The organism is Terrabacter sp. LjRoot27 (assembly GCF_964254175.1).
Lineage (GTDB): Bacteria > Actinomycetota > Actinomycetes > Actinomycetales > Dermatophilaceae > Terrabacter.
Map to the genome: position 1 here is coordinate 1,698,750 of NZ_CAXUSS020000001.1, position 56,643 is coordinate 1,755,392.

Below are 56,643 nucleotides of genomic sequence, written 5' to 3' on the forward strand. Positions count from 1 at the left end.
CTCAACGAGCGCTACCCGCGCGAGGACCGTCCGTGGTCGGCGGGGGACACCCTCAAGAACGTCGTCGTGACGCTCGTCCAGCCCGACGGCACCCGCGAGCCGCTCGCCGTCGGCGTGCCCGGTGACCGGGAGGTCGACGAGAAGCGCCTCGGCGCGCAGGTCGAGCCGGCGGAGGTGGAGGCCTTCACCGAGGCCGACTTCGCGGCCAACCCGGCGCTCGTCAAGGGCTACATCGGCCCGGGCGCGCTCGGGCTCGAGGGAACGACCGGCATCCGCTACCTCCTCGACCCCCGGATCGCCGAGGGCACCCGCTGGGTCACCGGTGCCAACGTCGCGGGCCAGCACGTCATCGACCTCGTCGCCGGCCGCGACTTCACCGCCGACGGCATCATCGAGGCCGCCGAGGTGCGCGCCGGTGACGCCTGCCCGAACTGCGACCACACGCTGTCGACGGCCCGCGGCATCGAGATGGGTCACGTCTTCCAGCTCGGCACGAAGTACGCCGAGGCGCTCGACCTCAAGGTGCTCGACCAGAACGGCAAGCTCGTCACCGTCGTCATGGGCTCCTACGGCGTCGGCGTCTCGCGGGCCGTGGCCTGCGTCGTCGAGGGCAACCACGACGAGTCGGGCATCATCTGGCCGCGCGAGCTCGCTCCGGCCGACGTCCACATCGTCGCGGCCGGCAAGGACGAGGCTCTCTTCGTCAAGGCGGAGGAGATCGCCCGCGAGCTCGAGGTCCAGGGCCTGACCGTCCTCGTGGACGACCGCAAGGGCGTCAGCCCCGGCGTGAAGTTCAAGGACTCCGAGCTCATCGGCGTCCCGACCATCCTCGTCATCGGCCGGGGCCTCGCCGACGGCACGGTCGAGATCAAGGACCGTCGCACCGGCGAGCGCCGTGAGGTCGCCGTCGACGACGCCGTCGCGGCCCTCACCGCCGAGGTCACCGCGGAGGTCGAGCGCTCGTGACGCCGGCCGTCCCGCCCGTGCGGGCCGTCCTCTTCGACTGGGGCGGCACCATCACGCCGTGGCACGAGGTGGACTTCCACGCCACGTGGGGGGCGTATGCCGCCGGGCTCGGTCACACGGGCGACGCGCACGCCGCGTTCGTCGCGGCCATCTGCGCCGCCGAGGACGCGGCGTGGAAGCGAGGCCGGACCGGCGGCGGCAGCGCGCGCCTGCACGAGCTGCTCGAGTCGGTGGGCGTCACGGACGGCCACCCGGGCGTCGAGGAGGCGCTCACGGCATACCGCACGATGTGGGAGCCCCACACGATCACGGCACCGGGCATCCGCCCCCTGTGGGAAGGCTTGCGCGAGAGGGGGATCCGCGTCGGCGTGCTGTCCAACACCCTCTGGGACCGCGACTACCACCGCTCGATCCTCGAGCGGGACGGCGTGCTCGACCTCGTCGACGTCGACGTCTACTCCAGCGAGACCCCGTGGGTGAAGCCGCAGCCCGAGATCTTCGCCCACGCAGCCCGTGAGGCCGGCGTCGAGCCTGCCGAGTGCGCCTACGTCGGGGACCGGTCCTACGAGGACGTGCACGGTCCGCAGCGGGTCGGCATGCGCGCCATCTGGGTGCCGCACTCGAGCATCCCGGTCGACCAGCAGGTCTCGCACGACGCGACCCCCGACGCCGTGGCGCACGAGATCACCGACGTGCTGACGATCGTCGAGTCCTGGAACGCCCGCGCCGACGGTGCGGACGCGTGAGCGACCCGACCGTCACGACCCTCGCGTTCCTCGGGGCCGCGGCGTTCGTCGCGGGCTGGATCGACGCCGTCGTCGGTGGCGGCGGCCTCGTGCAGCTGCCGGCGCTGCTCATCGGCCTCCCCGGTGCGTCGCCGGCCCAGCTGCTCGCGACGAACAAGTTCGGCTCGATCTTCGGCACGGCGACGAGCTCGGTCACCTTCTACAAGCGCGTGCGCCCCGACCTGCGCACGGCGCTGCCGATGGCGGCCGTCGCCTACGTCGGGTCGATCGGCGGGGCGCTCATCGGGCTGCACATCCCCAAGTCGGCCTTCAACCCGATCATCCTCGTGCTGCTCGTCCTCGTCGGCGCGTACACCCTCTTCAAGCCGGACCTCGGCAAGGAGTCGATCCGGCGCTTCCACGGCGCCAGGCACACCGTGCTCGCGATGCTGACGGGCTTCACCATCGGGGTCTACGACGGCGCGCTCGGGCCGGGCACGGGCAGCTTCCTCGTCTTCGCGCTCGTGGGCCTGCTCGGCTACAACTTCCTCGAGGCGAGCGCCAAGGCCAAGATCGCGAACTTCGCGACGAACCTCGGGGCCTTGACGGTCTTCCTGCCGATGGGCCTCGTGCTCTTCAAGGTCGGCGTCGTCATCGCGGGGGCCAACCTGCTCGGCGGCTACGTCGGGGCGCGCACGGCCGTGGCGAAGGGGAGTGGCTTCGTCCGCGCCATCTTCGTCGTCGTCGTCACCTCCTTCATCGTCAAGATCGGCGGCAGCCTGCTCGGCTGGTGGCCCTGACGGGTCGCCCCGGTCACGTCCGGGGGCGTCAAGTCTCGGGCCGGTCTCAGGCTCGGGCGACGACGAGGCGGCGGTAGGTGGGGATGAGGACGCCGCGGGCCGGCTCGCGGTCGACCACGGTCCAGGGCCCGGCGTCGGCGAGGGCTGTCAGCACGGCCCGCAGCTCGGCCCGCGCGACCGGCGCGCCGAGGCAGAGGTGGCGCCCCGCCCCGAACCACAGGTGCCGGTTGTCCGGCAGGTAGGGCCGGTCGAGGTCGAACGCCCCCGGCGCGGTGTTGGCCACGTAGGTCAGGGCCAGCACCCGGTCGCCCGCCCGGAGCCGGCGACCGCCCAGGGTGACGTCCTTCGTGACGTGTCGCCCGATGACCGGGGCCGGTGTCGTCACGCGCAGGCCCTCCCGGACGGCGACGTCGAGCAGCTCGTCCCGCTCGGCACCGGTGGCTGCACTGACCCGTGCCGCCTGCCCGGTGTCCGCGAGCAGGGCTGTGGTCCGGGCGATCGCGCTCGCCGCCGTCTCCGTGCCCGCGACGAGCAGCAGCGAGGCCAGTCCCGTCGCCTCCTGCTCGGTGACGCCGAGCTCGCGGCAGCGTCCGAGCACCGTCGTGCCGGGGGAGGAGCGGTAGGCCGCCGGGACCCCACCGGTCAGATCGCCGAGGATGTCCTGGGCGCGGAGCACCGTGTCGGCGGACAGCGTCGTGTCGGACTGCGTGCCGAGCGCCAGGGCAGCGAGCTCCTCGCCGCGGGCGAAGACGAGGCGGTAGACGCCCCAGCCGTCGTCGTCGAGCCCCGCCGCTGTGGCCTCGTCGGCGAACGTCGCCGCGTCGATGCCGAGCATCGCGACGACGAGCCGACCGACGAGGACCCGGGCCAGGTCGGCGACGTCGACGGCTCCTGCCTCGCGCAGGCGTCGCCCGATCAGCTCCGTCACGGGGCCGGCGGCGTCCGCGACGAGGTCGTGGGCCGCGGCGTCGGTGAAGAGGTCACGCGCGCGCGTCCGCAGGGAGTGGTGCCCGCGGCCGTCGAAGAGGTCCTCGACCCAGTCGCCCAGCACCTGAGACCAGAGGTGGCCGACACCGCCCTCCCCGAGCAGCGACGTCGAGCGGTGGTCGACGAGCAGCTCCCGGATGAGGACGGGGTCACGCACGAGCCAGCCGAGGTGCGGCAGCCGGACGACCCGCGGTCCCAGGCGCGCTGCGGTGACGAGCAGCCCCAGCCGTGGGTCGGCCGACCACACGACGCGCCGCTCGTGGCCTGCCGCCGTCCGGTGGGCCGCGTGGTCGGTGCCGACGTCACGGGCCTGAGTACGTCGGCTCAGCGCGGGTGCCATGGGCTCACCGTAAACTGCCCGCACGGCTCCGGAGGGGCCACGTCGCCGAGCCAGGGAGTGCCGCGTTCGCATGTCCAGTCGCCTGTCCAGCCGGATCTCCGGCGTCAGCGCGCACGTCGCCGAGCACGTCCTCACCGTCGAGGAGGTCGAGGCCCGCGTCGTGGGGTCGAGCGACGGCTTCGTGCCTCCGACCGGGGTGCTCGGACGCCTCACCGGGGTGCGGCGCATCCACCACGCCGGAGCCGACACGCAGGCGTCCGACCTGGCGGCGCACGCGGCCCGCACGTCGCTCGCCTCGCTCGGCCTCGACGTCGCCGACGTCGACCTGCTCGTCTTCGCGTCCGCGTCACAGGACCTCGTCGAGCCCGCCACCTCGCACATCGTGGCCGACCTGCTCGACGCCCGCTGCCCCGTCATGGACGTCAAGAACGCGTGCAACTCCTGGCTCAACGGTGTCCAGGTGGCCGAGGCCCTCATCGCCATGGGGCAGTACGAGCGGGTGCTCGTCGTCACCGGGGAGATGCCGTCGCGCGCCGCGCGGTGGGCGGTGCGCGACGCTCGGCAGTTCGTCGAGTCGGTGCCCGGCTACACGATGAGCGACGCCGGGGCCGCGGCGCTCGTCGAGCGAGCCGCCCCCGGTGCGCGCGGAGAGATCCTGCACCGCTGGTTCACGGCGGAGTCACGGCACTGGTCCGTCGGCCAGCTCCCCGCCGGCGGCACCCGCCACCCCCGCGACGTCGACAAGGGCTACTTCGTCATGGACGGCGCGCGCCTGCGCCAGGCCTTCGACAGCGTCGACGTCGAGGAGATCCACCGAGCCCTCAAGTCCGACGGTCTCGGGGTCGAGGACTTCGCCGCCGTCGCCGTCCACCAGGTCGCGATGCCCTACCTCGACGTCTTCGCCGCACGCCTCGGGCTGCGCCGCGGCCTCGTCGTCGAGACCCTGCCCGACCACGGAAACTGCGCCTCGGCCACCCTGCCGCTCCAGTGGCAGCAGATCGAGCGGCTCGGTCTCGCCCGGCCGGGCGAGCCGGTGCTCCTCGTGGGGCTCGCCGGAGGCATCAGCGTGGGCACGATGGCGGTGCGCTGGTGACCCGTCCCGCACCGCTCGGCGCCGGAGGCGTCCGCCTCTGGGTCGTCGTCCCGGCCTTCAACGAGCAGGCCGGCATCGGGCGCACCATCGCTGCCATCGCGGCGCAGCGCGACCGCGACTTCCGCCTCGTCGTCGTCGACAACTCCAGCACCGACGAGACTGCGGCTGAGGTCGAAAGGGCCTGTGCGGCATACGATCTCGGCGTCACGATCGTCACCGAGACGCGCAAGGGCACCGGCGCGGCCTCCGACACCGGCGTGCGTCACGCGATCGCGCACGGCGCGACGCACGTGCTGCGCACCGACGCCGACACGCTGCCGGTCCGCGAGTGGACCGCCGTGGGTCGGCGCGCCTTCGCAGCCGGGGCCGATCTCGTGACGGGACCGATGCGCGCGCGCACCGACGAGGTGCGCCTCCAGCCGTGGGAGCGGGTCGTGCTGCCCGGGGTCATCGGGCTCTGCCAGACGTTCGGCCGCTTCCGTCCGAGCAACCGGTCTCCCGAGCTGCACGGGCCGTACCGGATGAGTCCCGGCTGCAACATCGGCGTCAGCGCCACGGCCTACGAGGCCAGCGGTGGCTTCCCGCGCACCGCCATCGAGGAGGTCCACGAGGACCGCGAGCTCGTCAACCGGGTGCGTCGCGTCAGCTCCCGCGTCGAGTACCACCGTGACCTCGTCGTGCACGCGTCGGTGCGTCGACTGCGGGCCTACGGCCTGCGCAACACCCTGCGGTGGTATCTCGACCACGGCCACCGCCCCGACGTCGTCGACGTCCGGGGCATCGCGTGAGGGCGCTCGCCGGCACCGACCCCGGGAGCCGCTGGGAGGCCCGGCTGGTCCGCTCGGCACATCCCGTCGTCGCCCGCGTCGTCGACGCGGCCGTGGCGCGGCGCGGGGTCGTACGCGTCCCCGGCGTCGGCGTGCTCGTGGCCGACCCGCGGTCGGCGCGGCAGGTGCTCACCGACACGGACGCCTTCGCCAAGAACGGCCCCGGCTCGTCGGGAGCGCTGTGGACGCCCGTGCTCGGCGATCGCGTGCTGCTCAACATGGAGGGCGAGGACCACCGCAGCCTGCGACGCTCGCTCGCCGACCTCTTCTCGCCCCGCGTCGTGCGCGAGGTCTGCGACGCGGCCGCCGGTCCGGTCGTGTCGGACGCCGCGGCGCGGCTACGGCGAGGGGAGGAGGTAGACGTCGTCCGGCTCGCCCGTGAGGTGTCCGCCGCCGCGATCGGCGTGGTCGTCGGGCTCGACCCCGCGACGCCGCCCGCGGCGCTCCTCGAGGCGAGCGACGCCATCGAGTCGATGGTGACGTGGCGCACCCGCACCTTCGACGACGCAGCCGCGCACCGGGCGCGCGCGGCCCTGGCCGTGGTGCAGGACGCCGCCGGGTCCGCCCACGCCGCAGCGTCGTCCGACACCGTCATGGGCCGGCTGGCCCGACAGGGCGCCTCGCTCGACGACGCGCGCTCCCTGGCCGCCGCCCTCTTCCTCACGGGCACGGGCACCGTCAGCAGCGCGCTGCCGCGGATCGCCGGGCAGCTGGCCGACGCCGGACTGCTCGAGGCACCCGCGGCGACGGGGTGCGACGTCGACGACGTGGTCGCCGAGGGCCTGCGCATGACGACGCCGAGCCTCGCGACCCTGCGCCGCTGCGTCCGTCCGACCGACGTGGGCGGGGTCCGTCTGCGCAGCGACGAGCGCGTCGTCGTGCTGCTGTGGTGGGCGACGCGACGCGACGGGGGCTTCGAGCCGGGGCGACCCGCGACGGGCGACCTGCGCCACCTGTGGTTCGGAGCCGGGTCGCACTTCTGCCTCGGTGCGCCGCTCGCGCTCGCGGAGCTGCGGGCCATGACGGGCATGCTGCTCGACGTCGCGGGGGAGCAGGGGCTCGTCGTCACGTCGCGCCGGGCCGCCCGTCGCGTCCTCGTGCCGAGGTACGCCGAGCTCACCGTGAGCGGCGCGGGCGTGCCCCACGTCCGGCGCGAGGGCCGAGCGGCATGACCGGGGAGCTCGACCTCGTCACGGAGGTCCTCGCCCGGGCATCCGCCGAACCGCATCGCGTGGCCATCCGGGACCACCGTGCCCGTTCGGTGACCTACGGCGAGCTCGGCAGCGGCGTCTGCGCCGTGGCCGCGCACCTCACCGAGCACGGCGTCGGCGCGGGAGACGGGGTCCTGCTCGCTGTCCGCCCCTCCCCGCGGGCCGTGGCCGCCGCCCTCGGCGTCGTCCTCGCAGGCGGTGTCGTCGTCGTCGCCGACCCCGGAGCAGGAGAGGCGCTGCTCGACGTCCGCCGTCGCATCGTGCCCGTGCGCGCGGCGGTCGCGGACACCCTCGTGCACGCGGCCGGCCGCCCGCCCCTCTCGTCCCTGCTCGCGCGGCTGCCGGCCACGAAGGGACTCCGGCTCCCCGACCTGTCGACGCCGGGCCTCGTCCACGTCGTCACCGGACCGCGCCTTCCCGGTGTGCCGCGCTCGGCGACCCGCTGGGAGCACCTGCCGCCCGCCGCCACGGACGCGCCCTTCGTGGGCGACCCGGCGCGCGACGCGCTCGTCGTCTTCACGTCGGGCTCGACGGCCGCGCCCCGCGCCGTCGTCCACACTCTGGCATCGCTCTCGGCCGGGGTCCGCGCCGCCGTGTCGGCCCTCGGGCTCGACGCCGGGGACGTCATGCACACGGACCAGCTGATGATCGGGCTGCCGACGCTCATGGCCGGGGCCGTCTGGTCGCTCCCGCCGGTGACCGCCTCGCCCGACGCGTGGCTGCGGCAGGCGGAGCGCGAGTCGGCGACCCACGCGTACGCCGTCCCGGCCAAGGTGCTCGCAGCAGCCACCGGGGGACTGCCACCGACGGTGAGGCACCTCGCCATGGGTGGAGCGCCCGTGCTGCCGGCCACGGTGCGACGGCTCGAGGCCCTGGCGCCCGGCGTGGACGTGCGCGCCGTCTACGGGCTGACCGAGGCGCTGCCCGTCGCCGTCGCCACGGGGGACGAGGTGCTGGGGTCACCCGCCGGACGCACGAGCCTCGGCCGGCCGCTGCGCGGCGTCTGCGTGCGCATCGACGCGTCGGGGTCGGGCCGGGTCGGCGAGATCGTCGTCCGGGCGGCGCAGGCACGGGACCGCCTGGCGGGCGAGGCCCCGACCGAGGAGGTCCGCACGGGTGACCTCGGTGAGCTGGCGGCCGACGGCACCCTCCTGCTCGCCGGCCGGGCCAAGAACATGATCATCCGCGGCCAAGCCAACATCTACCCGGAGCTCGTCGAGCCGCTCCTGCTCGAGCAGCTCTCGACGACCATCCGGGACTGCGCGCTCGTCGGGCTCCCCGACCCGGTCACGGGCGACGAGCGGGTGGTGCTCGCCGTGGTCCCCGCCGCCGCGGCCGGCCGGGTCGGGCCGGCGGAGGCGGCCCGGGTGAGCCGTCTCGTCCACACCACGTGGGCGGCCCTCGCCGACGAGGCCTGGCGACCCGACGACGTCGTCCTCGTCGAGACGGTGCCACGCCGAGGTCGATCCGCGGCGGTCGACCTCGACGGGCTGCGAGCCCTCGTCTCCCACGACCGGGTGCGAGCGGCCCGATGAGGGTCGCGGTGACCGGGGCCAGCGGCTTCGTCGGCGGAGCCGTCGTCAGCCGGCTGCTGGACCGCGGCCACGAGGTGCTCGCGCTGAGCCGACGGCCGGTGCCGGCGCGCCCGGGGCTCGAGCACCGCCGGTGGGACCTCACCGGCGGCGTGCTGCCCGACCCGCCGCCGGTCGACGTCGTCGTCCACGCGGCCGCGCACGTCGACGAGTGGGACCCGTGGGCCGTCCACGAGGCCGTCACCCTGGGCGGGACGCGTGCCGTCCTCGAGACCTGGCGTGGGGCCAGGGTCGTGCTCGTCTCGTCGTGCAGCGTCTACCCCCTCCGGGCCCCGGTCCGGCCCCGACACGTCTTCACCGAGGACGTCCCGGTGACGACCCGTCACCTGTCGGCCTACTCGCGCGCCAAGGCGGAGCAGGAGCGGCTCGTCCTCGGGCGTCAGGGCAGCATCGTGCTCCGGCCGCACGCCGTCCACGGTCCCGGCGACCCGACGCTGCTCCCGCGCCTCGAACGTGCCCGTCGCCGCGGGCGGCTGCTCTGCCCCGGGAGCGCCGACACGCTCGTCCACCTCACCGATGTCCGCCTTCTCGCCGAGGCCGCCGTTGCTGCCAGCGAATCCGTATGCGGCACAACGGTCCTCAACGTCGCCGACGCTCGCGCCCTGCCGCTGTCCGAGGTCGCGGCGGGTGTCGCGGCGGCCAACTGCTGGCCCGAGCGCCCCCTCCTCATCGGAGCGGGTCTCGCGTGGACCACGGCACTCGCCCTGGAGGCGACCGCCCGGCTGACCCGGGCGTCGACGCCCCCGCTGCTCACGGCATACGCCGTCTCGCACCTCGCGGTGACCCGGGTCTTCGACACCACGCGGCTACGGCAGCGGCTCGGGGTCGAGCCCGGCCTCACGGACCTGTCGCGGTGGCGTCACGAGCCCCGGAGACCGGCGTCCGGCGACTCATACGACTGACACCCCGTCGACACAGCGCACCCACAGGGTCCGTCACAAGTGTGGGTGACATGACCTCACTCGCCCTCCCCGAGAGCCGCGACCTCTCGGTGCCGGCCGCGTCACGGCCCCAGGCTCTCGCCCCGACGCCCCGGTGGTGGCGCGACGCGTCCGCCGTGTTCGCCTGGGGGGTCACGCTCTTCGTCGTGGCGCTCTGGGTCGCCGGTGGCGGACTGACTGCCTTCGGCTCGCTCGGCGAGAGTGTCACCAACGTCGGGCGCCTCAGCGGCCTCGTGGCCTCGGTGCTCCTGCTCCTGCAGGTCCTGCTCATGGCGCGCATCCCGCTCGTCGAGCAGGCCTGGGGGCAGGACGAGCTCGCCCGCGTGCACCGGCTCGTCGGCTTCACGTCGTTCACCCTCATGCTCGCCCACATCGTCCTCGTCACCGTCGGCTACAGCGCCGGCACCGACCTCGGCGTCATCGCCACCTTCGTCGACCAGGTCCTGCACTCCCCGGGCATGCTGCTCGCCCTCGCCGGCACGATCGCGCTCGTCATGGTCGTCGTCACCTCGGTGAAGAAGGCCCGGGCCAGGCTGCGCTACGAGTCGTGGCACCTGCTGCACCTCTACGCCTACCTGGGGGCCGGCCTCGCGCTGCCGCACCAGCTCTGGACCGGGGCGGACTTCACCGCGAACGTCGTCGCGACGGTGTTCTGGTGGGGTCTGTACGCCTTCGCGCTCGTCGCCGTCCTCGTCTACCGGGTCGGGCTGCCGGTGCTCCGCTCCCGCCGCCACCGCCTCGTCGTCTCCGAGGTCGTCACGGAGTCGCCGACCGTGACCTCCGTCGTCATGACGGGGCGCCGCCTCGACCGCCTGCCCGTCCGGGCCGGCCAGTTCTTCCAGTGGCGCTTCCTCGACGGCCCGGGGTGGACCCGCGGCAACCCGTACTCCCTCTCCGCCGCGCCCGACGGCCGCTCGCTCCGGATCACGGCCGAGGCCGTCGGTGCATCGAGTGCGCGACTCGCGTCACTCCGCCCCGGCACACCGGTGGTCGTCGAGGGTCCGTACGGCCGACTGCACACCGGTGTCCGCACCAGGGAGAAGGCCGTGCTCATCGGCGCCGGCATCGGCATCACGCCGCTGCGCGCCGTCCTCGAGGAGCTGCCCGCCTCGCCCGACGGCGTCGTCGTGATCTATCGCGTCGGCAGCCAGTCCGACATCGTCCTCGGCGACGAGCTGCTCGACCTCGCTCGCGCCAAGGGCGGCCGCGTCGTCGCCGTCGTCGGGCACCGCAACCGCGACCGCGCCAGCTGGCTCCCCGTCGACTCACGACACCTCACCGACGTCGAGGCCCTGACCCGGATCGTGCCCGACATCGCCGAGCGCGACGTCTACGTGTGCGGCAACCCCGCCTGGATGGACACCGTCATCGCCGCCGCCCACGAGGCCGGCGTGCCCCACGACGCCGTGCACCACGAGCGCTTCACCTACTGAGACGCGCGGCCCGGCACGCCCGGCTCCGCGACCTGCACCCACCCGCACCGACCTGCACCGACCTGACCGACCCGAATCGAGCCCCCATGCGCCGCATCGTCCTCTGGGCCATGAGCACCCTGACCGTGCTCGTCCTCCTCTTCAGCTACAGCACGTCCCGCAGCTCGTCCGCCGTCGTGGCCGCCGAGACCCGGCAGGTGACGACGAGCAGCAAGACGTCCGACAGCACCGGGTCGACGTCCGGCTCGTCGTCCGCGTCCTCGACCGACTCGTCCGGCCAGGAGCCCGCCGACGACACGGCCGACTCGGGCACCTCGTCGTCCGGGACGAGCGGTTCGAGCTCGTCCTCGGGCTCGTCGGGTGCGTCCGGCTCGACGGGCACCTCGTCGGCGGCCACGACGTACGCCGGTGACGCGGTCATGACCCGATACGGCAACGTCCAGGTCCAGATCACCGTCAAGGACGGCAAGATCACGGCGGCCGAGGTGCTGCAGGTGCCGTGGAACGACCGGCACGACCAGATGATCAACTCGGCCGCCGTCCCCGTCTACAACGAGGAGACCGTCACCGCGCAGTCGGCACAGATCGACGTCGTGTCCGGGGCCACGTACACGTGGGACGGCTACACGCAGTCCCTGCAGTCCGCCATCGACCAGGCCAACCTCTGAGGCACTCTTGAGACACGCGACCAAGGAGCGACCCATGAGCCGACGCGACACGCGACCGAGCCAGACCGGCGTCCCCGACTCCGCACCTGCACCGGCACCAGCCCCCGCTCGACGGGCGTGGGTCGAGCAGATCATGGGCATGCCGATCTCCATCCACCTGCGCGGCGACGACGTCGACGGCAGCGCCGCGAGCGAGGCGGTGGCCTCGGCCTTCCGGATCCTGCGCGAGATGGACTCGATCTTCTCGACCTACCGCGACGACTCGGACCTCATGCGGCTGCGCCGCGAGGAGCTCCAGGTCTCGCAGTGCAGTCCCCTCGTGGAGGAGGCGCTCCGCATCGGGCAGGAGGCGGAGGTCCTGACCCGGGGTGCGTTCACGACCCTGCTCCCCACCGGTGACGGCGACCTCGCGTTCGACCCGACCGGCCTCGTCAAGGGGTGGGCCGTCGACCGTGCGTCCGTGCCCCTGCTCGCGCTCGAGCGGATCTCCTTCTGCATCAATGCCGGCGGCGACATCCTCATCGGAGCCCACCCCGACATGCCCACCGACGGGCCGGGAGCCATCACGTGGCGCGTCGGCGTCGAGGACCCCGTCGACCGGCAGCGGATCGCGAGCACCCTGACCCTGACGCGTGGTGCCGTGGCGACGTCGGGGACCGCAGCCCGCGGGGCGCACCTCTACGACCCGGAGTCGGGTGAGCTCGTCGGACGTCCGGGGTCGGTGACGGTGACCGGCCCGACCCTGCTGTGGGCCGACATCTGGGCGACGGCACTCTTCGTCGGCTCGGAGCGCACGAGTGCGGCGTTCGCGGCGAGCGCGACGGACTACCTGTCGACAGCGCTCTGACCCGACCTCGTGGTGCGGTGCGACCGCCGTCGGTGGGCCCCGGCGGGCACCCGCGAGGACAAAAGCCGCAGGGGGACGCGAACCGGGAGGGCCTTGAGGCTTTCTTGCGGAAACCATGCGTGGCACGGGGTTCGGGCCTTGCAGTTGGCGCGGCAGAGTCGTCCTCATCAGCAGGAACGGTCGGGGGACCGGCTCGCTGACTCAGAGACCTTCGGGCGAGTGCCCGCCGATCCGGGGAGGAGAGCGCCATGACCCCCAGCACCAGCACTGACCCTGCAGTGACGGTGCGCGGTCGCGGCGCCCTCCCCGGTCGGCGGGCCCACTCGAGGATCTCGGTGGGGGGAGGGGACCGGAGCGGGGCGGGCCACCTGGTGGAAGGCAGGCCCGTCCCGACCCGGCACGTCGTCCGACGTCCACGGAGCCGCTGGGTGACCGGTGCCTTCGAGGCGTTCGACGCCTCCGGCGCCGGCCGTGGCCGCTGAGCAGGTCGTGGGCCCGGTCTGTCCCGGACTCACGGTCGACGAGCTCGACCCGGCGGCCCTGACCCGGCTCGCGGCGGAGCTCGAGAGCGACGACCTCGCCCGCTCGATCGCCCGGACCTACCTGCGGATGCTCGATGCCCGTCTGACCCGCGCCGCGTCCGCGCTGGATCGCCGCGACGAGGTCGCGGCGATGGACGTGCTGCTGAGCCTGCGCGTCTCCTCGGCCACCGTCGGCCTCGTCCGGCTGGAGTCGGCCGTGCTCTGCGTCATCGACGCGGTCCGCCGCGGTGAGGCCGACCTGGCCCGCGAACGCGGGGCGTCCATGCTCGGTCTCGCGCCCGCTGCGCGCGTCGCGCTTCGGTCGCACCTCGACCGCGCCGCACCGCCCGTCGTCGCCTGACGCTCGACGCCCCCGACGCGTCAGGCACGTTGAGGACTGCAGCAGACCGGGCCGCGTGTGCCGTCGGCGTCAGAACGCGTCGGGCTCCTCCATGCGGTAGCCCACGCCCCGCACGGTCCGGATCGGGGCGCGCATGCCGTCGGGGCCGAGGCGGCTCAGCTTGCGGCGGAGGTTGCCGACGTGCACCTCGACGAGGTGCTCCTCGGACCAGCCGGGCCCCCAGAGGCTGTCGAGGAGGACGGCACGCGACCACACGCGGCGCGGTGCGCTGACGAGGGTCGAGAGCAGGTCGAACTCGGTGCGCGTCAGGTCGACCTCCTGGTCGTCGACCGTGGCGACACGGCCCTCCGGGTCGACGGCGATGCGGCCGTGGCGGACGAGCTCGGGTGCTGGCCCGCCAGGTGTCGCGGTGTCGGCGGGCACCCCGCTCGTCGAGGGCGCAGAGCCGTTGGCACCGGTCCCCGACGTCTCGTCGGAGCCAGCGGGCGCGGCCGTGCGGGGTCGCCGGAACATCGCGTTGACGCGGGCCTGGAGCTCGCGGGGGCTGAACGGCTTCGTGAGGTAGTCGTCCGCGCCGATCTCGAGGCCCATGAGGCGGTCGATCTCGTCGGTCCGCGCGCTGATCATGACGACGTAGGCCTGGCTCACGTCGCGCACCCGACGGCAGACCTCGATCCCGTCGAGATCGGGCAGGCCGAGGTCGAGGGTGACGAGGTCCGGGTCGGTCGCGACGACGAGCTCGAGGCCGGCCTGTCCCGACGCCGCCGCCGAGACCTCGAAGCCCTGCATGGTCAGGCTGTGAGTGATGAGCTCACGGATGTCGTCGTCGTCCTCGACGACGACCGCGGTGCGTGCTGAGCCCATCATGCGGTGATTCTTGCAGAATGAGCGGGTTTGGCCCGCCAGATGCGAATGTCGGGCGGTTCGTCGCCTCAGCCGACGGCTCCGCCTGACCCGTCGGCGACGCCGTCACCCAGCTGCACCGCCAGCTCGCCGGGGTCGGTCGTGGGCAGCTCGCAGACCATCCCACGGCACACGTAGGCCGCGGCGCGGCCGGCGACGAGGGTGCGGCCGGCCAGCAGCGGGAGGCCGGGCGCGTCCGGTTCGCCACGCACGACGACGAGTCCCGGACTCGGTGACCGTCGCGCCACCGCCTCGAGGGCGTCGGCGTCGGGACCGGACCCGACGACGGCGACCTGCAGCGGACCGGAGACGAGAGCCTCGGCGACCGCGAGCGACCACCCGCCGAAGCGCGGCTCGCGGACGGCGAGCCCGAGCCCTGCGGCGGTCGACCGGGCTCCCGCCTCGAGGGCGGCGGTGTCACCGGAGACCGCCCCGAGCGTCACGAGCGCTCCCGCCAGGGCGGACTGCCCCGACGGCTCGGCGTTGTCGGCGGCGCTCCGTGGGCGCAGGTAGAGCCGCTCGGCGTCCTTGGCGGTGTCGTGGAACCCACCGTCGTCGGCGGCGAAGTCGCGCGTGGCGTCCAGAGCCTGGCGCGCGGCGTCCAGCCAACGCACGTCGCCCGAGACCTGGTGCAGCACGAGGAGCCCCTCCGCGAGGTTGCCGTGGTCGTCGGCGACAGCCCGGGCGGTGCCGACGCGGCCGTCGCGCGACGCGCGTCGCAGCTCGCCGTCGACGACGTGGACCCCGAGGACGTGTGCGGCGCACCGGGCCGCTGCCTCCACCCAGTCCGGCCGGTCGACGGCGGCGCCGGCGCCGGCGAGCGCGGCGATCGCGAGGCCGTTCCACGACGTCACGACCTTGTCGTCGCGACCGGGCTGAGGTCGCTCGGCGCGGGCCGCCAGCAGTCGTGCCCGCACGTCGTCGAACCAGGCGCGGTCGCCCGGCTCGGTCGGCAGCTGCAGCGTCGAGGCGCCGTGCTCGAACGTGCCCTCCGTCGTCACGCCGAGCAGCTCGGCCGCGACGGGGCCGTCGTCGTCGCCGAGGACCTCCCGCAGCTGCGCCGGTGTCCACGCGTACGTCAGACCCTCGACACCGTCGGCGTCGGCGTCGAGCGACGACGCGAACCCCCCGGTCTCCGTGCCGAGGTCGCGCACGACGAAGTCGGCCGTCTCGCGGACGACGCGCTCGGCCAGGGGGTCGCGGGTCACCTTCCACCACGTGGTGCAGGCCCGGAGCAGCAGGGCGTTGTCGTAGAGCATCTTCTCGAAGTGGGGCACGACCCACCCGGCGTCGACGGCGTAGCGCGCGAAACCACCGGCGAGCTGGTCGTAGAGGCCGCTGCGAGCCATCGCCTCCAGCGTCCGGCAGGCCATGTCGAGCGACGACGGGTCCCCGGTCCGAGCGTGGTGACGGAACAGGAACTCGAGCACCATCGACGGCGGGAACTTCGGCGCGCCGCCGAATCCGCCTGCCACGTGGTCGAACTGACGGGCCAGCAGCCCGACCGCGGACGACAGCGCCCCCGGCTCGACGGCATACGGCGTCGGTGGTTGGAGGGCCTCGGCGAGGCTGGTGGCGATGTGCGTGCCCGACGCGCGCACCTCGTCCTCGCGGGTGCGCCAGGCCTCGTCGAGGGCGGCCAGGACGCGCAGGAAGTGGTCGCGCGGGAAGTACGTGCCGCAGAAGAACGGCTCACCCTCGGGGGTGAGGAAGACCGTCATCGGCCAGCCGCCGTGGCCGGTCGTCGCGGTCACCGCCGACATGTAGACGGCGTCGATGTCGGGGCGCTCCTCGCGGTCGACCTTGACCGAGACGAATCGCTCGTTGAGCGCGGCGGCGACGGCCTCGTCCTCGAACGACTCGTGGGCCATGACGTGGCACCAGTGGCAGGCGGCGTAGCCGACCGACAGGAGCACGGGGACGTTGCGCTCGCGCGCCTCGGCGAACGCGGCGTCGCCCCACTCCTGCCAGTGCACGGGGTTGTCACGGTGCTGGAGCAGGTAGGGGCTCGTCGCTCGGTCGAGGCGGTTCGGCATGGCTCCACTCTCGCGCACGCCGGCGGCCGCCCGGCGACTGGTGCGTCACACCCGTCGTCCACGCATACCCCCCGGGGTTAGCCTCGAGGTGTGACCAGAGGTCGTCCCACCCATCGCTCGCCGGGTGGCTGGGTCGCGCTCGCCGCTGCCGGCCTCGTGCTGGCCGGGTGCGGGTCCGCGCCCGTCGCGACCTCCCCGATGGGTGGGGCCATGGGCGGCATGCGCTCCGGGTCGACCACGGGCGTCGGCATGGCGGCGCCGTTGTCGTGCCAGGCCCCGGCGGACCTTCCCGGGTCCCGCGTGACCGTCACCCTGGTCGACATGGGGATGTCGCGGATGATGGGTGGCATCGCCCCGATGGGGGCCCCGATGCGGCTCGTCGCCAGGCCCGGGACCGTGCGCTCCGGACCGGTGAGCTTCGTCGTGGAGAACTCCGGGTGGCGCACCCACGAGCTCGTCGTGCTCCCTCTCGCCGCCGGCGCCGTCGCCGGACAGCGCGTGCCGGGGCAGGACGGCACGGTCGACGAGTCGGGGAGCCTGGGCGAGGCCTCCGCCTCGTGCGTCGCCGGCGAGGGGGACGGCATCGGCTCCGGCGCCGTCGGCTGGGTGACCGTGACCCTGGCGCCGGGGCACTACGAGCTCGTCTGCAACCTCGAGAACCACTACGCGAACGGCATGCGCCAGGAGCTCGTCGTCACCGGCTGAGGCCCCCTGACGACGACCGACCAAGGCCGTCAGGCGGCGACGGCCTCGCGCGGCGTGACCAGCCGCTCCCAGCGGATCCGGCGCGCGCGCCACGTGAAGATGGCGAGCTTGGCCAGCTCCTCGAGGATGCGGGCGACGAAGATGCCGACGTAGCCGAGCGGGGTGTGCAGGCCGAGCAGGACGGCGAGCGGCAGCCCGATCGCGAAGGCGCCCACGACGTCGCCCATGATGACGCCCCGCACGTCGTTGGCGCTGGGCAGCACGCCCGCGCCGACGATCATGTTGCGCACCTTGACCACCTGGAAGGCCGCGTTGATGAGGATGCCGACGCCGGCCATGGTGCGCACGTCGCGCCCGGCCTCCCCGAAGAGGACGTCGAGCAGCAGCACCGAGGCGGCGAAGAGCACCCCGAAGACCGCCGCGGTCCCGATGCCCGCGCGCGTCAGCCGCCGCACCCACGCCATCGCGTCGTCGACGTCTCCTCGGCCGACCGAGCGGCCGACGAGGGTCGTCGTGGCGCTCATCAGCCCGATGCTGCCGACGACGAAGACGCCCTCCAGGGTCGTGACGATCTGTGCCGCGGCCAGCGCCTCGTCGCCGAGCTGCTGGAACACGACGTTGTAGAGGAAGGTCCCGACGGTCCAGAAGAGCTCCGTGACGCCGAGGGGGAGCGCCAGGACGAAGAGGGGGACGATGACGGCTCGCCACTGCCGGACCCCGTCGGGCAGGCTCCAGCCGACGACGGCGCGCCGGCCGTAGGCCATCCACAGGAGGATGAGCGCCTTGACGACGGCGGTCAGGAGCGTGGCCCACCCCGCGCCCGCCACGCCGAGCGAGGGCAGCGGGCCGAGCCCGACGACGAGGGAGTACGCGATCGCCGAGTTCGCGACGACGGTGACCATCGTCGCGATCATCGGGCTCGTCGGCCGGCCGGCCGAGCGGAGCACGCCGGACAGGATCGCGCTGAGCATGACCGGCAGCGTCGCGAGGACGGTGAGGCGGAAGTAGTCGGTGCCCGCCGCCGCCACCGACGGGGACGCCCCGACGAGCGACATCAGGTGGTCGGCGAAGAGCCACGGCACGAGCGAGACGACGATGCCGAGCCCGACGGCGACGACCAGTGCCGCGGTGACCGTGTGGTCGAGGGCGTCCCGGCGACCGGCGCCGTGCGCCCGCGCGACGAGGATGCTCACCGACGTGCCGAGGCAGCCGAGCGTCACGGCGAGGATGAAGGTGAGGCTGTTGGAGAAGCCCACGGCCGCGATCGCGGTCGCGCCGAGGCTCCCCACGACGATCTGGTTGACGAAGTTGAGCACCAGCATGAGGACGAACTCCATGCTCACCGGCACGGCGATGCGCGCGATCTCGCGAGCAGGGGTCGGCGGGGCCGAGCGCTGGTCGCGGGAGGTGGGCATGGCAAGGCGAGGCATGCGAGTGCCTTTCGACAACGAGGTGGGGGATCGCGTCAAGGTTAAGGCTTCAAGCACCTCGAGTCGAAACGATTTGATCGATGGCGTCGCGCGCGTGTCGTCGCAGTGTGCCGAGGGTGTGCGAAGGGTGCCGCGAGGGTGTCCTGACGGTGTCGTGTCGGCGCTCGCGAGCCCGACGGCTCAGTCGTTCATCGCCTTGATGATCGTCACCGCGAGGCTGATCCGGTCGTGGGCCCAGGCGTCGTCGGCCGGGCCCTTCGCCAGCGACTCGGCGGCGTCGAGGGCGTTGTCGGCCTCGCGGACGATCGTCCACGCGCGGGCTCGTCCCTCGTCGAGACCGGCGCGCTCGCAGATGATCTCGAGCCGCCGACGCAGGGACCAGCGGACCTCCGAGCCGGTCCCGAGCTCGTCGGCCCGGTTCCACAGCGCCGGGGCCACCTCGAACGCAGGGTCGCCGGCCATCGGCTTGGGGTCGATGGCGAGCCACGGGGAGCGGTAGGCGGCGAGCACGTTCGTGTAGTGCAGGTCCGTGTGCAGCAGCCGGTCCTCGGCCGGTGCGCGGTCGACGAGCTCGCGAGCGAGGGTGGAGGCCTGGTCGAGGTAGCGCCGCGGCAGCACCGCGGGCGCCGCCCGCAGCTCCTCCGACTGACGCAGGGCGTATGCCGTGAGGCTGGGTACCCGCGGGTGCGGGGGTCGGCGCAGCACCCTCAGCAGGTCACCGATGACCCCGCAGGCATCGTCGATCTCGACGCGGGTGAGGTCGCGCGTGTGCAGCCGCTCGAGCAGCAGGGCGAAGCGCGCGGGGTCGGCGCGCACGAGGCGCACCGCACCGTGCCCGTTCCACGTCTGCAGCGCGAGGTGCTCGGTCGCGGCCTCGGGGTGCGGCCAGGTGATCTTGAGGATGCCCTCGCCGCTCACGCCGACGACGTCGCGACCCGAGCCCAGCAGCCGCACCGGGATGGCCACGGCGCACACGCCGTTGGTCGCCCGCCCGATGGGCTCGAGCTCCCACTCGGCGAGCAGGTCGGTGATGAGCCCCGGCAGCGCGTCGATCCAGTCCTCTCCGGAGACGTAGCCGTCGGGCTCGTAGCCGCTCACCTCGTGGGCGAAGAGCGCGGGGATGAGGTCGTACATCGGGTCGTAGCTCACGCGGTGGCTCCCGGGAAGGCGGTCAGGGGCACGTCCCAGTCGACGGCGAGTGCCTGGATGTTGGCGCTCCAGCGTGCGACGTCCTCGAGCGAGGCGGCGCTCGGGCTCGGTCCGGCGACCTCGGTCCCCGAGTCCACGGCGGACGACAGCGTCTGCGTCGCGAGCCGGCCGGCCGCGTCGGGAGTGGTCACCGGGAAGGGGAGCGCCCATCCGGCGGGGGTCGTCGAGCTCACGCCGGACACGGCGATGTCGAGACGCAGCAGCGCGGCGAGCGTGTCCTCCGCCCTCGCCCGCTGGTCGCCGGAGCTCTGGGCCGCGACGACCTCGAAGGCGTAGACGAGGGGGGAGGTCCGCGACACGACCGCGGGCCGCACCGGGCTGGGCGGGGACACGGCGACGTCCCTCCCGAGGAGCACCGCGCCGGCGAGGCGTTGGCCGTAGGCCGCCGCGAGCAGCTCGCGGGTGTCTGCGGTCGCCGTCGTCAACGCGGACCAGTCGTCGGGACCGAGGGAGTCGAGCAGGGCGGCGAGCGCCCTGCGGGTGCGCACGGGCGGCGGGCTCGTCGCAGCGGCGCCCGAGGGGGAGGGGGTGCCCGTGGAGCCGGCCTGCGACGACGGCACCGGTCCGGCGGCCACGGCTGCGTCGATGACGGTCGTCGGGACACCGGCGTTCGTCAGGCGGCCGCGCAGCACGCGCAGCTGCTCCCGGTTGACCGTGCGCAGCCGACGGACGAGGGCCCCGCCCTCGTCGCCCTCGAGGACGGAGGTCTCGGCCGCCACGACGCGCTCGAGGTCGGCCACGGCCGAGAGCAGGAGCGCCTCGTCGGGAGCCGGACGGCGCGTGGGCACCGGCGGCGGGGGTGGCGGGACGTCGAGCCGCAGGCCCCGGTCGACGAGCAGCGCGAGGGCGGCGGCACCCCCGCCGAGCACGAGGAGGCGGCGTGGGGGACGGCCGAGACCGTCCATCACCCGTGACCCGAGCCCACGGGTGTCGCCGTCCATGCCGAGATCTTCGCACGCGGGCGGCGGTCTGCGACGACCCCCCGGCGCCGATAGAGTGGTGGGCACGCGGTGCCCCTCGCGCCCTTCGGGGCGTCGGCGCCGGACATTCGAGAAGAGCAGGAGGCGTCGACTGATGAGCACGGCCCAGGAGATCAGAGCGACGCTCGAGCCGGTGCTCGCGCCCCTCGGGCTCGTCGTCGAGGACGTCTCCGTGTCTCCCGCCGGCAAGCGGCGACTCGTGCGCGTGCTCGTCGACTCCGACATCGCCGGTCTCGACGCCGCCGACACGACGAGCACCGTGCCCCCGCTCTCGCTCGACGCCGTCGCCGAGGCGACGCGTGCCGTGAGCGACGAGCTGGACGCGAGCGACGTCATGGGCTCGGCCCCCTACGTCCTCGAGGTGTCCTCGCCGGGGGTGGGCCGTCCGCTCGCCTCCCGCGACCAGCTCCGGCGACAGGTGGGGCGGCTCGTCGAGGTCGTCCACCAGGACGGCACCGACACGGGACGGCTCACCGAGGTGGGCACCGACTCGCTCACCCTCGAGGTCCCGGCGACGAAGAGGACCCCGGCGCGCCACGTGACCCTCGACCTCGACTCCGTCCAGCGCGGCACCGTGCAGGTCGAGTTCACGCGCACCGGGCCCGCACACGACGCCTCGGACGACGCCGCAGACGACGTCCCGGACGACGCTCCGGACGGCTCCGTCGACGACGCACCCGACGACACCCACGACCCGGACGAGACGTCCGCCCTGGAAGGGGACCACTGATGGACATCGACCTCGCAGCCCTGCGCGCCCTGGAACGGGAGCGCGACATCAGCCTCGACGTGCTCATCCCGGCCATCGAGCAGGCGCTCCTCGTCGCCTACCACCGCACCGACGGCAGCCAGCGCATCGCGCGGGTCGAGCTGGACCGCAAGACCGGCCACGTCATCGTGTGGGCGCGCGAGGAGGGCGACCTGCTCCCGGTCACCGAGGAGGGCGAGCGCCCGCAGCGCGGCGAGCCCGGTCCCGAGTTCGACGACACCCCGGTCGGCTTCGGCCGCATCGCCGCCTCGACGGCTCGTCAGGTCATCGTCCAGCGCCTGCGCGACCTCGAGGACGAGGCGATCCTCGGCGACTTCAAGGGCCGCGAGGGCGACGTCATCTCGGGCATCATCCAGCAGAGCCAGGACCCCCGGAACGTCCTCGTCGACTTCGGCACGGTCGAGGGCATCCTGCCCCTGGCCGAGCAGGTGCCGGGTGAGCGCTACGTCCACGGCGAGCGCCTGCGCTGCTTCGTCGTCAGCGTCAAGCGCGGGCCCAAGGGCCCGCAGGTCGGCCTGAGCCGCACCCACCCCAACCTCGTGCGCACGCTCTTCAAGTTCGAGGTGCCAGAGATCGCCGACGGCACCGTCGAGATCGCCGCCCTGGCCCGCGAGGCCGGCCACCGCACGAAGATCGCGGTCCACAGCCGGGTTGCCGGCGTCAACGCCAAGGGCGCGTGCATCGGCCCGATGGGCGCCCGCGTGCGTGCCGTCATGACCGAGCTGCGCGGCGAGAAGATCGACATCGTCGACTACGCCGACGACCCCGCCACCTTCGTCGCGGCCGCCCTGTCGCCGGCCCGCGTTCAGTCGGTCGAGATCGTCGACGCCGCGGCCCGCGCCGCCCGTGTCGTCGTCCCCGACTACCAGCTGAGCCTCGCGATCGGCAAGGAGGGCCAGAACGCCCGCCTCGCCGCCAAGCTCACGGGCTGGCGCATCGACATCCGTCCCGACACCGAGGCGGCCGACGCTGCCGCGGCCGCGACGCCCGACGCCTGAACCGCTCGGACGCCTCGGTCGCGGCGTCGGCTCACGAGCCGTCGACGACGCGCACCGGTTCGCCGGAGCGGCACGTCACGAGGATGTGGTCCTCGCGTGAGCCGTTCGTGAACGTCGCCTGCAGGCGGCCCTCCTCGGTCTCCACCTCGTACCGGTAGCCGTTGCTGGGGGTGACCGAGCGCAGCTGGACCTGTCCGTCCCCGCAGCGCGCGGTGATGGAGCCACCGGTGACCGAGAAGCTGGTCGTGCGGGTCGTGGACACCCTCGCGCCCGAGACCGACGTGGCGGACGGCGGCTGCGACGTGGACGAGGTCCTGGTGGGTGCCCGCGCGCCCGACCCGGTCTCTCCGCCGGGACCTGTGGTCGTCCCGTCGGCTCGGGGCGACGGTGCACTCGCGGTCGCCCCGTCCCCGGTCTCGTCGGAGCCGGGAGCGGACGCCTCCGGCGCCGTGGCACCGGACGCCGGGGACGTCTCGTCCGTGTCCGGCTCCGTGGTCGAGGCCGACGGCACGACGGTGCCACCCGCGGTGGGCGAGGTGCCACCCGGCACCGCCCCCGTCGCGACGGGGAGGGCCTGGTCGAGCTCGCCCGCGACGTCCTGACCCACCCGTGTCACGACGGCCGTGGTCACGGCCGCGGTGACGAGCACGACGGCCAGCCAGCCGAGGAGCAGGCGTGCCAGTCCCGCCGGGCCGGACGTCATCTCGGCCCCCCGGACGGCGTACAGCGTGGATGCGTCAGGACCGCGTCTGCCGGGCCCGGGCCGGGCGTACGGTGAGCCGTGTGACCCACGTGCTCGTCATCGAGGACGACCCCGCCATCCGGGGATCGCTCGTGCGGTCGCTCAGCGGACGCGGGCACGCGGTCTCCAGCGCCGCCAGTGGGCTCGGTGGGCTCGAGCAGGTGCTCAACGAGCACCCGGACGTCGTCCTGCTCGACCTGGGCCTGCCTGACGTCGACGGCCACACGGTGCTGACCATGCTGCGCTCCGTGAGCCCGGTCCCGGTCATCGTCGTGACCGCGCGCGACGACGACGGCTCGGTGGTCCGCGCCCTCGACTCGGGGGCCGACGACTACGTGCCGAAGCCCTTCACCGTCGACCAGCTCGAGGCGCGGATGCGCGCGGTGCTGCGCCGCAGCGAACCGACCCACGCCGACGAGCGGGTCACGGTCGGGGGCCTCGTCATCGACCCGTCCCGTCGGGTCGTCACGCTCGACGCCGCGCCCGTCGACCTGTCCCGGCGTGAGTTCGACCTGCTGCTCATGCTCGCGAGCCGGGTGGGGGAGGTCGTGACCAAACGCGAGATCCTCGCCGAGGTGTGGCAGCAGGTCTACGGCGGTGGTGAGCGCACCGTGGACGTGCACCTGTCGTGGCTGCGTCGCAAGCTCGGGAGTCGGCAGCTCATCCGCGGTACCTCCACAGCGTCCGGGGGGTGGGGGTTCGGCTCGCGGCCCCGGAGGACGTGCCCTGATGCGTCGCCAGATCACGTGGCTCGTGGCCGCGACGACGTCTGCGGTCGTCGTCGCCTTCATCATCCCCCTGTGCCTGCTCGTGTCGAACGTCGCCGAGGACCGCGCCGTCAACCGGGCGCGTCAGCAGGCGCAGAGCGTCGCGACGGTGGTCGCGAGCGTGGACAGCGAGCAGGTGCTCGCGGACGCCGTCGGGCTGTTCACGGCGCAGGGCATGGTCGTCGCCGTGCACACGCCGTCGGGCCAGATCATCGGACGTGACACCTCGGTGGGCGACGAGGAGGCCGAGGTCGCTCAGGCCCGGTCGACCCGGACGGCGTTCACCCATCGCACCGACACCGGCCTCGACGTCATCATCCCGGTGCAGACGGAGAGCGGGATCACCGTCGTCGAGTCCACGGTGAGCAACGACGAGCTGCGCCAGGGCGTCGCGGCCGCCTGGGCCACGATCATCGGTCTCGGGCTGCTCCTCGTGGGCGTGGCCGCCGTCATCGCCCTGCGTCTCGGTCGCCGGGTGAGTGTGCCGGTGACCAGGCTGGCGGCCGTCGCCCACCGCATCCGCGAGGGCGAGCTCGGGACGCGCGCGGTTCCCGAGGGGCCGCCCGAGACCGTCGAGCTCGCGGGGGCTCTCAACCAGCTCGCGGACCGCATCGACGTGCTCGTCGCGGCCGAGCGCGAGGCCGTCGCGGACCTCGGACACCGGCTGCGGACGCCGGTCACGGCCCTGCGTCTCGACACGGACCTCGTCGCCGACCCCGAGGTCGCCGGCCGGCTGCGCCATCACGTGGACGAGCTCCAGCGCAGCGTCGACGCCATCGTCCGCGAGGCGCGACGACCGTTGCGCAGCGCGATGCCGAGCGGGTGCGACCTCGGGGTCGTCGTCCGTCGACGGGCCGCCTTCTGGGAGCCCCTCGCGCAGGACCAGGACCGGGACTTCACGGTGACCGGTCCCGACGGGAGCTGCGCCGTGGGCGTGCCCGAGGAGGACGTGAGCGACGTCGTGGACGTGCTGCTCGACAACGTCTTCGCGCACACTCCGGAGGGAGTGGGCATCAGGGTCGGTGTCCGGGTCGACGGCGACCGGGCCCGCCTCACGGTGGCGGACGGCGGCCCGGGCACCGGGGAGTCCGCCCTCGACCGCGGCCGAAGCGGAAGTGGCTCGACGGGACTCGGGCTCGACATCGCGCGCCGGGTCGCCGAGGCCGCGGGCGGGTCGGTGTCGCTGGGTCGTTCCGACCTCGGCGGACTGACGGTCGAGATCTCGCTCCCGCTGCGCACGGGCGACCACAAGAACCAGCGCTGAGTCCGGTCGGTCGCCGGCTCGGGCGACGGGGCAGCCCACCCCGCGGCCAGGCCACGGACGGCTCCGGTCCGCGAGGTCGGGACCGGTGAGGAGCTCACCGGTCCCGACCGCCGGCCGCCGTGACCGTCGGGGGAGGAGGAGGGTCGGGCGGCACGGGCGGTGGCGTCAGGGGTCGCGACCACCGTCCGTCGGTCCTGGTCGGCCGGGCCCGGGTCAGCCGACCGGGGACACCGCACCGTCATCTCGCTGCTCGTGCTCCTCGTCGCCGTGGTCGTCGTCGCCGTCGTCGTCGCCGTCCCGGTGGTCCTCGGCGTCCTCGTCCGCAGCCGGGTCGTCCCCCGTGGCGAGGGCGCGCGAGGGCGTGGCGGACGGGCTCGTGGCGGTGGGGCCGTCGACCCGGGTCCCGGAGGGCACGGGGACGACCGTCGACGTGGGGAGAGTCCTCGGCGGGCCGGCGACGTGCGTGACGCAGACGTCGTGCTCGAGGACCGCACCCTTCGGGCAGGGGGCCGGCACGAGGGTGGTGAACGTCGGCACCGGCCGGGCCTGGTCCTGCCGCACGTCAGCCCCCTCCGGCCCGGCGGCCAAGGGTGCGGCGGCCGGGCGCGGGGGCGTCGACGGGGACGCGACCGCGACGTAGATGCCCGTGGCGGCGGCGGCGCCGACGAGGGTGCCCAGGACGACCGCCCTGCTGAATGCCATGGAGACCTCCGGAGTCGGTGAGGCCACCCGCGGCAGCCCCACGACGAGCGTGCTCCGCGGGAGGTCAACATCGCCTCGTCGACACCTCAACGTTGCGTTAAGGGCCCCGCTCGACCCGCCGGAAGGCCCTCGCTGCGGACGTCACGCGACGTGCGGGACGGCACACACCCGACGCGCCACACGGCATACGCCCGACGCGCCGCACGGCACACGCCGTCGCGCGGCACACCAGGGATGACAGGGACTTAACGGTCTCCTGAGGCGCGCTTGGGGCGGTCCGGGCCACGGTGTCGACAACCGCCCGGCCCGGCCGGGTCCCGACGTCGAGGAGCCACGATGGCGCGACTGCTCACCCCCACCCAGCGCGACCGGTCCAGGGGCATCGCCACGGCCCTGGCGGGATCGGTCGCGGCGGGGGCGGTGGCCGGCGTCGGGCTCGTCACCGCGGTCGTGGCCAACGAGTCGACGGCTGCCCAGGCGCTCAGGGCCACGGCACGCGCCGAGGCCGAGGCCCAGGAGCGGCGCACCGCCGAGGCCGCTCGGGCGGCGGCCCTGGACGCGTCCTACGGGGCGCAGGTGGCCTGGGCCGCGGCGCACCCGGTCGAGGTCGAGCGTCCACGGCCCCTGCGCACGGTCGTCGACCCCGGTGCCATCGTGCGTGCCTCGGCTCCGGGCGTGGCTCGCATCGGCGGGTCCGGCTCGAGGGCCTCCTCGAACGGCTCCTCGGGCGGCAGCTCGTCGGGCTCGTCGACCCGGCTCCGTGCTCCGGCTGCCCCGCCCCCAGCGCCGGTCGCGGTGGTGCCGCCGGTGCCGAGCACCGCCTCGTGATGCGCCCGGAGGTCGCGTCCGACGCGCTCTCCCCGGAGGGCCGGCGCGGCGGGTCTGCGTCGTGGCGCGCCCTCGGCACCCACGTCCACCTCCGCACGGCCGATCCCGAGCTCATCGACGTCGCCCGGCACGTCGCCGCCGACGTCCTCGACGAGGTCGACCGGGCGTGCAGCCGCTTCCGGGACGACAGCGACCTGTCGCGGGCCAACCTCACGAGCGGCCCCACTCCGGTCTCGCCGGTCCTCGTCGGGGCCGTGCGGGTCGCGCTCGAGGCGGCAGAGGTCACCGGCGGCCTCGTCGACCCGACCCTCGGGCGGCTCCTCGTCGGTGCCGGTTACGCGCGCACCTTCGCGCTCGTGCCGGCGGACGACCCGACGCCGGTGTCCCTGCCGGGCCGGCGGGCCGGGTGGAGGGAGCTCGTCGTCACCGACGAGACGGTGACCGTCCCGGCCACGGCCTCACTCGACCTCGGGGCGACCGGGAAGGCGTATGCCGCCGACCTCGTCGCGCTCACCCTGTGCCGTCACCTGTCGACCCCCGTCGTGGTCAGCGTCGGCGGCGACGTGCGCGCCGCGGCACCCGACGAGTGCGGGGACGCGGGCGCCGGGTCCCGTCCGGACGCGTGGTCCTCCCCAGCAGTCGCCTGGCCGGTCGTCGTGGCGAACAGCGCGGCCGACCTCGACCGGCACGGGCCGACCACCTCCCTGCGCCTCGTCTCCGGTGGGATCGCGACGTCGTCCGTGACGGCCCGGCGGTGGGTGCGCGGAGGGCGCGAGTGGCACCACGTCTTCGACCCGCGCACCGGGGAGCCGGTCAGCGGCCCGTGGGTGGCCGCGACCGCACTCGGCCCGACCTGCGTGGCCGCCAACACCGCCTCGACGGCCGCGCTGGTGCTCGGCGCCGACGCGCCCGGATGGCTCGAGGAGCACGGCGTGGCGGCTCTGCTCGTCGGAGCCGACGGCAGCACCCTGCGTAGCTCCGGGTGGGTGGCCGCCGGCGTCGAGGACGCGATGGTGACGTGGTGACCGCGCCCCTGCTCTGGTACCTCAACCGAGGTACCGGTGTCGTCCTGCTCGTCGTCATGACGCTGACGACGCTGCTCGGGGTGCTCGCGACCGGCCGTGGCTTCCGGCCGTGGTGGCCACGCTTCGTGACGCAGGGCGTGCACCGCGCGCTCGCGAGCACGTCGGTGCTGCTCCTCCTCGGGCACGTCGTGTCGGCGGTCGTCGACGAGTTCGTCGACATCCGGTGGTGGCAGGCCGTCGTCCCGTGGGGTGCGACCTACCGACCGCTCTACCTGTCGCTCGGCACGCTGGCTCTCGACCTCGTCGCCCTCGTCGTCGTCACCTCGCTGCTGCGTGCGCGTCTCCCCGACCGTGTCTGGCGATCGGTGCACGTCAGCAGCTACGTGGCCTTCGGCCTCGCCGTCGTCCACGGGCTCGGCACCGGGACCGAGGCCGGGCGTGGCTGGTTCTCGGTCCTCACCTGGTGCTGCGTGTCGGCCGTGGCGCTCTCGGGGGCGGCGCGGCTGGTCGGCGTGCGGCGAGGTCTCGTCGGGAGCCGGCCGTGACGGCGGTCCGCCTGCTCGGTCCCTTCGGCGAGCTGCGAGTCCACGCCGGCCCGCTGCTGCTCGACGCAGTCGGCTCCGACCCGGGCCTCGACGCCCACCTCGCGCGCCGTGGTCCGCTGCCGCAGCCCACGCTCGCCGCCCTCATCGCCCTGACGGAGGCCGGTGCCGTCCGCGGGCGGGGGGGAGCCGGCTTCCCGCTCGCGCGCAAGCTGAGGGCCGCAGGAGGTGGCCGGCGCCCCGTCGTCGTCGTCGACGCGGCCGAGGGTGAGCCGGCCAGCGCGAAGGATCAGGCCCTGCTCGAGCTCGCACCCCACCTCGTCCTCGACGGGGCCGTGGTCGTCGCCCGGGCACTCGGGGCGCGCGAGATCCACCTCGTGACGCCCGCCGACCGCGGCGAGGTGCGGACGGCGGTCGGGGGAGCCCTGGGGGAGCGCCGCGAGCGGGGCCTGCGGTGGCACCGCCACGAGGCTGCGCCACGGTTCGTCGCGGGTCAGGCCCGGGCCGTCCTCGAGCTGCTCGCCGGACGTGAGGCGCTCCCGGTGACGGCCTGGGAGCCCGAGGCGGTCCGCGGCCACCGCGGTCGCCCGACGCTGCTCTCCAACGCCGAGACCTTCGCCCACGTCGCGGCGCTCTGCCGGGTCGGACCGGAGGCGTATGCCGCCCACGGCACCCCCCTCGAGCCGGGCACGACGCTGCTCACCGTCGGGGCCTGCTGGCGCGACCCGGACCGCGCGGGCGCCCGCGTCGTCGAGGTGGGGCACGGACGGTGGTTCGGGGAGGTCCTCGATGCAGCAGAGGTCGCGGGGCCGGTGCTCGTCGGCGGCTTCCACGGCACGTGGGTCCCGGGCGCCGACCTCGCGTCGCTCCCCGTCTCGTCCGTGGCCCTGCGGTCGCGGGGACTGACGATCGGCGCCGGTGTCGTGCTCCCGCTCGGGGTGACCGGGTGCCCGGTCCGACGCACGGCAGAGGTCGTCGACGTCCTGGCGCGCGAGTCCTCCGGCCGGTGCGGCCCGTGCCGCAACGGGCTGCCCGCCCTGTCGGTGGCCGTGTGCACCCTCGACGAGGGGGGCGACACGCGGGACCGGATCGAGCAGCTCGTCACCGTGGTCACCGGTCGTGGCGCCTGCGCCCACCCCGACGGCACGGCCCGGCTGGTCCGCTCGCTCCTCTCGCACCTCGGAGGGCTCGTCGACGACCACCTCGCGGGGCGGTGCGCGTGCCACGTGGTCGTCCGTCCGAGCGTCGCGGGTGGCGTGGGGGCCGGGCATGTCTGACATGCCGGGCAGGACTGACGTGACGGGCAGGACTGACGTGCCGGGCGCGGTGGGGGCAGCGGCGCACGCGGCGCGGCTGCGGGTCGACTGGCCCGCCTGCCGGGCGCGAGGCCTGTGCGCCGAGCTGCTGCCGGAGGTCGTGTCGGTGGACGAGTGGGGCTACCCCGTCGTCGAGCGGCCCGTGCCGCGGCGCCTGCTGGCCCTGGCGGCCGAGGCGGTCGACGCCTGCCCCCACCGGGCGCTGCGTCTGCTGGACCCGCCTCGTCCCCACTGAGGCGCCGACGTGCGGTGGGTCGCGGACGTGACGCGGGCCGCCCCTGACGGAGGCGTGGCATCCCCGATGCGCGGTCTCGCGCTGCGGCGCGGTAGACTTACCTGTGGCCGACCGGACTGGACTCCGTGCTGAGCCGTCCCGCACCTGTGTGGGATGTCGAGGAATGGATAGCTGGTCGGCCCTGCTGCGAGTGGTCGCGGCGACGGACAGAGACGCTGGGGACACCTCCCCGGTCACGCTCCGTCCCGACCCGAGGCACCGGATGCCGGGACGTGGTGCATGGCTGCACCCGACGCCCGACTGTTTCGAGCTGGCAGTGCGCCGCAAGGCGTTCGGTCGTGCCCTGCGCCTGCAGGTCGCGCTCGACGTCAGCGCGGTGGCACGACACCTCGGAGTCCAGCACGCGTAGCAACGTTCCGGTGCCCCACACGGGTCGCACCGATCAGTCAGAGATCAGTCAACGAACCAAGGCGGGTTGAAAACGCTATGAGCACCCGATGAGTACTCAGCGATGAGCAAGCCCCAGCAATAACCCACGGTTCGGCCACTTCCTGTTCAGGCCGGACCAGGAACAGGAGAGATGTGGCTAAGGTCCGGGTCTACGAGCTCGCAAAGGAGCTCGGAGTCGAGAGCAAGACACTGCTCGCACACTTGAAGAGCCAGGGAGAGTTCGTCCGGTCGGCATCGTCGACCATCGAGCCCCCCGTCGTCCGCAAGATCATCGAGACCTTCCCCCGGGAAGGCTCGTCCAGCGGAGACAAGAAGCCGGCGGCCCCCAAGGCCGCCCCCACGAGCGCGGCCCCCGCCGCGCCCCAGAAGGCTGCCCCGGCGCCGTCGGCCCCCGCGCCGGCCGCTCCCGCAGCCGCAGCGCCGGCGGCTCCCGCCCCGGCCGCTCCCGCAGCACCTGCCGCCCGCGAGGCCGCTCCGGCGCCCGCCGCCAAGGCAGCTCCCGCACCCGCCGCCCCGGCACCGAAGGCTCCGGCCCCGGCTGCTCCGGCTCCCGCCGCTCCCGCCGCTCCCGCGGCGTCGGCTCCGGCGCGGGTGCAGTCCAGCCGTGACGGTGGTCAGCAGTCCTCCGGCGTCCCGGCCTCCCCGCGTCCGGCTCCCCGTCCGGGTCAGCCGCGTCCGGGCAACAACCCGTTCGCCCCGAGCCAGGGCATGGGCCAGTCCCGCGCCCCGCGTCCCGGTGGCGACGCCGGCCCGCGTCCGGGCAACAACCCGTTCAGCCCCAGCCAGGGCATGCCGCGTCCGCAGCAGCGCCAGGGCGGTCAGGGTGGTCAGGGCGGTCAGCGTCCCGGTGCTCCCGGTGGCGCCCCGCGTCCCGGTGCGCCCGCCGCAGGCGGTCGTCCCGGCGCTCCCGGTGGCGCCCCGCGTCCCGGTGGTCCCCGTCCCAGCCCGGGCATGATGCCCGAGCGCAGCACCGTCGGTCGTCCGGGCCAGCGCCCGGCCGGCGGCCCCGGCCGTGGCGGCCCGGGTGGCGGCGGTGGCCGTGGCGGCTTCGGTGGTGGCCCCGGTGGCGCCCCCGGTGGCGGTCGTCCCGGTGGCTTCGGCGGTCCCCGCGGTGGTGGCGGCGGTCGCGGCTCGACGGCTGGTGCCTTCGGTCGTGGCGGCGGTCGCCCGGTCCGAGGCCGCAAGTCCAAGCGCGCGAAGCGCCAGGAGTTCGAGCAGATGCAGGCCCCGAGCCTGGGTGGCGTCAGCGTCCCCCGTGGTGACGGCAAGACGACCATCCGCGTCCGTCGTGGTGCCTCGCTGACCGACTTCGCCGACAAGATCAACGCCAACCCGGCGTCGCTCGTCACCGTGCTCTTCCACCTCGGCGAGATGGCCACGGCCACGCAGTCCCTCGACGAGGAGACCTTCAAGGTGCTCGGCGCCGAGCTCGGCTACGAGATCGAGGTCGTGTCGCCCGAGGACGAGGAGCGCGAGCTGCTCGGCTCGTTCAACATCGACCTCGACGCCGAGCTCGAGGCCGAGGAGGACGAGGACCTCGAGCCCCGTCCGCCGGTCGTGACCGTCATGGGTCACGTCGACCACGGCAAGACGAAGCTCCTCGACGCGATCCGCTCCGAGGAGGTCGCCGAGGGCGAGGCCGGTGGCATCACCCAGCACATCGGTGCCTACCAGGTCGCCACGACGCACGAGGGCGAGAAGCGCGCCATCACGTTCATCGACACCCCCGGTCACGAGGCCTTCACGGCCATGCGTGCCCGTGGTGCGTCGGTGACGGACATCGCGATCCTCGTCGTCGCCGCCGACGACGGCGTCATGCCGCAGACCATCGAGGCGCTCAACCACGCCCAGGCGGCCAACGTGCCGATCGTCGTGGCCGTCAACAAGGTCGACAAGCCGGACGCCAACCCGGCGAAGATCCGCCAGCAGCTGACCGAGTACAACCTCATCGCGGAGGAGTACGGCGGCGACACGATGTTCGTCGACGTCTCGGCCAAGAACGGCACGAACATCGACGGGCTCCTCGAGGCCGTCCTGCTCACCGCCGACGCGGCCCTCGACCTGCGCGCCAACCCGGACAAGGACGCCCGTGGTGTCGCCATCGAGGCGCACCTCGACAAGGGCCGCGGCCCGGTCGCGACCGTCCTCGTCCAGTCGGGAACCCTCAGCGTCGGCGACTCGATCGTGGCCGGCAGCGGTCACGGCCGCGTGCGTGCCATGCTCGACGAGCACGGCAACAACGTCGAGCAGGCCGGTCCCTCGCGTCCGGTCATGGTGCTCGGTCTGACCTCGGTCCCCGGCGCCGGTGACACGTTCCTCGTGGCACCCGACGACCGCACGGCCCGTCAGATCGCCGAGCGTCGTGAGGCCGCGTCGCGTGCGGCGAGCCTCGCCAAGCGCCGTAAGCGCATCTCGCTCGAGGACCTCAACGAGGCCCTCGCCGCGGGCAAGGTCGACACCCTCAACCTCATCCTCAAGGGTGACGTGTCGGGTTCGGTCGAGGCGCTCGAGGACGCGCTGCTCAAGATCGACGTGGGCGACGAGGTCGACCTGCGGATCATCCACCGCGGTGTCGGTGCGATCACGCAGAACGACGTCAACCTCGCGACGGTCGACAACGCGATCATCATCGGCTTCAACGTCCGCCCTGCGGAGCGTGTCGCCGAGCTGGCCGACCGGGAGGGCGTCGACATGCGCTTCTACTCGGTCATCTACCAGGCGATCGACGACGTCGAGGCAGCGCTCAAGGGCATGCTCAAGCCGGAGTACGAAGAGGTCCAGCTGGGCACGGCCGAGGTCCGCGAGGTCTTCAAGTCGAGCAAGTTCGGCAACGTCGCGGGTTCGCTCGTGCGCTCCGGCGAGATCAAGCGCGGGACCCGTGCGCGGATCATCCGCGACGGCACGGTCATCGGCGAGGGGATCGAGATCACCGGACTGCGTCGCTTCAAGGACGACGTCACCGAGGTCCGCGAGGGCTTCGAGTGCGGTATCAACCTCGGCAACTTCAACAACATCGAGATCGACGACGTCATCGAGACGTTCGAGATGCGCGAGAAGCCGCGCGCCTGAGCTCGACACGCTCGACGGCGCCGGCCCCCACGGGGGTCGGCGCCGTCGCCGTCCGCGGGGTCGCACCTCACCCGCGGACGCCCGGGTGGGAATGCGCGGGGCCCCCGGCCCGCTACTAGGGTGAACACGACGTCGGCCCGGCTGTCACGGCCCGACCGCACAGCACACGAAAGAGGTAGTCATGGCTGACCCCGCCCGCGCCCGCAAGATCGCCGACCGGATCAAGGTCATCGTCGCCGAGTACCTCGAGTTCCGGCTCAAGGACGAACGCCTCGGCTTCGTCACGATCACCGACGCCCGTGTCACCGGGGACCTCCAGCAGGCCTCGGTCTTCTACACCGTCTTCGGCAGCAACGAGGACCGCCAGGCCACGGCCGAGGTGCTCGAGGCCAACAAGGGCCGCATCCGCTCGGCCGTCGGCAAGGGCATCGGCATCCGCCTGACGCCGTCGATCGAGTTCATCGCCGACGCGCTGCCCGAGGGCGCCGCCCACCTCGAGGACCTCGTGGCCCAGACGCGGGCCCGCGACGAGGAGCTGGCGCGCGCCGCGGCCAACGCCAAGCCCGCCGGCGACCCCGACCCCTACCGCAAGCCGGTCGACCGCTCCGCGGACGACGCCGGTGACGAGACCGTCGACACCGTGGACGCCGAGGACGCCGTGGACGCCGAGGTGGACGCGGACGTCGACGCCCGATGACCGACCGTTCGGGTGGCCTGCTCGTCGTCGACAAGCCGGCCGGATGGACGAGCCATGACGTCGTGGCGCGCGCCCGCCGCCTCTGCGGCACGCGGCGAGTCGGCCATGCCGGCACGCTCGACCCGATGGCGACCGGCGTGCTCGTGCTCGGCGTCGAGCGCGGCACGAAGCTGCTGACCTTCCTCGTCGGCTGCGACAAGTCGTATGCCGCGACGATCCGTCTCGGGATGGCGACGCTCACCGACGACGCCGAGGGCGAGACCACCCAGGCGCTGGGGGTCGACGACGTCCCGGCGCTCGAGGCGGCCCTGCCGGCCGCCGTCGCCGGTCTGACGGGCGAGATCCAGCAGGTGCCGAGCTCCGTCAGCGCCATCAAGGTCAAGGGCGTGCGCAGCTACACCCGCGTCCGCCAGGGCGACACGGTCGAGCTGCCGGCCCGACCGGTCACCGTGAGCCGTTTCGACGTGCTCTCGGTGCGTCCCGGCACCGAGACGGTCGAGGTCGGGCCCCCGATCGACGTCGTCGACGTCGAGGTCGAGGTCGACGTGTCCTCCGGCACCTACGTCCGTGCGCTCGCCCGTGACCTCGGCGAGGCGCTCGGCGTCGGTGGGCACCTCACGGCGCTCCGGCGTACGCGGGTGGGCCGCTTCGGGATCGACGCCGCGGTCTCGCTCGACGACCTCACGGCCACGTCGGAGGCCGACGGGCCGGACGGCATACCCCTGCTCCCGATCGCCGAGGCGGCGCGCGCCCAGCTGCCGGTCCACGAGGTGACGGCCGAGGAGGCCGTCGCGCTCGGCTACGGCCAGCGCATCCCGAGCGTCGTGACCGGCTCCGACGCCGTGGCCGCGATCGACCCGGACGGGCGGCTCGTGGCGGTCCTCGACGAGACGCGTCCGACCGCGCGGGCCAAGGTGGTCTTCGCCGCGTCCGGGGCGGGGGCCTGAGCCTCGTGCCCGAGCCCTCGGACGTCCGCTCCGACGCGGCCACTACAGTGGTCGCCGTGCAGCGCTGGTACGGACTCGACGACATCCCGGCCGACCTCGGGCCCACCGTCGTCACCCTCGGCAACTTCGACGGGGTGCACCGCGGGCACCGCGAGGTCCTGACGCGCGTCGTGCGCGAGGCTGCCGACCGCGACGCGCTCCCGGTCGCCGTCACCTTCGAGCCGCACCCGATCGCCGTGCTCTACCCCGACCGCGCACCGGCGGCCGTCATGTCGCTCGAGCAGCGCCTCGACGCCCTGGCGTCGGTGGGCGTGGGCGCGGTGCTCGTCATCGAGTTCACGCGCGAGTTCGCCCAGCAGACCCCCGAGGAGTTCGTCCGCGGCACCTTCGTCGAGGCCCTCGGCGCGTGCGCCGTCGTCGTCGGCAAGGACACCCGGTTCGGCGTGCGCAACTCCGGCGACGTCGGCACCCTGCGCGACCTCGGCGCCGTGCACGGCTTCGAGGTCATCACCCTCGACGACATCGGCGAGGGTGCCGACGAGGGCGCCCGCTGGAGCTCGACGCAGCTGCGCGCCGAGCTGCTCGCCGGCAACGTCGACCACGCCGCCCAGATCCTCGGCCGTCCGCACCGGGTCACCGGCACCGTCGTGCACGGCGACCACCGCGGCCGCGAGCTCGGCTACCCGACGGCGAACCTCTCGCAGGACCACGAGGGCCTCGTGCCGGCCGACGGGGTGTATGCCGGGTGGCTCGTCCGTCTCGGCCTCGACGAGGGTGCCCCGGACCGCACCCTGCCGGCGGCCGTCTCCGTCGGCACCAACCCGACGTTCGACGGGCACCAGCGCCGGGTCGAGGCCTACGTCCTCGACCGCACCGACCTCGACCTCTACGGCGAGCGCGTCGCGGTGGAGTTCGTCTCGCACCTGCGTCCCACCCTGAAGTTCGAGTCGATCGACACCCTCGTCGAGCAGATGGCCCAGGACGTGGTCCGGTGTCGCGAGATCCTCTCGGCGATCGTCCCGTCGTAGCCTCACCGCTCCTGCGGTCGACGCGCCCTGACGGCGGCGTGCGGCGCCCGTCACGGCGCGCCGCCGGCCCCTCGTGGCTCCGGGTCGACCTCGGCCTGCTCATCGGCGCCTTCGGCCTGTCGGTCGTCGGCGTCGTCCTCGTCTGGTCGGCGACCCGCGCGTCGGCCGGCGGCACCGCGGCGCTCAAGCAGCTCGTCGCGCTCGGCGTCGGCATCGCGTGTGCCGCCGTCGTGACACGGCTCGACGTGCGCGTGGTCCGCGCGGTCGCTCCGGTCGTCTACGTCCTCGCCGTCCTCGGGCTCGCCGCGGTCGTCTCGCCGCTCGGGTCGACCGTCAACGGGTCACGCTCCTGGATCCGACTGCCGGGGGGGATGAGCCTGCAGCCCTCGGAGCTCATGAAGGTGGCCCTGGCGATCGGTCTCGCGATGCTCCTGGCGGAGCGGGCCGAGCGCGGGCTGCGCCAGCGCCACCGGGACGTGGCCCTCGCGTGGGTCGTGGCCGGCATACCCGTCGTGCTCGTGCTCGCCCAGCCCGACCTCGGCTCGGCCCTCGTGCTCGTCGCCATGGCCGTCGTCATCATCGCGGCCGCGGGTGCGCCGGCCGTGTGGACGCTCGGCGTCCTCGTCGTCGGCGCGGCCGCCGTCGCCGCCGCCTTCCTGACGCCCGCCCTGTCGGCCTACCAGCGCAACCGGCTGCGTGCCTTCCTCGACCCCTCGCTCGACCCGCAGGGCATCGGCTACCAGACCCGCCAGGTGCGCATCGCCATCGGCTCGGGCGGGCTCGACGGTCAGGGCCTGTTCGAGGGCCGCCAGACCCAGGGTGGCTTCATCCCATTCCAGGAGACCGACTTCGTCTTCTCCGTGGCGGGGGAGGAGCTCGGCTTCCTCGGGGCTGCCGGGCTCGTCGTGCTCATCGGCTTCATCGTGGTGCGGTGCGTCGTCGTCGCACGCCGGGCCGACGCGTTCGGGCGCCTCGTCGCGATCGGCGTCGCGGTCTGGCTCGGCGTGCAGGCGTTCGAGAACATCGGGATGAACCTCGGGCTCATGCCGGTCACGGGGCTGCCCCTGCCCTTCGTCTCGAGCGGGGGCTCCTCCCTCATCGCGTCGTGGATCGCGATCGGGCTCGTCGGCAACGTCGCCTCGGCGTCGCAGCGGCGCGGCGGTCGTCCTCCGGTGGAGCGCACCCGACGGGGGTGACCCTCGCCCGTCCTGGTTACCGAGGGGTCACATTTCGACGAGGACGCCGACGGATGCGTGACTGGCGGGTGGATTGTTGACATCATCCCCGCATGGCGGTCGCCCGCAGACGCCGATGACGGGCAACCGCAGTGACAAAGGAGTCCACATGCCCCTCCAGGCACTTGCCGACCGGGACGTCGACCAGAACGTCCTCGACGGACGCGCTCCCAGCGTGGGCGCGCTCTTCCGCAGCAGGGTCCGGGCCACGCCCGACGCCCCGGCCTACCTCTACTTTGCCGAGGGCTCGAGTGAGCTGACCACCCTGACGTGGCGCCAGACGCACGAGGTCGTGGAGCAGTGGGCCGCCGGGCTCGTCAGCCTCGGGGTGCAGCTGGAGGACCGCGTCGCCATCGCCTCGACGACCCGCGTCGAGTGGATCCTCGCCGACCTCGCCGTCATCTGCGCGGGCGGTGCGACGACGACCGTCTACCCGACGACGATCGCCGAGGACGTCGCCTACATCCTCACCGACTCCGGCAGCGGCATCGTCTTCGCCGAGGACGCCGAGCAGGTCGCCAAGCTCCAGCACGTGCGCTCGGAGGTGCCCGGCGTCCGCCAGGTCATAGCCCTCACCGGGCCCGGCAGCGACGACGGCTGGGTCATCACCACCGACGAGCTCGCCGAGCGCGGTCGCGAGTGGCTCGCCGCGACCCCCGACCTCGTCGACTCGCGCATCGACCAGCTCACCCCCGAGTCCCTCGCGGTCGTCATCTACACCTCGGGCACGACCGGCCGGCCCAAGGGCGTGCGCCTCGTCCAGGACAGCGTCGTCTACGAAGGCGCCGTCATCGACGCCATCGGCACCTTCACCAAGGACGACCTCCAGTTCCTCTGGCTGCCGCTGTCCCACGTCTTCGGCAAGATGCTCGTCGCGACCGGGCTGCAGATCGGCTTCCCGACCGCCGTCGACGGCCGCGTCGACAAGATCGTCGAGAACATGGCCGTCATCAAGCCGACCTTCATGGCCGGGCCGCCGCGCATCTTCGAGAAGGCGCGCGGACGCATCGCCCTGATGTTCGCCGGGGAGAAGGGCGTCAAGAAGAAGCTCATCGACTGGGCCCTCAAGGTCGGCGGCGAGATGCGCGACGTGCAGGCCCGCGGCGAGCAGCCATCGGCGGGCCTGCAGCGGCGCCATGCGCTCGCGACGAAGCTCGTGCTGCACAAGGTGCAGGAGCGCTTCGGCGGCCGGGTCCGCTTCATGATCAGCGGCTCCGCGCCGCTCAACGCCGAGGTCGCGCGCTGGTTCGGGTCGGTGGGCCTGCTCGTCCAGGAGGGCTACGGCCTGACCGAGACCTCGTCGGGCACCACGGTCAACGCCCCCGAGCACGGCTCGTACCAGTACGGCTCCGTCGGCTGGCCGCTGCCGGGCACCGAGGTGCGCATCGCCGAGGAGGACGGCGAGATCCTCGTCAAGGGTCCCGGGGTCATGCGCGGCTACCACAACAACCCCGAGGCGACCGCCGAGGTGCTGACCGAGGACGGCTGGTTCCACACCGGCGACATCGGGCGCATCGACGAGCGCGGCTTCCTCTACGTCACCGACCGCAAGAAGGACGTCTTCAAGACCTCGGGCGGCAAGTACATCGCCCCGGCCGAGATCGAGGCGCGCTTCAAGGGCCTGTGCCCCTTCGTCAGCCAGTTCCTCGTGCACGGCGCGGGCCACAACTACGCGACGGCACTCGTGACGCTCGACCCCGACGCCGTGGCCGGCTGGGCCCCGACCGTCGGGCTCGACGGCAAGCCGTATGCCGAGGTGGTCGCATCGCCGCAGGCGCACGCCCTCGTGCAGCGCTACGTCGACCAGCTCAACGACGGCCTCAACCGGTGGGAGACCATCAAGAAGTTCACCATCCTCGACAAGGACCTCACGGTCGAGGAGGGCGACCTGACCCCGAGCATGAAGCTGCGTCGCAAGGCCGTCACCGAGAAGCACCGCGCCGAGCTGGACGCGATGTACGACGGCGCCTGACGCCCGGGCTCAGCGCCGCGCCGGGAGGTCGATGACCGTCCCGGCGTCGGCGTGCCCCGGCTCGGGGAACACGACGCGGTGCCCGTGCGTCTCGACGAGCCGCGGGTCGGCCCAGCGTTCGGTGCGGGGCGTGCGGTAGTTGAACCACAGGGTCGGCCCGGCCGGGGCGCCGAGCACGACCCGGGCCAGGGCAGCGTCGTCGGGGTGGTGGAAGACGTCACCGTTGGTCGAGACGAGGTAGTGGCTGGCCGGCGCCGCCTCGAGCAGGGCCGCGACGACGTTGGCGTCGCTGCCGTGGTGAGGCAGCTTGAGGGCGTCGACGGTGAGGGTCTCGCCCCCACGGGCGCGGGCGACGCCCTGCAGGGCCGCCGCCAGCACGCTCCCGTAGGCGTCCGCACCGAGGACGACGCTCGCCCCGCGGTGCTCGACGAGCAGGGCGATGCTGCTCCCGTTGGGCACCGACGAGTCCCGCGGCGTCCGCTCGTCGGCCAGGTGCCTGAGGTCGTCGAGCGGCCCGGGCGCGTCGAGGCCCACCGCGCGGTCGTGGTCGCCCAGCGCGGCGAGCAGGCTCTTCGACCACGTGTCGGCCAGGCGTGTGAGCCGCTTCGTCGTCGGCGAGAGCACCGTGACCGTCGGTCCGTCCGGCACCGCGACCTCGACGAAGCCGCCCGCCGCGCCGGTGTCGACGGGCCCGCCACCGAACGCGACGTTCCACGGCAGGGCACGGCGCCGTGACTGCATCGCCGAGGGGCCGCCCGCCAGTGGTTCCGCCTCGGGGCCACTGAGCGCGGCGACGAGGCTCTCGCCCTGGTCGACGCTCCGGGGCCGGCCGGGTCCGGTCACCGGAAGGTGCGGGCGCCCGTTGAACCAGAAGTCGCGGACGTCCGCGGCGAGGTCGCTGGCGAGGAGCGGCAGCATGCCGCCGATGTGGTCGCTGTCGATGTGCGTGATGACCGCGACGTCGATGTGGCGGTCACCCGGGTCGAGGCGGCGCAGCCGCGCCTCGAGCAGCGGCCAGGTGTCCGGAGGGCCGCCGTCCACGAGCATCCGCCACGTCCGGCCGTCGGGGCGCGGGCACTCGACGAGCAGGCAGTCGCCCAGTCGCGCGGGCAGCACCTCCACGTGGATCGCCGTCGGCTTCGTCGCCACCTCTCCACCTCCGCCCACCCAGACTAGGTGGGGCGCCCCCGCCTGTCCGCGGCTTGGACGGGTGCGGGCGGTTCGCCGTGTTTCGGTGCAGCGGTAGACCCACGTACCATGGCGGGATGCCCGGAGAGTCCCTGTTCAACGCCCTCGAGCCCCTGCTGGAGCGGGTCAACAAGCCCATCCAGTACGTCGGCGGCGAGCTCAACTCCACGGTCAAGGACTGGCACGTCGGCGGCCACGGCCCCGACGGCGAGGAGCTGACCACCCGGTGGGCGCTGATGTACCCCGACGCGTACGAGGTCGGCGTCCCCAACCAGGGCGTCATGATCCTCTACGAGGTCCTCAACGAGCGCGCTGACGCCCTCGCCGAGCGCACGTATGCCGTGTGGCCCGACATGGAGGCGCAGCTGCGGGAGGCGGGCCTGCCGCAGTTCACCGTCGACGGGCACCGCTCGGTGCGCGACTTCGACCTCTTCGGCCTCAGCTTCTCGACCGAGCTCGGCTACACCAACATGCTGACGGCGCTCGACCTCGCCGGCATCCCGCTGCACTCGGTCGACCGCGACGTGGACGACCCGATCGTCATCGCGGGCGGGCACGCGGCCTTCAACCCCGAGCCCATCGCCTCGTTCATCGACGCCGCCATCGTCGGTGACGGCGAGCAGGCCGTCCTCACCGTCACCGACATCGTGGGGGAGTGGAAGGCCCAGGGCCGTCCCGGCGGCCGTCGCGAGGTGCTGCTGCGCCTCGCCCGCACGGGCGGCGTGTACGTCCCGGCGTTCTACGACGTCTCCTACCTGCCCGACGGGCGCATCCAGCGCGTCGCGCCGGCCGCCGACGCCGCTGGGGTGCCGTGGCGCGTGGCCAAGCACACCGTCATGGACCTCGACGCGTGGCCCTACCCGAAGCAGCCCCTCGTCCCGCTCGCGGAGTCGGTGCACGAGCGCATGTCGGTCGAGATCTTCCGCGGCTGCACGCGCGGCTGCCGCTTCTGCCAGGCCGGCATGATCACGCGGCCGGTGCGCGAGCGGTCCATCACAGGCATCGGCGAGATGGTCGAACGCGGCCTTGCCGCAACGGGTTTCGAGGAGGTGGGTCTGCTCTCGCTGAGCTCCGCCGACCACTCCGAGATCGCCGACCTCACGAAGGGGCTCGCCGACCGCTACGAGGGGACCCAGACCGGGCTGTCGCTGCCCTCGACGCGCGTCGACGCCTTCAACATCGACCTCGCCAACGAGCTGACCCGCAACGGCCGCCGGTCGGGGCTGACGTTCGCGCCCGAGGGCGGGTCAGAGCGCATCCGCAAGGTGATCAACAAGATGGTGTCCGAGGAGGACCTCATCAACACCGTCGCCGCGGCCTACGGCGCCGGCTGGCGCCAGGTCAAGCTCTACTTCATGTGCGGGCTGCCGACCGAGACCGACGAGGACGTGCTCCAGATCGCCGACCTCGCCAAGCGCGTCATCGAGACCGGGCGCCAGGTGTCCGGCCGGCGCGACATCCGCTGCACCGTCTCGATCGGCGGCTTCGTGCCCAAGCCGCACACGCCCTTCCAGTGGGCCTCGCAGCTCGGCGTCGAGGAGACCGACGCCCGGCTCGCCAAGCTGCGCGAGGCGCTTCGCTCCGACAAGCGCTACGGCTCGTCCATCGGGTTCCGCTACCACGACGGCCAGCCCGGCATCGTCGAGGGACTGCTCTCCCGCGGTGACCGCCGCGTCGGCAAGGTCATCGAGGCGGTGTGGCGCGACGGCGGTCGGTTCGACGGGTGGAGCGAGCACTTCTCCTACGACCGCTGGATGCGCTGCGCCGACGAGGCCTTCGCCGACGTGCCCGTCGACCTCGCCTGGTACACCACGCGCGAGCGCGGCGAGTCCGAGGTGCTGCCCTGGGACCACCTCGACTCCGGTCTCGACAAGGACTGGCTCTGGGAGGACTGGCAGGACGCCCTCGACGAGACCGAGGTCGACGACTGCCGCTGGACCCCGTGCTTCGACTGCGGCGTCTGCCCACAGATGGGCACCGAGATCGAGATCGGGCCCACCGGCAAGACCCTGCTGCCGCTCACGGTCCTCGGGTCCGGGCGCCAGGACCTGCTCGAGCACCAGCACTGACGACATCGCCCCCGGGTTGGCCGCCCGAGTCGGCGGGCCGTATGCCGCCGGCCGGGGGAGGGTGGCGGAGCGGCATACGGCGTCCGTGGGCGTCCGCGTCACGTGGAGTCACAGGGACCCGCCGAGCAGGTGCTCGACGGGCCCCTGTTCCCTGTGGTGACTCAGACGGCGAAGAAGACGCGAGACGTGTCGGGCACGGAGACGCTCGTGCCGTTCGTCGTGTCGGTCAGGACGATGTTCCAGTAGGAGACGGAGGCGAGGACGAGGCGCTGTCCGTTCGGGCAGGTGAAGCCACCCGCCGAGATCGGCCCGGCCGAGAGGCTGGCCTGGACGCGGCCGTTCCTCGACGCGAACGTGCCGCCGGCGGAGACCTCACCGTTCTCCGTCTCCTTGTTGGCGGCCTGGGGGTGCTTCCCGCCGCCGTTGATGCACGCGTAGACGGCGGAGGCGTCCGCCGTGAGGGTGTAGTCGATGTCGCCGTTGCCGAGACCGCGCTCGTCGAAGCTGACGACGAGGGCGCCGGAGCCGCTGACCGAGGAGTCGACGCTGTGGAACTTCGCGGCGACCGCGGAGGCCGGGCTGGCCATGACGAGGGCCGCGACGAAGGCGACGACGGCGACGAATGCTGACCTGGTGACCTTCATGATGGTGCTTCTTTCCTGGGTGGAGGTGCCCGAACCCCCGACTCGGGTCTATCACGAGCGCGGCCCTGGTCGGTCGCGTCGTGCTGGTGGAGGCGGGAACGGCGTCCCCGACACGCGACCCGCCGACGTGGCGGCATATGACCGGGAAGTGATGAGACCGGTCCGGGGACTGGCCCCGAACCGGTCTCATCTCGTGGTGCGATTGTGGTGGTGACGGTCCCGTCGCGGTCCGGCCGCCCCGTCGGCCGAACCACGATCAGGTGGAGGACTACTCGGTCCTGGAGATCGTCGTGGTCTCCGAGCCGCACGCCGTGGTGAAGGCGTTGTTGTAGCTGTCGCCGGGGTAGGCGACGGTCCAGTAGTAGGTCCCGGGCGAGCTGACGGCGACACCGTTCACAGTCGTGGCAGTGCTACCGGTCAACGTGCCGGTCTCGTTGGAACCCACCTGCGTCGTGCAGGTGGCGTTGCTGTAGAGCTTGAACGTCACCGACGTAGCTGCATCCGGTGCTCCGGTCCGCAAGCCAGAGATGTTCAACGTGTCGCGCAGCACCCAACGCTGTGTGGTCGACCCCGTCGGGGACGCCTTCGTGTCGTTGTTGAAGATGGTGCACTCGCCGGTGCCGCCGTTGGTCACGACGACGCTGGCGCAGTCGCTCGCGTCGGAGGTGTAGCCGGTGACGGCGGGTTCGGTGACGGTGTACGTGCCGGCGTTGACCGGGGTCAGGGTGTTCTTGCCGAGGAGTACGTTGGCGCCGTCCTGGGTGAACCCGACGGCGGTGGCACCGTTGACCGAGAAGGAGAAGTCGGTCGCCTTCTTGATGCCGCCGTTGTCGTTGGTGACGACCTTGTGCACGATCAGCGTTCCGGCCTGGTCGTTGTTGTAGATGGTGCACTCGCCGGTGCCGCCGTTGGTCACGACGACGCTGGCGCAGTCGCTCGCGTCGGAGGTGTAGCCGGTGACGGCGGGTTCGGTGACGGTGTACGTGCCGGCGTTGACCGGGGTCAGGGTGTTCTTGCCGAGGAGTACGTTGGCGCCGTCCTGGGTGAACCCGACGGCGGTGGCACCGTTGACCGAGAAGGAGAAGTCGGTCGCCTTCTTGATGCCGCCGTTGTCGTTGGTGACGACCTTGTGCACGATCAGCGTTCCGGCCTGGTCGTTGTTGTAGATGGTGCACTCGCCGGTGCCGCCGTTGGTCACGACGACGCTGGCGCAGTCGCTCGCGTCGGAGGTGTAGCCGGTGACGGCGGGTTCGGTGACGGTGTACGTGCCGGCGTTGACCGGGGTCAGGGTGTTCTTGCCGAGGAGTACGTTGGCGCCGTCCTGGGTGAACCCGACGGCGGTGGCACCGTTGACCGAGAAGGAGAAGTCGGTCGCCTTCTTGATGCCGCCGTTGTCGTTGGTGACGACCTTGTGCACGATCAGCGTTCCGGGCTGGTCGTCGTTGGTGATCGTGCAGGTCTTCGTGTCACCGGCGCCGACGGCGATGTTGCTGCAGTCCTGATAGGTGGTGGTGTAGCCGGAGACCGCAGGCTCGGTGACGGTGAAGGTCCCCTTGAGATCTGTGAGGGTGTTCTTGCCCTTGAGGGTGTCGGTGCCGTCCTGGATGAATGAGGTTGCCGTGCCGGCATTGACCTGGAACGAGAAGTTTGTGGCGATCTTCGTTCCACCGTCGTCGTTGATGACGAGCTTCTTGACGATGAGCGTTCCACAGTTGGAGATGGGCGGAGCCTGCTGGAGGATGGTGTCCTTGTAGTCGGCCGTGTCCGAGTTGCCGGTGACCGTGCTGGGAATCGTGTTCGCGAAGGACTCGCACGACGTCGAGTTCGGGTCGAAGATCTCAGCGGTCAGGTTCACCGCCGCCTCACCCTTGAACTTGTCGCCGCTGAACGATGCCTGGGATGTGGACGCGGTCAGTGGCACCTGGGGGCCGAGAACGAGGCCGCCTCCGGACGTGGCCCACACGCGCTTGTACAGAGTCGTGCTGCCGCCGGACTGGTCCCAGAGGATCATGAAGTCGCCGGCCTCGCGGTTCTTCCACGGGTTGCAGCTGGCGATGAGGTCCGCCTCGGACGCGGTCGTGTACGCACAGGCTGCCGGTGCCGCCTTGTGCATGAACTCATAGGCGATGAAGCCGCTGCCGCTGTTCGCGTCGCGCTCCCAGGCGAAGTAGAGCCACACGTCGCCGTCCTGGTTGGCGCCGTCGCGCTTGGTGCCGATCCAGGCTCGCCTCAGGTCCACCTGGGCGTTCGGGTTCGTCTTCTCGAGCATCGGCGTCGAAGCGTTGTGGATGACGCCGATCTTCGTCGTGCTGGCGTTCTTCGGCCCGAGCTCCTTGACGTTGCCGTACGGCTCGACGGGTGGCTCCAAGAGCGTGGCACCTGCATCAGCCACGGTCCCGTCGATGCTCCACGGTCCGTCCGCTGCTCGCGCCATCGGTGCCACGACGACCGAGACACCCAGAGCCAGAGCCACGCCGGCCAGGGCGGCGATGCCCTTGCGGCGGCGCGGGCTCGAGGAGCCGGGCGATGTGCTGTTCTTCCCCCGAGGCACGATCCATGAACGATTCATGCTGTGTCTCCAATGTGTGCCGGAATGACCGGCCCCCGATCCGGGTGGATGGAGTCGCTCGTCAGTCCCGAGCCCACAGCAGAGCGAAGCGTGCCCCCCGCGCCGCGTCATCGCGTGCGCCCGAAACGCGTACAACCAGCGTCCCACGTCCGAAAGTAGGACTCCCTTGTGGCGGTGTGATGGCGAACACAGAACTCGGCGGCTTATGTCCGACTAGTCCTTGACCAAGATGCGAAAAGAGCATCGAAATCGCGAAACATCAGGCGAATCACACTGTGCATCCAAGGAATTCGGCGAGTACGTCAGTGGCCCGGCGACGGATCGCCGGGCCACCTCTCGTGACGTTCGGTCAGATGATCAAGGGCCGGTCACCGTCCCGCCGTTGGTGATCGTCAGCGCTGACGTCTCGTGGCAGGTCGCCGGGATGTCGCGCTGTGCCGGGTTGGTGCTGTCGTAGGCCACCGACCAGGAGTACGACCCGGTGGCCGTCTGCGCGGCCGGCTGTGTCGCCGCATCCACCGTCCTGACCGTCACCGGGGAGGTGCCGGCCACCGCACGGGTGGTGCTGTAGATCGCAGCGTCGCCGCCGACGGCGCAGTCGCTCGACGCGTAGAGCGCGAACGACACGGTGCCGGCCAGGGCGCCGCCGCCGGGCGCGCTGATCGTCGCCTCGTCACGCGGGACCCAGCTCTGGGCGGTCGACACGGACGACGCCACCGAGATGACGTTGAAGCACTCGGTCGCGCTGGAGTCGCTCGAGGGCGGGATCCCGGCGGTCACGTCGCCGGAGTACTCCGCCCGGAAGCAGTAGCGCCCGACCTCACTCACGACGTAGCCGTCGGAGAGCACGGTGGCCGGGTTGACGTTCCCGGGCAGTGCCTCGCCCTCGGGAGGTGTGCCGACCTGGGTGCCGGTCTTCGCGGGCGTGCTGGCGTCACACAGGCCGACGTCCAGCTTGCAGATGAAGAACTTGACGGTGCCCACGGGGTTCTGGGCCGTGGCGCCGGTGACGGTGATCACCGCGGAGTCACGGACCGTGCTGCCCACGATCACGCCACCCGCGCCGATGGGGCTGCCCCCGGAGGTCGGGGTGGTGACGGTGGTCGAGTCGCAGTTCGACAGCTCGATCGGGATCGGCGTGATGAAGTCCTTGAGCTGCGAGGTGAACGCGTCGGACGAGCGGCTCTTCAGCATGGCCGAGCCGAAGGACTTGCACGTCGTGCCGTCGAAGATCAGGCGCAGGTCGATCTGAGCCTCTCCGAACGTCCTCGGCTGCTTCGTCCCCAGTCCGTCGGACTCACCGGCCGGGATGACCGAGGAGTTGATCGTGCCGACGGCGCAGGGGCCGCCGCCGCACGTCGTGCCCTGGTCGAGGTCGGCCGGCCCGCTCCAGGCGGTCCCGGTCCAGGTGCGTCCGGTGATGTCGGCGCGTGCCCCGCCCTGGTCGATGGCGTACTCGATGAGCAGGTCACCCGCGGTGCGGACGACGTTCGGGCCCAGGCTGCACTTCGTCGTGGACTGGTTGAACTCGAAGTCCATCAGCGTCGTGCCGCTCGGGTCGCTGACGCGACTCCAGGCGATGTCGACGAAGCCGGGGTGGCTGCCGACGCCCTCTTCCTCCCAGAAGTGGAAGGTCAGCAGGTCGCTCTTGTTGTTGGGGATGCTGCCGGTGACCTCGTCAGGACAGGAGGTGTCCTCCTTGACACCGCCCTTGTAGGAGTCGTCGTTCTGGCCGGTCGGTGCGTCGGTCTGACGCTGCTCGGTGACCGTGGCCCAGTCGATCTTGGGAGCCGCGCTGTCGAGCTTGAGGTTGGCGTCCTCGTCGATCTCGAAGTTGCTGCCCGGCAGGGCGATGTTGGCCGCGACGGCGGTGCTGGCGGTGACGATGCCGATCGGCAGCGCGACGATGGCAACGGCGGCGAGAAGGCGACGCCGTCGCGCGGAGCGTGAAGCTGGTCCTGATCCGGACCTCCCCCGAGTGGTGATCAGTGAACCCATCATGAAGTTCTCCAGATGTGGCGGAAGTCCCGCATCACAACGGTGCGGGGGGTGCCGCCCCAGTCGCTGAAGGCGCCTGCTGCCTCGGCCCCCGAGTACTTCATGAGGCAGCCGGTGTCGAGATCCTCGACGTTGGTGGCTACCCAACTCCCGACGGTAGGCCTGTGCCCGGCATCACACCGGCGTTCGCCGCAAGCCGTCCGAAATAGGTGCGAAGTCCAAACGCAAGTCGTGAACTGTCTTGCGTTTCAGGTGATCTCGCGAATTAGGCGTCTTTAGACGGGGAAACCCACGTGGGCGAGGGCCTGTCGGACGAGGACTCCGTGCGAGCCAGGCATCTCGCCGCGGACGGCGAGCGACGCGGCCTCCTCAGGAGTCACCCACGACAGGTCGAGGGCGTCCTGCTGCGGCCGGCAGTCGCCCATGACGGCGACGACGAAGGCCAGGGACACCGCATGCTGTCGCGGGTCGTGGAAGGGCGTGACGCCGGGCGTCGGGAAGAACTCGGCGACCGTGAACGGCTGCGGCGACAACGGGATGCGGGGGAGCGCCATCGGACCGAGGTCGCTCTCGACGTGCCGCGTCAGGGCGTCGCGGATGCGCTCGTGGTAGAGCACGCGACCGCCGACGACCTCCTGGCCGATCCCGCCGTCGCTGTCGGCGCGGAGCAGCAGGCCCACGTGGGTGACGACGCCACGGTCGTCGACGCGGACCGGGATCGCGTGGACGTAGAGGATCGGCAGTCGGTCACGGGCGTTGTCGAGGTCCTCGCGGCTCAGCCACGTACCCGTCGTGTCCACTTCGGTCATGACGTCATCCTGCCAAACGCGTGCGCCGACCCCGGGCGCGGTCCATCCGCGGCGCGTCGGGCTCAGCGCAGCGAGCGGATCCAGGCCCAGAGGACGGCGCCGGATCGTGCGAGCTGACTCCGGTCGACGACGGAGGGCACGTCGCCGGCCGAGTGGTAGGCCGCGTAAGGCACGCTGCCGAGCCGGGCGGCGGGGATGCCGGCCTTCTCGAACGACACGTGGTCGCTCGCCCTGTTGACACACCCCCTGGTCGGCGCGGCGGCGCCCGCCGCGCGACGGATCGCCTGCGCGAGCGAGGCGTCGGCGCCCGCGACGTGGCACACCGGCACCGCTGCCGCCCGGACGCCGACGCGGTCGAGGGCGACCATGCCACGCACGGCGCGACGCTCCGCCGCACCGAGCGAGCGGACGAGGTGCCGCGAGCCGAACGCATACACCGTGCCGTTGCCGCCGCGTGCCTCCTCCGCGCCGAACGCCACGAACCGCACGGGGAGGGCGCCGGACTGCTGGCGCGTCATCCTGGCAACCTCGGCCATGACCATGAGGCCGGAGGCGTTGTCCTCGGCTCCGGGTGACTGGGGCACGGTGTCGAGGTGCGCCCCGACGACGACGTGCGGCGCCGTCGGGTCGAAGCCGGGCGGGTCGGCGACGACGTTCACCGTCGTGCCGGCCGGGACCCGGACCCCCCACGAGACCCCGGCGGGCACCGCGACGGGCTGGAGGGTGACGCGGTAGCCCGCCGCGCGCAACCGCCCGGCGACGTAGGCGGCCGCCCGGTCGCTCGCCGGGCTCGCCGCGTCGCGCGGTCCGAGCGACGCCAGAGCACGTATGCCGCCCAGCACCCTGTCGACGTCGAAGGGGTCCGCGCGTGGCGGGGGAGCAGACGTCGCCGGAGCCGGTGCGGCCGGACGAGTCGCCGTGGCTGCAGCCGAGGAGGTCGAGGAGGGAGAGACGGGCGAGGAGGCCGTCGAGGACGGCGTCGTCGAGACGCTGTGGCCGGCCGGCGACCCGCCCGTGCAGGCTGCCGCCGCCAGTGCGACGGCTGCAACGAGACCGGCGCCGCGGATGCCCATCACCCACGCTAACCCGGGAGTGCGGTGGATCCCCGGCACCAGGTGCCGGGGACCAACCGCACCCGACAGGTCAACGGGGTGCGACGGGGAAGACCTTGCCGGGGTTCATGATCCCGAGCGGGTCGAAGACGGCCTTGAGGCGGCGCTGCCGGTCGAGCTCGGCGTCCCCGAGCTCGAGACCGAGCCACGGCACCTTGACCGAGCCGATGCCGTGCTCGCCCGTGATGGTGCCGTCGAGCGAGAGCCCGAGCCGGATGAGGTCGTCGAAGGCCTCCCACGCGCGCGCCAGGCTGTCGGGGTCGTCGTGGGCGAAGACGATCGAGGGGTGCAGGTTGCCGTCGCCGCCGTGGCCACTCACCGGGATGAGCACCGACCGGCGCTCCGAGATGGCCTCGATGCCGCGGACGAACTCGGCGAGCCGGCCGATGGGCACGCACATGTCCTCGGCGAGACGCCCGCCCATCGCCTCGAACGCGGTGCTCATGACGCGGCGCCCCGCGAGCAGCGCCTCCGACTCCTGCGCGTCGTCGGCGACCGCGACGTCGGTCGCGCCCGCGGACTCCAGCAGGGCGGCATACCTCGCGACGTCGTCGGCGACGTGGCCCGGGCGGTCGGACTGGACGAGCAGCACCGCGGCGCAGTCGTCGGGGAAGCCGAAGTCGCCGAAGGCCTGGATGGCCCGGACGCTCGTGCGGTCGATGATCTCGAGCAGGCACGGGCGGTGCGGGTCGCGGCGCAGGGCGACGATGCCGGCCACGGCCGCGTCGAGCGAGTCGAAGACGGCGAGCGCCGTCAGGGCGGGGTCGGGGGCGGGGTCGAGCCGGACCACGGCCTCGGTGACGACGCCGAGGGTGCCCTCCGAGCCGACGAAGAGCCCGGTCAGGTCGTAGCCGGCGACACCCTTGGCGGTGCGGTGACCGGTGCGCATGACCTCGCCGCCGGGGAGCACGACCTGCAGGGCCTTGACCCAGTCGGACGTCACGCCGTACTTGACGCAGCACAGCCCGCCGGCGTTCGTCGCGATGTTGCCGCCGATGGTGCACGTCTCCCACGAGGCGGGGTCGGGGCCGTAGAAGAGGCCGGCCGCGGCCGCCGCACGCTTGAGGTCGGCGTTGACGACGCCGGGGCCGACGACGGCATACCCCTCGAGCTCGTTGACCTCGTGGATCTCGTCGAGCGCCTCGACGTTGAGGACGATGCAGTCCTCGGTGGCGACGGCGCCGCCCGAGCGCGACGTGCGCGCTCCCTGCGGCACGACCGCGGTGCCGGTGGCCTGTGCGTGCTCGAGCACGGCCACGACGTCGCTGACGTCGCGGGCCCGCACGACGGCGAAGTCGTCGGGCGGGGGAGCGAGGGCGACGGTCGCGTCGAGCGCGTACGACCGACGCACGTCGGGGTCGGTGACCTCACGATGGGCGATCTGCTCGGGCAGGCTGGGCATGCTGACAGGCTAGACTGGACGGCACAGGCGTCGGAGCCGTGTATCAGCGGCGAGCCTCCGGAAGAACAGGGTCACCCTCCTCGGCGGGTGGCCCCCACTAGAACCGGACGGGTGGGCCCGTCACAGCCTTCGACAAGAGCGGTCGTATGCGGTCAGCCCGGGCGGGCGGGCGCGTGCGGCAAGCGGGGTGGTACCGCGGCAGCCTCCGGCAGGAGACGTCGTCCTCGTGGCAGAGACGAGCGACCAACAGACGCGAACGCAGGAGACCACGAGCATGACCTATCCCAAGGTCACCACGAACGACGACGCCGGCCAGTCCACGACGGGCGGTGTCCCGTCCAACCCGCGCTTCCCCGAGATCGAGCAGCGGGTCCTCAGGTACTGGGACGAGGACGGCACGTTCATCGCGTCGGTCGAGGGCCGCGACGCCGGCACCGACGGCTCCAACGAGTTCGTCTTCTACGACGGACCGCCCTTCGCCAACGGTCTGCCGCACTACGGCCACCTGCTCACCGGCTACGTCAAGGACATCGTCCCGCGCTACCAGACGATGCGCGGCAAGCGCGTCGAGCGCCGCTTCGGCTGGGACACCCACGGCCTGCCCGCCGAGCTCGAGGCGCAGCGCCAGCTCGGCCTCAAGACGAAGCAGGACATCGTCGAGCTCGGCATCGACACGTTCAACGACGCCTGCCGCAGCTCGGTGCTCAAGTACACCGGCGAGTGGCGCGACTACGTGACGCGCCAGGCGCGCTGGGTCGACTTCGACCACGACTACAAGACGCTCGAACCCTCCTACATGGAGTCGGTCATCTGGGCCTTCAAGCAGCTGCACGACAAGGGCCTGGTCTACGAAGGCTTCCGCGTCCTGCCCTACTGCTGGAACGACCAGACGCCGCTGTCCAACCACGAGCTGCGCATGGACGACGACGTCTACAAGATGCGCCAGGACCCCGCCGTCACCATCGGCCTGCGGCTCGAGACCGGCGAGCTCGCCCTCGTGTGGACGACGACGCCGTGGACCCTGCCCGCCAACCTCGGCATCATGGTCGGCCCCGACATCGACTACGTCGTCGTCGAGTCCGACGTGACGGGCACGACCGAGCGCTACGTCATCGGCGCGGCCCGCCTCGCGGCCTACGCCAAGGACCTCTTCGGGGCCGACGTCGACCTGGGCGCCCTCGAGGAGCGCGTCGTCGAGCGGCTCACGGGCCGCGACCTGCTCGGCCGCTCGTTCACGCCGCCGTTCTCCTACTACGAGGGGCACGAGCGCGCCCACCGCGTCTTCCCGGCCGACTTCGTCACCACCGAGGACGGCACGGGCCTCGTCCACACCGCCGGCGCCTTCGGTGAGGAGGACAAGATCGTCACCGACGCGGCCGGCATCGAGCCGGTCGTGCCCGTCGGCGCCGACGGCCGGTTCCTCTGGCCCGTCACCGACTACGAGGGCATGCACGTCTTCGACGCCAACGCCCACATCATCGACCACCTCAAGGCGGCGACCCGCGGCGAGGGCGAGACCGGCTCGGTGACGGCCGGCACGGTGCTGCTGCGCCGCGAGACCTACGACCACAGCTACCCGCACTGCTGGCGCTGCCGCGAGCCCCTCATCTACATGGCGGTCTCGTCGTGGTTCGTCGAGGTCACGAAGATCAAGGAGCGGATGCTCGAGCTCAACCAGGAGATCGAGTGGACGCCCTCCCACATCAAGGACGGCCAGTTCGGCAAGTGGCTCGCCAACGCGCGCGACTGGTCCATCTCGCGAAACCGCTTCTGGGGCAGCCCGATCCCCGTGTGGAAGTCCGACAACCCGGAGTTCCCGCGCCTCGACGTCTACGGCTCGTTCGAGGAGCTGGAGCGCGACTTCGGCGTCGAGGTCACCGACCTGCACCGGCCCTTCATCGACAGCCTGACGCGTCCGAACCCCGACGACCCGTCGGGGCGGTCGACCATGCGCCGCGTCGAGGACGTCCTCGACGTCTGGTTCGACTCCGGCTCGATGAGCTTCGCCCAGGTGCACTACCCGTTCGAGAACGCCGACTGGTTCGAGCACCACTTCCCGGGTGACTTCATCGTCGAGTACATCGGCCAGACGCGCGGGTGGTTCTACACCCTGCACATCCTCGCCACGGCGCTCTTCGACCGGCCCGCCTTCAAGACGTGTGTCAGCCACGGCATCGTCCTCGGGTCCGACGGCCAGAAGATGAGCAAGTCGCTGCGCAACTACCCCGACGTCCGCGAGGTCTTCGACCGCGACGGCGCCGACGCCATGCGCTGGTTCCTCATGAGCAGCCCGATCCTGCGCGGCGGCAACCTCGTCGTCACCGAGCAGGGCATCCGCGACGGCGTGCGCCAGGTCATGATCCCGCTGTGGAACGCGTGGTCGTTCTTCTCGCTCTACGCCAACACGGCGCGCGGCGGTGAGGGCTACGAGGCGAAGCGCTCGACGACCTCGTCCGACGTGCTCGACCGCTACCTGCTCGCCAAGCTGCGCGAGTTCGTCGGCGACATGACCGAGCAGCTCGACGCCTACGAGATCGCCGCTGCGTGCGACACGATGCGCGCCTTCCTCGACGTGCTGACCAACTGGTACATCCGCCGCTCCCGCGACCGCTTCTGGGGCGGGGAGACCGACGAGTCGCTCGCGGCCTTCGACACCCTGTGGACCGCGCTCGAGACGGTCACGCGTGCCACGGCGCCCCTGCTGCCGCTCGTGACCGAGGAGATCTGGCGCGGCCTGACGGGCGAGCGCTCGGTGCACCTCACCGACTACCCGACGGTCGACGACCTCCCGGCCGACCACGAGCTCGTCGTCGCGATGGACCGGGCGCGGGAGATCTGCTCGACCGGCTCGAGCCTGCGCAAGGCCCGGGGCCTGCGCGCGCGCCTGCCCCTCGCCGAGCTGACCGTCGTCGCGGCCGACCCGGCCGCGCTGGAGCCGTTCCGGGCGATCATCCAGGACGAGCTCAACGTCAAGGCGCTGACCTTCGTCGACGTCGCGACGGCGAGCGAGGCCGACTTCGGCGTCAGCCAGCGCCTGACCGTCAACGCCCGCGCGGCCGGACCGCGCCTGGGCAAGGACGTCCAGCGCGCCATCAAGGGCAGCAAGTCGGGCGACTGGAGCGTCGACGCCGACGGCACGGTCACGTCCGGCGGGCTCGCGCTCGTCGAGGGCGAGTACGCCCTCGAGACCGTCGTCGCCGGTGACGCCGACGCGGGTGCCACGGCGATGCTCCCCTCGGGCGGCTTCGTCGTGCTCGACACGACCGTCACCTCCGAGCTGGCCTCCGAGGGCCTGGCCCGTGACCTCGTCCGCGCGGTCCAGCAGGCCCGTCGCGACACCGGCCTGCACGTCAGCGACCGCATCAGCCTGACGGTCCAGGGCGGCGCCGAGGTGTTCGAGGCCACGGTGACCCACCGCGACCTCATCGTCGGGGAGACGCTCGCGACGCAGTTCGCCGCGGCCGGACCCGACCACGCGCTGCCCGACGGGCTGCCGGGCACACCGACCGACGTCGTCCTCGGCGACAACCACCCGGCGACGATCCTCGTGGTCAAGCGATGATCGCCGCGAACCGCGAGGACGAGCTGGAGGGCGCCGACGTGAGCACGACCCCCGACCCCGACCCGACCGACCACGACACCCGCACGGACGGGCGACCGGCCGACGGCGTCGTCGTGCGGGGGGCCGTGGGCGACGACCTGGCGGGCGTGCTGTCCGTCGGTCACCGGACCTGGCTCGCGACCTACGAGCCGATCGCCGGGCCCGAGTACGTCGCCATGGGACTGGCCAAGTGGTGGACGAGCGACGTCGTCACCGACTCGATCCGCAAGGGCCGCACCCTCGTCGCCGTGAAGGGTGACGAGGTCGTCGGAGTGGCGACCTTCGGATCCCAGGACGAGTCGTTCGTGCTGTGGAAGCTCTACGTCCTCCCCGGCCACCACGGTCACGGCATCGGCTCGCGTCTCATGGACGCCGTCGTCGCCCGCGCCCTGGAGAGCGAGCACCCGCGCATCACCTTGTCCTACCTCGAGGGCAACCAGCAGGCGGCGCGCTTCTACACGCGGCACGGCTTCGTCGAGACGCACCGTGAGACACCCGGATCGGGCCTGCCCGAGAGCGTGTGGATGGTCCGCGAGCTGGGCACGGGGGAGCCGGCATGAACGGCCGCCCGGACGCCGCCGCCGTCGAGGCCGCGCGCAACCTCGAGGAAATGAAGCGGATGCGCGAGATCGAGGAGGAGATCCTCGCCCGAGCGCCCGAGAACGACATCGGTCCGTCGCTCGACCGCATCCGCGCGGTCATGGAGCTCGCCGGCGACCCGCAGCGCACCTACCCGACGATCCACCTCACCGGCACGAACGGCAAGACGTCGACGAGCCGCATGATCGACTCGATCCTGCGCGAGACCGGGCTGTCCACCGGACGCTTCACGTCGCCGCACCTGCACGACATCCGTGAGCGGATCACCTTGTCGGGCAAGCCGATCCCGCGCGAGAAGTTCATCGCCGCCTACGACGAGGTCGCGCCACTCATCGAGCTCGTCGATGCCCGGTCGCTCGAGTCCGGCGGCCGCCGGATGAACTTCTTCGAGGTGCTCGTCGCCCTCGCCTACGCCGCGTTCGCCGACGCCCCGGTCGACGTCGCGATCATCGAGGTCGGTCTCGGTGGCTCCTGGGACGCCACCAACGTCATCGACGCCCAGGTCGCCGTCGTCACCCCCGTCGACCTCGACCACACCCACCTGCTCGGTGACGACGTCGTGTCCATCGCCGAGGAGAAGAGCGGCATCATCAAGGCCGACTCCGTCACCGTCTCCGGCGTGCAGGACGAGGACGTCGCGCGCGTCCTGGTCGACCGCGTCGAGGAGGTCGGTGGTGCCCGGATCGTCTTCGAGGGCAACGACTTCGGCGTCCTCGCACGAGAGGTCGCGATCGGCGGCCAGCAGGTGTCGATCCGTGGGCTCGCGGGGGAGTACGCCGACCTCTTCCTCCCGCTCCACGGTGCGCACCAGGCGAGCAACCTCGCCACCGCGGTCGCGGCCGTGGAGTCCTTCCTCGGGGGCGGCGACCAGCGCATCGAGCCCGAGGTGCTGACCGCTGCCGTCGCGGGCATGACCTCCCCGGGGCGGCTCGAGATCGTCCGGCGGTCGCCGACCGTCCTCGTCGACGCGGCCCACAACCCGCACGGCGCCCGCTCGCTCGTGGCGGCTCTCGGGGAGGCGTTCTCCTTCACCCGTCTCGTCGGGCTCGTCGGCATCGTCGCCGACAAGGACGCCGCCGGGATGCTCGAGGTGCTCGAGCCCGCCCTCGACCACATCGTCGTCACCCGCAGCTCGTCGCCGCGCGCGATGCGGCCCGAGGCTCTCGGAGCGCTCGCCGTGGAGCTCTTCGGCGAGTCCCGGGTGACGGTGGTCCGCGACCTGCCGGACGCGCTCGAGCAGGCCGTGACGATCGCCGAGTCCGACGGCATGGGCGGCGGTGTCGTCGCCACCGGGTCGGTCATCACCGCGGGCGAGGTCCGGATGCTCCTCGGGCACACCGACCTCTGACCCCGCCGACCCCTCGACCCCTCGACCCCTCGACCCCTCGACCCCGACCTAGGCTGGCCCCATGCACCCTCTGGTGAAGCTCGTCCTCATCGTCATCGTCATCGTCGTCGCGGTCGTCGTCTGGGGACGGGTCATGGGACGC

At 72.7% G+C, this 56,643-nt stretch carries 49 protein-coding genes (2 of these 49 running past the window's edge); 34 read left to right on the forward strand and 15 right to left on the reverse strand.

Annotated elements, in window-relative coordinates; translation table 11 throughout:
- The 3 genes in view from ACSQ2D_RS07920 to ACSQ2D_RS07930 are tightly spaced (each overlapping or abutting the next) and all read left to right on the forward strand, a layout consistent with a single transcriptional unit that may run on beyond the window.
- On the forward strand, window positions 1-966 hold the 3' portion of the coding sequence (locus ACSQ2D_RS07920) for a proline--tRNA ligase (protein ID WP_435985413.1). Its footprint begins 813 nt before the window's first position; only the last 966 of its 1,779 coding nucleotides appear in the window; its start codon lies off the left edge, out of view; its stop codon occupies window positions 964-966.
- The gene (locus ACSQ2D_RS07925; protein WP_435985414.1) at window positions 963-1,712 is read left to right on the forward strand and encodes an HAD family hydrolase; all 750 of its coding nucleotides are present in this window, start codon (window positions 963-965) and stop codon (window positions 1,710-1,712) included. The genes ACSQ2D_RS07920 and ACSQ2D_RS07925 overlap by 4 nt, the downstream gene beginning before the upstream one ends.
- The gene (locus ACSQ2D_RS07930) at window positions 1,709-2,491 is read left to right on the forward strand and encodes a TSUP family transporter (RefSeq protein ID WP_435985415.1); all 783 of its coding nucleotides are present in this window, start codon (window positions 1,709-1,711) and stop codon (window positions 2,489-2,491) included. The genes ACSQ2D_RS07925 and ACSQ2D_RS07930 overlap by 4 nt, the downstream gene beginning before the upstream one ends.
- 46 nt (window positions 2,492-2,537) lie before the next feature.
- On the opposite strand, the gene ACSQ2D_RS07935 is transcribed toward ACSQ2D_RS07930, so the two are convergent.
- Window positions 2,538-3,818 (reverse strand): cytochrome P450, encoded by a 1,281-nt coding sequence (locus ACSQ2D_RS07935; protein WP_435985416.1) that lies wholly within the window; start codon window positions 3,816-3,818, stop codon window positions 2,538-2,540.
- Between the two features lie 70 nt (window positions 3,819-3,888).
- Between ACSQ2D_RS07935 and ACSQ2D_RS07940 the strand changes: the two genes are divergently transcribed.
- The 9 genes from ACSQ2D_RS07940 (at window position 3,889) to ACSQ2D_RS07980 (ending at window position 13,312) form a co-directional block, all read left to right on the forward strand.
- Complete coding sequence (locus tag ACSQ2D_RS07940; protein ID WP_435985417.1) at window positions 3,889-4,911, forward strand: 3-oxoacyl-ACP synthase III family protein; 1,023 nt, start codon at window positions 3,889-3,891, stop codon at window positions 4,909-4,911.
- The gene (locus tag ACSQ2D_RS07945) at window positions 4,908-5,699 is read left to right on the forward strand and encodes a glycosyltransferase family 2 protein (RefSeq protein ID WP_435985418.1); all 792 of its coding nucleotides are present in this window, start codon (window positions 4,908-4,910) and stop codon (window positions 5,697-5,699) included. Before ACSQ2D_RS07940 ends, ACSQ2D_RS07945 begins: the two co-directional genes overlap by 4 nt.
- Entirely contained in the window at window positions 5,696-6,910 is a 1,215-nt protein-coding gene (locus tag ACSQ2D_RS07950; protein ID WP_435985419.1) for a cytochrome P450, read from the forward strand. The genes ACSQ2D_RS07945 and ACSQ2D_RS07950 overlap by 4 nt, the downstream gene beginning before the upstream one ends.
- Window positions 6,907-8,484 carry a class I adenylate-forming enzyme family protein gene (locus tag ACSQ2D_RS07955; protein WP_435985420.1) on the forward strand — a complete coding sequence of 526 codons (1,578 nt, stop codon included), beginning with the start codon at window positions 6,907-6,909 and terminating at the stop codon, window positions 8,482-8,484. Before ACSQ2D_RS07950 ends, ACSQ2D_RS07955 begins: the two co-directional genes overlap by 4 nt.
- A gap of 8 nt (window positions 8,485-8,492) precedes the next feature.
- Window positions 8,493-9,443: an NAD-dependent epimerase/dehydratase family protein gene (locus tag ACSQ2D_RS07960; RefSeq protein ID WP_435985421.1), complete on the forward strand. Its 951-nt coding sequence runs from the start codon at window positions 8,493-8,495 to the stop codon at window positions 9,441-9,443.
- 50 nt (window positions 9,444-9,493) lie between these two features.
- Window positions 9,494-10,915 carry a ferredoxin reductase family protein gene (locus tag ACSQ2D_RS07965; protein ID WP_435985422.1) on the forward strand — a complete coding sequence of 474 codons (1,422 nt, stop codon included), beginning with the start codon at window positions 9,494-9,496 and terminating at the stop codon, window positions 10,913-10,915.
- A gap of 86 nt (window positions 10,916-11,001) precedes the next feature.
- On the forward strand, window positions 11,002-11,583 hold the full coding sequence (locus ACSQ2D_RS07970; protein ID WP_435985423.1) for an FMN-binding protein: 582 nt from the start codon (window positions 11,002-11,004) through the stop codon (window positions 11,581-11,583).
- Window positions 11,584-11,617: 34 nt separating this feature from the next.
- Window positions 11,618-12,430, forward strand: coding sequence for an FAD:protein FMN transferase (locus tag ACSQ2D_RS07975; protein WP_435985424.1), 813 nt, complete (start codon window positions 11,618-11,620; stop codon window positions 12,428-12,430).
- A 471-nt stretch (window positions 12,431-12,901) separates the two neighbouring features.
- Window positions 12,902-13,312: a hypothetical protein gene (locus ACSQ2D_RS07980; protein WP_435985425.1), complete on the forward strand. Its 411-nt coding sequence runs from the start codon at window positions 12,902-12,904 to the stop codon at window positions 13,310-13,312.
- Between the two features lie 69 nt (window positions 13,313-13,381).
- Here the strand turns inward: ACSQ2D_RS07980 and ACSQ2D_RS07985 are convergent, their stop codons facing one another.
- Together ACSQ2D_RS07985 and ACSQ2D_RS07990 are read right to left on the reverse strand one after the other, a co-directional pair.
- The gene (locus ACSQ2D_RS07985; protein WP_435985426.1) at window positions 13,382-14,179 is read right to left on the reverse strand and encodes a response regulator transcription factor; all 798 of its coding nucleotides are present in this window, start codon (window positions 14,177-14,179) and stop codon (window positions 13,382-13,384) included.
- Between the two features lie 65 nt (window positions 14,180-14,244).
- Window positions 14,245-16,251, reverse strand: coding sequence for a thioredoxin domain-containing protein (locus tag ACSQ2D_RS07990; RefSeq protein ID WP_435985427.1), 2,007 nt, complete (start codon window positions 16,249-16,251; stop codon window positions 14,245-14,247).
- A gap of 90 nt (window positions 16,252-16,341) precedes the next feature.
- On the opposite strand from ACSQ2D_RS07990, the gene ACSQ2D_RS07995 reads away from it, so the two are divergent.
- A complete protein-coding gene (locus ACSQ2D_RS07995) occupies window positions 16,342-16,956 on the forward strand; it encodes a sulfocyanin-like copper-binding protein (protein ID WP_435985428.1) in 615 nt (204 codons plus the stop codon).
- A 29-nt stretch (window positions 16,957-16,985) separates the two neighbouring features.
- On the opposite strand, the gene ACSQ2D_RS08000 is transcribed toward ACSQ2D_RS07995, so the two are convergent.
- The 3 genes from ACSQ2D_RS08000 to ACSQ2D_RS08010 form a co-directional block, all read right to left on the reverse strand.
- Window positions 16,986-18,386 (reverse strand): MATE family efflux transporter, encoded by a 1,401-nt coding sequence (locus ACSQ2D_RS08000; RefSeq protein WP_435985429.1) that lies wholly within the window; start codon window positions 18,384-18,386, stop codon window positions 16,986-16,988.
- A 180-nt stretch (window positions 18,387-18,566) separates the two neighbouring features.
- Window positions 18,567-19,535: an aminoglycoside phosphotransferase family protein gene (locus ACSQ2D_RS08005; protein ID WP_435985430.1), complete on the reverse strand. Its 969-nt coding sequence runs from the start codon at window positions 19,533-19,535 to the stop codon at window positions 18,567-18,569.
- Window positions 19,532-20,536 (reverse strand): hypothetical protein, encoded by a 1,005-nt coding sequence (locus tag ACSQ2D_RS08010; RefSeq protein ID WP_435985431.1) that lies wholly within the window; start codon window positions 20,534-20,536, stop codon window positions 19,532-19,534. Before ACSQ2D_RS08010 ends, ACSQ2D_RS08005 begins: the two co-directional genes overlap by 4 nt.
- A 133-nt stretch (window positions 20,537-20,669) precedes the next feature.
- On the opposite strand from ACSQ2D_RS08010, the gene rimP reads away from it, so the two are divergent.
- Both rimP and nusA read left to right on the forward strand, forming a co-directional pair.
- Window positions 20,670-21,305, forward strand: coding sequence for a ribosome maturation factor RimP (gene rimP / locus ACSQ2D_RS08015; RefSeq protein WP_435985432.1), 636 nt, complete (start codon window positions 20,670-20,672; stop codon window positions 21,303-21,305).
- Window positions 21,305-22,342, forward strand: a complete 1,038-nt coding sequence (gene nusA / locus ACSQ2D_RS08020) for a transcription termination factor NusA (protein WP_435985433.1) — start codon at window positions 21,305-21,307, stop codon at window positions 22,340-22,342. Before rimP ends, nusA begins: the two co-directional genes overlap by 1 nt.
- A 31-nt stretch (window positions 22,343-22,373) precedes the next feature.
- Here the strand turns inward: nusA and ACSQ2D_RS08025 are convergent, their stop codons facing one another.
- On the reverse strand, window positions 22,374-23,045 hold the full coding sequence (locus ACSQ2D_RS08025) for a hypothetical protein (protein ID WP_435985434.1): 672 nt from the start codon (window positions 23,043-23,045) through the stop codon (window positions 22,374-22,376).
- A gap of 80 nt (window positions 23,046-23,125) precedes the next feature.
- Here ACSQ2D_RS08025 and ACSQ2D_RS08030 point away from each other — a divergent pair, with 80 nt between their 5' ends.
- Together ACSQ2D_RS08030 and ACSQ2D_RS08035 are read left to right on the forward strand one after the other, a co-directional pair.
- Entirely contained in the window at window positions 23,126-24,073 is a 948-nt protein-coding gene (locus ACSQ2D_RS08030; protein WP_435985435.1) for a response regulator transcription factor, read from the forward strand.
- Window positions 24,027-25,115 (forward strand): sensor histidine kinase, encoded by a 1,089-nt coding sequence (locus tag ACSQ2D_RS08035; protein ID WP_435987831.1) that lies wholly within the window; start codon window positions 24,027-24,029, stop codon window positions 25,113-25,115. The genes ACSQ2D_RS08030 and ACSQ2D_RS08035 overlap by 47 nt, the downstream gene beginning before the upstream one ends.
- Window positions 25,116-25,328: 213 nt before the next feature.
- Here the strand turns inward: ACSQ2D_RS08035 and ACSQ2D_RS08040 are convergent, their stop codons facing one another.
- Window positions 25,329-25,817: a hypothetical protein gene (locus ACSQ2D_RS08040; protein ID WP_435985436.1), complete on the reverse strand. Its 489-nt coding sequence runs from the start codon at window positions 25,815-25,817 to the stop codon at window positions 25,329-25,331.
- A 336-nt stretch (window positions 25,818-26,153) separates the two neighbouring features.
- Between ACSQ2D_RS08040 and ACSQ2D_RS08045 the strand changes: the two genes are divergently transcribed.
- From ACSQ2D_RS08045 to ACSQ2D_RS08100, 12 genes are all read left to right on the forward strand, one after another.
- Window positions 26,154-26,645: a hypothetical protein gene (locus ACSQ2D_RS08045; RefSeq protein ID WP_435985437.1), complete on the forward strand. Its 492-nt coding sequence runs from the start codon at window positions 26,154-26,156 to the stop codon at window positions 26,643-26,645.
- Window positions 26,645-27,670: an FAD:protein FMN transferase gene (locus tag ACSQ2D_RS08050; protein ID WP_435987832.1), complete on the forward strand. Its 1,026-nt coding sequence runs from the start codon at window positions 26,645-26,647 to the stop codon at window positions 27,668-27,670. The genes ACSQ2D_RS08045 and ACSQ2D_RS08050 overlap by 1 nt, the downstream gene beginning before the upstream one ends.
- Window positions 27,667-28,215 (forward strand): ferric reductase-like transmembrane domain-containing protein, encoded by a 549-nt coding sequence (locus ACSQ2D_RS08055; protein ID WP_435985438.1) that lies wholly within the window; start codon window positions 27,667-27,669, stop codon window positions 28,213-28,215. Before ACSQ2D_RS08050 ends, ACSQ2D_RS08055 begins: the two co-directional genes overlap by 4 nt.
- The gene (locus ACSQ2D_RS08060; protein ID WP_435985439.1) at window positions 28,212-29,489 is read left to right on the forward strand and encodes an NADH-ubiquinone oxidoreductase-F iron-sulfur binding region domain-containing protein; all 1,278 of its coding nucleotides are present in this window, start codon (window positions 28,212-28,214) and stop codon (window positions 29,487-29,489) included. Before ACSQ2D_RS08055 ends, ACSQ2D_RS08060 begins: the two co-directional genes overlap by 4 nt.
- On the forward strand, window positions 29,482-29,763 hold the full coding sequence (locus ACSQ2D_RS08065) for a ferredoxin (protein ID WP_435985440.1): 282 nt from the start codon (window positions 29,482-29,484) through the stop codon (window positions 29,761-29,763). The genes ACSQ2D_RS08060 and ACSQ2D_RS08065 overlap by 8 nt, the downstream gene beginning before the upstream one ends.
- Window positions 29,764-29,911: 148 nt before the next feature.
- Window positions 29,912-30,172 carry a YlxR family protein gene (locus tag ACSQ2D_RS08070; RefSeq protein WP_435987833.1) on the forward strand — a complete coding sequence of 87 codons (261 nt, stop codon included), beginning with the start codon at window positions 29,912-29,914 and terminating at the stop codon, window positions 30,170-30,172.
- A 173-nt stretch (window positions 30,173-30,345) separates the two neighbouring features.
- Window positions 30,346-33,282, forward strand: coding sequence for a translation initiation factor IF-2 (gene infB / locus ACSQ2D_RS08075; protein ID WP_435985441.1), 2,937 nt, complete (start codon window positions 30,346-30,348; stop codon window positions 33,280-33,282).
- A gap of 181 nt (window positions 33,283-33,463) precedes the next feature.
- Entirely contained in the window at window positions 33,464-33,979 is a 516-nt protein-coding gene (gene rbfA / locus ACSQ2D_RS08080) for a 30S ribosome-binding factor RbfA (RefSeq protein ID WP_435985442.1), read from the forward strand.
- The gene (gene truB, locus ACSQ2D_RS08085; RefSeq protein WP_435985443.1) at window positions 33,976-34,926 is read left to right on the forward strand and encodes a tRNA pseudouridine(55) synthase TruB; all 951 of its coding nucleotides are present in this window, start codon (window positions 33,976-33,978) and stop codon (window positions 34,924-34,926) included. Before rbfA ends, truB begins: the two co-directional genes overlap by 4 nt.
- Before the next feature lie 56 nt (window positions 34,927-34,982).
- A complete protein-coding gene (locus ACSQ2D_RS08090) occupies window positions 34,983-35,954 on the forward strand; it encodes a bifunctional riboflavin kinase/FAD synthetase (RefSeq protein WP_435985444.1) in 972 nt (323 codons plus the stop codon).
- Entirely contained in the window at window positions 35,918-37,150 is a 1,233-nt protein-coding gene (gene rodA / locus ACSQ2D_RS08095; protein ID WP_435985445.1) for a rod shape-determining protein RodA, read from the forward strand. The genes ACSQ2D_RS08090 and rodA overlap by 37 nt, the downstream gene beginning before the upstream one ends.
- Window positions 37,151-37,298: 148 nt before the next feature.
- Window positions 37,299-39,161: an AMP-dependent synthetase/ligase gene (locus ACSQ2D_RS08100; RefSeq protein ID WP_435985446.1), complete on the forward strand. Its 1,863-nt coding sequence runs from the start codon at window positions 37,299-37,301 to the stop codon at window positions 39,159-39,161.
- 9 nt (window positions 39,162-39,170) lie between these two features.
- On the opposite strand, the gene ACSQ2D_RS08105 is transcribed toward ACSQ2D_RS08100, so the two are convergent.
- A complete protein-coding gene (locus ACSQ2D_RS08105) occupies window positions 39,171-40,310 on the reverse strand; it encodes a ComEC/Rec2 family competence protein (RefSeq protein ID WP_435985447.1) in 1,140 nt (379 codons plus the stop codon).
- A 116-nt stretch (window positions 40,311-40,426) separates the two neighbouring features.
- On the opposite strand from ACSQ2D_RS08105, the gene ACSQ2D_RS08110 reads away from it, so the two are divergent.
- Window positions 40,427-42,418 carry a TIGR03960 family B12-binding radical SAM protein gene (locus tag ACSQ2D_RS08110; RefSeq protein WP_435985448.1) on the forward strand — a complete coding sequence of 664 codons (1,992 nt, stop codon included), beginning with the start codon at window positions 40,427-40,429 and terminating at the stop codon, window positions 42,416-42,418.
- Window positions 42,419-42,579: 161 nt separating this feature from the next.
- On the opposite strand, the gene ACSQ2D_RS08115 is transcribed toward ACSQ2D_RS08110, so the two are convergent.
- The 6 genes from ACSQ2D_RS08115 to ACSQ2D_RS08140 form a co-directional block, all read right to left on the reverse strand.
- Window positions 42,580-43,062 carry a hypothetical protein gene (locus tag ACSQ2D_RS08115; RefSeq protein ID WP_435985449.1) on the reverse strand — a complete coding sequence of 161 codons (483 nt, stop codon included), beginning with the start codon at window positions 43,060-43,062 and terminating at the stop codon, window positions 42,580-42,582.
- 268 nt (window positions 43,063-43,330) lie between these two features.
- Window positions 43,331-45,631, reverse strand: coding sequence for a hypothetical protein (locus tag ACSQ2D_RS08120; protein WP_435985450.1), 2,301 nt, complete (start codon window positions 45,629-45,631; stop codon window positions 43,331-43,333).
- A gap of 357 nt (window positions 45,632-45,988) precedes the next feature.
- Complete coding sequence (locus ACSQ2D_RS08125; protein ID WP_435985451.1) at window positions 45,989-47,632, reverse strand: hypothetical protein; 1,644 nt, start codon at window positions 47,630-47,632, stop codon at window positions 45,989-45,991.
- A gap of 272 nt (window positions 47,633-47,904) precedes the next feature.
- Window positions 47,905-48,438, reverse strand: a complete 534-nt coding sequence (locus ACSQ2D_RS08130) for an NUDIX hydrolase family protein (protein WP_435985452.1) — start codon at window positions 48,436-48,438, stop codon at window positions 47,905-47,907.
- A gap of 62 nt (window positions 48,439-48,500) precedes the next feature.
- Window positions 48,501-49,511 carry a M28 family metallopeptidase gene (locus tag ACSQ2D_RS08135; RefSeq protein WP_435985453.1) on the reverse strand — a complete coding sequence of 337 codons (1,011 nt, stop codon included), beginning with the start codon at window positions 49,509-49,511 and terminating at the stop codon, window positions 48,501-48,503.
- Window positions 49,512-49,581: 70 nt separating this feature from the next.
- Window positions 49,582-50,952 carry an FAD-binding oxidoreductase gene (locus tag ACSQ2D_RS08140; RefSeq protein ID WP_435985454.1) on the reverse strand — a complete coding sequence of 457 codons (1,371 nt, stop codon included), beginning with the start codon at window positions 50,950-50,952 and terminating at the stop codon, window positions 49,582-49,584.
- Window positions 50,953-51,226: 274 nt separating this feature from the next.
- Between ACSQ2D_RS08140 and ileS the strand changes: the two genes are divergently transcribed.
- The 4 genes from ileS to ACSQ2D_RS08160 all read left to right on the forward strand — a co-directional run.
- Window positions 51,227-54,514, forward strand: a complete 3,288-nt coding sequence (gene ileS, locus ACSQ2D_RS08145) for an isoleucine--tRNA ligase (RefSeq protein ID WP_435985455.1) — start codon at window positions 51,227-51,229, stop codon at window positions 54,512-54,514.
- Window positions 54,511-55,113 carry a GNAT family N-acetyltransferase gene (locus ACSQ2D_RS08150; protein WP_435985456.1) on the forward strand — a complete coding sequence of 201 codons (603 nt, stop codon included), beginning with the start codon at window positions 54,511-54,513 and terminating at the stop codon, window positions 55,111-55,113. Before ileS ends, ACSQ2D_RS08150 begins: the two co-directional genes overlap by 4 nt.
- Entirely contained in the window at window positions 55,110-56,501 is a 1,392-nt protein-coding gene (locus tag ACSQ2D_RS08155; protein ID WP_435985457.1) for a bifunctional folylpolyglutamate synthase/dihydrofolate synthase, read from the forward strand. The genes ACSQ2D_RS08150 and ACSQ2D_RS08155 overlap by 4 nt, the downstream gene beginning before the upstream one ends.
- Window positions 56,502-56,562: 61 nt before the next feature.
- On the forward strand, window positions 56,563-56,643 hold the 5' end (the start) of the coding sequence (locus tag ACSQ2D_RS08160; protein WP_435985458.1) for a hypothetical protein. The gene runs 366 nt beyond the window's last position; the window shows 81 of its 447 coding nt (coding positions 1-81); its start codon is at window positions 56,563-56,565; its stop codon lies off the right edge, out of view.

What these genes read in the sequence shown, in the direction of transcription:
- ACSQ2D_RS07935 (WP_435985416.1), bottom strand. Translation starts at nt 3,818, where the DNA reads ATGGCACCCGCGCTGAGCCGACGTACTCAGGCCCGTGACGTCGGCACC.
- ACSQ2D_RS07940 (WP_435985417.1), top strand. Translation starts at nt 3,889, where the DNA reads ATGTCCAGTCGCCTGTCCAGCCGGATCTCCGGCGTCAGCGCGCACGTC.
- ACSQ2D_RS07955 (WP_435985420.1), top strand. Translation starts at nt 6,907, where the DNA reads ATGACCGGGGAGCTCGACCTCGTCACGGAGGTCCTCGCCCGGGCATCC.
- ACSQ2D_RS07965 (WP_435985422.1), top strand. Translation starts at nt 9,494, where the DNA reads ATGACCTCACTCGCCCTCCCCGAGAGCCGCGACCTCTCGGTGCCGGCC.
- ACSQ2D_RS07970 (WP_435985423.1), top strand. Translation starts at nt 11,002, where the DNA reads ATGCGCCGCATCGTCCTCTGGGCCATGAGCACCCTGACCGTGCTCGTC.
- ACSQ2D_RS07975 (WP_435985424.1), top strand. Translation starts at nt 11,618, where the DNA reads ATGAGCCGACGCGACACGCGACCGAGCCAGACCGGCGTCCCCGACTCC.
- ACSQ2D_RS07985 (WP_435985426.1), bottom strand. Translation starts at nt 14,179, where the DNA reads ATGATGGGCTCAGCACGCACCGCGGTCGTCGTCGAGGACGACGACGAC.
- ACSQ2D_RS07990 (WP_435985427.1), bottom strand. Translation starts at nt 16,251, where the DNA reads ATGCCGAACCGCCTCGACCGAGCGACGAGCCCCTACCTGCTCCAGCAC.
- ACSQ2D_RS08000 (WP_435985429.1), bottom strand. Translation starts at nt 18,386, where the DNA reads ATGCCTCGCCTTGCCATGCCCACCTCCCGCGACCAGCGCTCGGCCCCG.
- ACSQ2D_RS08010 (WP_435985431.1), bottom strand. Translation starts at nt 20,536, where the DNA reads ATGGACGGCGACACCCGTGGGCTCGGGTCACGGGTGATGGACGGTCTC.
- rimP (WP_435985432.1), top strand. Translation starts at nt 20,670, where the DNA reads ATGAGCACGGCCCAGGAGATCAGAGCGACGCTCGAGCCGGTGCTCGCG.
- nusA (WP_435985433.1), top strand. Translation starts at nt 21,305, where the DNA reads ATGGACATCGACCTCGCAGCCCTGCGCGCCCTGGAACGGGAGCGCGAC.
- ACSQ2D_RS08025 (WP_435985434.1), bottom strand. Translation starts at nt 23,045, where the DNA reads ATGACGTCCGGCCCGGCGGGACTGGCACGCCTGCTCCTCGGCTGGCTG.
- ACSQ2D_RS08035 (WP_435987831.1), top strand. Translation starts at nt 24,027, where the DNA reads ATGGTCGTCGCCGTGCACACGCCGTCGGGCCAGATCATCGGACGTGAC.
- ACSQ2D_RS08040 (WP_435985436.1), bottom strand. Translation starts at nt 25,817, where the DNA reads ATGGCATTCAGCAGGGCGGTCGTCCTGGGCACCCTCGTCGGCGCCGCC.
- ACSQ2D_RS08045 (WP_435985437.1), top strand. Translation starts at nt 26,154, where the DNA reads ATGGCGCGACTGCTCACCCCCACCCAGCGCGACCGGTCCAGGGGCATC.
- ACSQ2D_RS08050 (WP_435987832.1), top strand. Translation starts at nt 26,645, where the DNA reads ATGCGCCCGGAGGTCGCGTCCGACGCGCTCTCCCCGGAGGGCCGGCGC.
- ACSQ2D_RS08065 (WP_435985440.1), top strand. Translation starts at nt 29,482, where the DNA reads ATGTCTGACATGCCGGGCAGGACTGACGTGACGGGCAGGACTGACGTG.
- rbfA (WP_435985442.1), top strand. Translation starts at nt 33,464, where the DNA reads ATGGCTGACCCCGCCCGCGCCCGCAAGATCGCCGACCGGATCAAGGTC.
- truB (WP_435985443.1), top strand. Translation starts at nt 33,976, where the DNA reads ATGACCGACCGTTCGGGTGGCCTGCTCGTCGTCGACAAGCCGGCCGGA.
- ACSQ2D_RS08100 (WP_435985446.1), top strand. Translation starts at nt 37,299, where the DNA reads ATGCCCCTCCAGGCACTTGCCGACCGGGACGTCGACCAGAACGTCCTC.
- ACSQ2D_RS08110 (WP_435985448.1), top strand. Translation starts at nt 40,427, where the DNA reads ATGCCCGGAGAGTCCCTGTTCAACGCCCTCGAGCCCCTGCTGGAGCGG.
- ACSQ2D_RS08115 (WP_435985449.1), bottom strand. Translation starts at nt 43,062, where the DNA reads ATGAAGGTCACCAGGTCAGCATTCGTCGCCGTCGTCGCCTTCGTCGCG.
- ACSQ2D_RS08120 (WP_435985450.1), bottom strand. Translation starts at nt 45,631, where the DNA reads ATGAATCGTTCATGGATCGTGCCTCGGGGGAAGAACAGCACATCGCCC.
- ACSQ2D_RS08125 (WP_435985451.1), bottom strand. Translation starts at nt 47,632, where the DNA reads ATGATGGGTTCACTGATCACCACTCGGGGGAGGTCCGGATCAGGACCA.
- ACSQ2D_RS08130 (WP_435985452.1), bottom strand. Translation starts at nt 48,438, where the DNA reads ATGACCGAAGTGGACACGACGGGTACGTGGCTGAGCCGCGAGGACCTC.
- ACSQ2D_RS08135 (WP_435985453.1), bottom strand. Translation starts at nt 49,511, where the DNA reads ATGGGCATCCGCGGCGCCGGTCTCGTTGCAGCCGTCGCACTGGCGGCG.
- ACSQ2D_RS08140 (WP_435985454.1), bottom strand. Translation starts at nt 50,952, where the DNA reads ATGCCCAGCCTGCCCGAGCAGATCGCCCATCGTGAGGTCACCGACCCC.
- ileS (WP_435985455.1), top strand. Translation starts at nt 51,227, where the DNA reads ATGACCTATCCCAAGGTCACCACGAACGACGACGCCGGCCAGTCCACG.
- ACSQ2D_RS08150 (WP_435985456.1), top strand. Translation starts at nt 54,511, where the DNA reads ATGATCGCCGCGAACCGCGAGGACGAGCTGGAGGGCGCCGACGTGAGC.
- ACSQ2D_RS08155 (WP_435985457.1), top strand. Translation starts at nt 55,110, where the DNA reads ATGAACGGCCGCCCGGACGCCGCCGCCGTCGAGGCCGCGCGCAACCTC.